Raw genomic sequence first — 57,671 nt, forward strand, 5'->3', positions numbered from 1 at the left:
ACTCTTTCCCCCCTCGTTGATGGCTGCTATGCGGAAGCGGTAGAGCACGTTGGGCTTCAGTTGTACATGACAGGAAGTGCCTCTGAGCAGAGTGCCATTGTCAAAATCGCTGTTGTCCTGGGCAATGTATAATACGTAGCCCGTCGGAGCAGATGAGGGCTCCTGTCCGTCTATGACGCCCTGCCAACTGATAATCGCTTCGCCTGCTTTTTCTGAGAACTCTATGTGGAAACGATTAGGCGCCAAGGGTTGTACCACAGCCTCTTTCTTGTGCTTGCTGGTGATATAGCGCAGGATGGTCTTGTAGACAGAACGTGCCAACGTGAACCGGAAGTTGGGATCCTGACCATAGCGCATATCCCCGAAATTCTGATGCGACAGCGTTTCAAGGATGGAGCTGGGAACGATGGGCAGACGTGTCTCAGAGTAATTGCGGTCTCTTACCTGACGTCTGGTCCAGTCGCCATAACTGTATTTCATGTCGGCGGTCAGGTTGTTGAGCAGGGCCGTGGCCAGTTCTCTTGAGGCCTCACGACTGATGCCTGCCGCCAAACAACTGTCGCCATAATTGGTGGTGCAGATGGAGAGAGAGCCATAGACGCCCTCACCAGTCTCTGTATAGCCTGCATCGCTATGGATGGCCAGCGACAGTTCTATAGGAACGTGACGACCAATGGAATCTGGTGCAAAAACAGAACCGCCACAAAGCAGGTTGGTCATCAGGGAACGCACGTTGAGGTCGTCGCCATAGTCGTTCTCGCCATTCTTGCAACTATATATCTCGTAAGGCATTCCTGCCCATTGTGCATAATATCGTGCGCCTTCCAGACAACGGGGCAGTCCGCTGGTTTCGCCCCCTCGTTCTATGTTACCCATACCACCGCCAAAGCGGACGGCATCAGTCGTGACTACGCCTTTGTGCTTGCTGAGGTTGGATACTACGACCTTGTTTCTTTCGCTGCATCCCTCGTCAAAATCAAATGTACCCAGATAGACCCATGTGAATCCGCCCATCTGCTGGTTGACCTTGAACTCAGTCTTCTGACCTTGGTGATAGACGATGTAGTGGGCGTCGTCAATGCTCTCTTCTACGGTCTGGTAACTGATATAGACTGCATATCGGCCCGTTTCGGGGATGGTGGGCTGATAGGTGACGGTACTCTGTTTGGAACTGTTGTGCGTGGTTTCTGCCATGCGTGCCGTACCGGCCATGAAGGGATTGTCCTTGTCCTGATAAGTTCCTTGGTGAATGGCAAACCCCTGACTGGGAGCTGTTTCCCAAGGATGGCGCAGGTTGCTTTCATGGTAGTTGACAAACGGAGGCATGTTGTCGTTGTCTACGATGATCTCGTTGCGCTGCCAGTCGCGTTCGCGTGGTGTGAAAACATTCGCTCCGGCGTTCTCGAGCATGGGGATGAGGTAGGGGATTACGATGGTCTGGGTGAAGAGATCTTCCGTCGTTCCGAAGAGAGCTGGTCTCTGCCAGCGCCATTTTCCCTCGTTGTTGTCGAAATAGCGCCCGTGACTGGCCCATAGCGAAAGATGCCGCCCGTCGAGTCCGTGCTCAATAGTGTAGGGGCGTGATACGTTCTTGACCCATGGCTCACCCTTATAGTCGATATGTCCCCATGAAGTCTGGGCTGACAGACTTTGAATGCCTGCCAGCAGGAGTGTGATAATAAATAGAGGTGTTTGTCTAGACATTACCAATTGTAAACAGTTCGGGCCGCTTGCCCTTGAAATCCTTGAAGTATAGTTTAATTTCGCGCATGTCGGCCTCCAGGTCACCTGTGGGGATGATGGTCTTCGTGCACTTGATGTGTTTCTTTTCGTAGTCGAGTCCGTAGAGCAGGATGGGTATGCCTGCCTTCAGGGCAATGAAATAGAAGCCCTTCTTCCATTCCTCCACACGTGAGCGTGTGCCCTCCGGGGTGATGCAGAGATGGAATACCGGGGTCTGTTTGGCTGTTTCAGCCATAGAGTCTGTCATGCTGGTATGTTTCTGACGGTATACGGGGATGCCGCCCATCCATTTGAAGATGGGACCCAATGGCCAGAAAAACCACTCCTTTTTCATTAAAAAATTACTGCCTAGACCTTTGGCGCCGTTGTAGAGCTGTCCGATGAGGAAGTCCCAGTTGCTGGTATGGGGAGCCAGGCAGATAATGTATTTTTCAGGATGTTCCTCAGTCACTTCGGTTGTCCATCCCATTTTCTCGAACAATAGCCAGTTACAAAATTTCTGCCACATTTACAGGTTGTTTATTTGATCTACGATTTCGCTGACTTGAGCGGCAAACTTTTCGCGCAAATCCTTGTAGTATGCGCTGGCCTTGATGCCCGGCTCGGGGTGTGATACGCGGCTGATGAAGTTGCGCTGGGTCTTGACGACTGCCACAAGCAATGCCTCTGTGTTTTCCTTGCTGACTTCGTTTCCATACAGCGAAGCAGCCACGCCTTCAGTAAATAGTTCTTCGCAAATCTGGTTTATTGCCTTCTTTAGTGATCTCTTGTTTGCCATAGTCTTTAAAGTTGTTGAATCCTTTGCAAAGATACAAAATGATTTTGAATCCACCAAATACTTCTTTAATTTTTTGTGTTTTTCGTTTTTATTTCGTACCTTTGCAACCTGATTTTGAAATGTTATTTTTAATCAAATAAATTGTTCTAGAACAGTATGGAAAAAAGTGCATTGCAGATTGCAAGAGCAGCCTATCAGCCCAAGCTGCCCCGTGGATTGAAGGGCGCAGTAAAAGCTGTAGAAGGTGCTGCCACTCAGAGTGTTGACAACCAGGAAGAAATCAAGGCTCTCTTCCCCAATACCTACGGAATGCCTCTCGTAGAGTTCGTTCCCGGTGAAGAGAAGAGCTACGAGCCCATGAATGTGGGTATTATCCTTAGTGGTGGTCAGGCTCCTGGCGGTCACAACGTGATTACCGGTCTGTTTGATGCTGTGAAGCGTCTGAATCCCGCCAACCGTCTTTATGGTTTCATCCTGGGTCCTGGTGGTCTGGTAGACCACAACTACATGGAACTGACCAAGGAGATTGTCGACGAGTATCGTAACACTGGTGGTTTTGATATGATCGGTTCTGGTCGTACAAAGCTGGAGAAGGTAGAGCAGTTTGAGAAGGGTCTCGAGATTATCCGTGAGCTCGGCATCAAGGCTATCGTGATTATCGGTGGTGACGACTCTAATACCAACGCTTGTGTGCTGGCTGAGTACTATGCCGCCAAGAACTATGGCGTACAGGTTATCGGTTGTCCTAAGACCATCGACGGTGACTTGAAGAACGATCAGATTGAGACTTCATTCGGTTTCGATACCGCTTGTAAGACTTACTCTGAGCTGATTGGTAACATTGAGCGCGACTGTAACTCAGCCCGTAAGTACTGGCACTTCATCAAGGTGATGGGTCGCTCAGCATCTCACATCGCCCTGGAGTGCGCTTTGCAGACTCAGCCCAATATCTGTCTCGTTTCTGAGGAGATTGAGGAGAAGGCTATGAGCCTCGATGATATCGTAGCATATATTGCTAATGCAGTAGCTGTTCGTGCTGCTGATGGTAACAACTTCGGTACAGTAGTTATCCCCGAGGGTGTTATCGAGTTCATCCCTGCCATCAAGAAGCTGATTGCCCAGTTGAATGACGTGCTGGCTTTGCCCGAGGCTAAGAATATCAGCCGCGACGAGCAGGTAGACTTCGCCAAGAGTCACCTCACAGCCGAGAACCTCGCTGTGTTCAACAGCCTGCCCGAGGGTGTTGCCCGTCAGTTGGCTCTTGACCGTGACCCTCACGGAAACGTACAGGTGTCACTCATTGAGACAGAGAAACTGCTGTCAGAGATGGTTGCTAAGAAGCTCGACGCTATGAAGGCCGAGGGTAAGTTCGTTGGTAAGTTTGCGGCCCAGCACCACTTCTTCGGATACGAGGGACGTTGCGCTGCTCCTTCAAACTTCGATGCTGACTACTGCTATGCCCTGGGTACCAGCGCTGCCCAGCTGATTGCTGCCGGCAAGACTGGCTACATGGCTATCGTGAAGAATACGACTGCTCCTGCCGACGAGTGGAAGGCTGGTGGTGTGCCCATCACGATGATGATGAACATGGAGAAGCGTAATGGTGAGATGAAGCCCGTTATCCGTAAGGCTCTCGTTGAGTTGGACGGCAAACCCTTCAAGACCTTTGCTGCACAGCGTGACCGTTGGGCTCGTGAGACAGCTTACGTTTATCCCGGTCCTATCCAGTACTGGGGTCCCACAGAGGTTTGTGACCAGCCTACGAAGACATTGGCTCTTGAGCAGAGCAAATAATGCCAGGAAGTCATTCCAAATACACTACATCGCGAAGTCAGGCGGGCAGAAAGAAGCCTCGTCTGACTTCGCCTGTTCGTAGAAAGAAGCCAGGCTTTTTTATACGTCTTCTCCGTCATGTGCCCCGTTGGGCGTGGTGGATAGGCGGACTGGCTATCATCTCTGTCTATATTGCTTTCTTCTATTACTTGTTTGTATCGCCTTACGGATTCCGCTGGCGTGCGCTCTATGGTGAGGTCAACTATCCCGAGGGTTTTGACATCCATGGTATTGACGTCAGTCACTATCAGGGTGAGATAGACTGGGAGGTGCTGCGTAATCAGGGCACTATCGATGATTGTCCTATCCGTTTTGTGATGATAAAGGCTACGGAGGGTGCCACCAAGGTTGACGAGAATTTCGAGGATAACTTCTTCCAGGCGCGCGAGTACGGGTTTACACGTGGTGCTTACCATTTTTACAGCACCCGTTCAAGTGCTGCCGACCAGGCCCGCTTCTTTATCCGCAACGTGAAACTGGAGAATGGTGACCTGCCTCCAGTACTTGACGTAGAGCATAAGCCTAAGGGGCAGACAACGGAAGCCTTCAAGCAGAGTGTCCTGGAATGGCTGCAGATTGTTGAGAAACACTATGGTGTAAAGCCCATCCTTTATACCTATTATAAATTTAAGATGGAAAACCTTAACGACTCGGTGTTCGACCAGTATCCTTACTGGATAGCCCATTACTATGTGGACAGTGTGGAGTATCAGGGACAGTGGAAGTTCTGGCAACATACCGATGCAGGTAGTCTGCCGGGCATCAAGGGGCCTGTCGACTTCAATATCTACAACGGGTCGTACTATGATTTGCGTCAGTTGACCATTGGCAGTCAGGAGACCATCGGTGTAGACGCTTATCGTGATAATGATTAATATGATGGATTATAAGATTCTGATCGATAAATACTATCCGGAGGACGACGACTTGAAGGCGCTGCTGATGAAACATTCGCGCCAGGTGGCTGATAAATGTATCCTGGCCTGTGAGCGTCATCCAGAACTGCAACTTGACAGGGCTTTCGTTGAAGAGGCTGCCATGCTCCACGATATCGGTATCCGCTGGTGTCATGCGCCCGGCATCTTCTGTGAGGGCGAAGAACCTTATATCCGTCATGGACTTATTGGTGGGGAGATACTTCGGAAGGAGGGCTTTCCGCAACATGCGCGTGTGTGCGAACGCCATACGGGCACAGGACTGACGCGTGAGCAGATTATACGACAGAACCTGCCTCTTCCCGAAGAGGATTTTACCCCAGAGACACTTGAGGAACAACTGGTATGCTATGCCGACAAATTTTTCTCGAAATCTCATCCTGACAGAGTGCTGTCTGTAGCGGATGCAGCCCGTAGTTTGGAGAAATTCGGTCTCGAGGGCGTGGAAAAGTTCCTTGAATGGGCTAAAAAGTTTGAATAAATGCGAAAATGACAACATAATTCATTTTTTATTTGTACTTTTGCACCCGTGAAACGCAAATCGGTCATATTTTTAATGCTTTCCGCTTTTCTTTGTATGCTGGCGGGAATACCTTCAACACCATATCAGGATAATTCAAGGACACTGGATGGCGATTCGTTGGAGGTGGCCGATTCTATTCTGTTTGACTCTATTCTCGCATCTCTTGATACGGTCCCAGCATCATTTGATTCCCTTTTTTCGGACACGACGATATCGCGTGGCGCCCGTCAGGCTGCAGCAGCCCTGAAGCGTGACACCACGGTGATGGACTCGCTGGAACTGGCTATCTATCTCCATAATAAGGCTGTTGACGACTCGCTGGCACTCGACAGTATCAATCGTCAGAGAAAGCATGGTATTGATTCTCCCGTGGAGTTCTCGGCCAACGACTCTTTGCTCTATGAGGCCGGCCATGGCATGGCCTATCTCTTTGGTAATTCCCATGTGAAATACCAGAACATGGATCTGCAGAGCGAGAATATCTATCTGAGTCTCGACTCTTCACTCGTTCATGCTACCGGCGCACGTGATTCCGTTTCAGGAAAGCTCTTCGGCAATCCTGTGTTCCAGATGGGCAACGATACTTATCAGAGTGATACGATGGCTTTCAACTTCAAGACGAAGAAAGGTTTTATCCAGCAGGTATATACCGAGCAGCAGGAGGGCTACCTCACCAGTCAGCTTTCCAAGCGTGGCGCTAATGGTGAACTCTATCTGCAGCACGGACGCTATACGACATGTGACGAACCCCATCCTGACTTCTACCTGGCGCTCTCACGCGCAAAGGTTCGTCCCGGAAAGGATGTGGTATTCGGTCCTGCCTATCTCGTGGTATGCGATGTGCCCCTGCCATTGGCTATTCCTTATGGCTTCTTCCCCTTTACGAAGAGCTACTCCAGCGGTTTCATCATGCCTACCTATGGTGACGAGACTGAGCGTGGCTTCTATCTGCGTGATGGTGGTTACTATTTCGCCATCAGCGACCAGATGGATCTGAAACTGCTCGGTGAGATCTATACGAAGGGCTCATGGGGTGTCAGCGCAGCATCCAATTACCGCAAGCGTTATCGCTATAGCGGCTCTTTCTATGGCAGTTACCAGAACTCGGTGACGGGTGAGAAGAATCTGCCCGACTATTCCAAGACAACGAGCTTCAAGATCCAGTGGAGCCATCGTCAGGACGCAAAGGCCAATCCTTATTCTACGCTCTCGGCATCGGTGAACTTTGCTACCAGCAGTTATGAGCGCAACAACCTGACTTCTATGTATAACCCTCAGACGATGACGCAGTCTACGCGTACATCATCTGTCAGCTATAGCACTTCATTCTCAAGCATCGGCATGAGTCTGAGTACCACGATGAACCTGAACCAGAACATGCGTGACTCAACCATCGCCATGACGATGCCTGACCTGAATATCTCTATCTCGCGCTTCTACCCGTTCAAGCGAAAGCATATGGTGGGCAAGCAGCGCTGGTACGAGAAGATTGCCATGTCGTATACGGGTCATTTCAGCAACTCTATCTCTACGAAAGAGGATAAGCTGATGCATTCTAACCTGATCAAGGACTGGCGCAATGGTATGCAGCACTCTATTCCTGTGAGTGCCAGCTTCACCGTGCTCAACTATATCAACCTGACGGCATCGTTCAATTTCACGGACCGCACTTATACCAATAAGATTATGCGTTCATGGGATGGTACGACGGAACAGAGGGATACCATCTATGGTCTCTATAACGTCTACAACTGGAACATGTCGCTGGCTGCTTCTACCAAGTTGTATGGCTTCCTGACGCCTCCCCGTGGTTTCCTGGGCGGCAGGATCCAGAAGATCCGTCATGTCTTCACGCCTCAGGTCAGCCTGAACTATGCGCCCGACTTCAGCGCATCCCGCTATGGCTATTACGAGACATACCAGAAGACGGATAGCGAGGGTAATGTGACGATGGTGGAGTATTCTCCTTTCCAAAACTCACTCTACGGCGTACCTGGCAAGGGAAAGACGGGTAGCATCGCCTTTGATATGTCCAACAACCTGGAGATGAAGATGTACGACCGTAATGACTCGTTGAGGAAAATCAGCCTGATTGATGAGTTCGGTGCATCTATGTCGTACAACATGGCGGCGAAGATCCGTCCCTGGAGCGATTTGTCTACCCGTATCCGTCTGAAGCTCACGAAGAACTATACCCTCAACATGAACGCCGTCTTTGCCAGCTATGTCTACGAGGCCGACTCGGTAGGTGCCCGTCCGCGTCTCAGCGAGCATACCACCTATTGGGAGCAAGGTAAGATAGGCCGTTTCCAGGGTATGTCGCAAAACCTGTCGTACACCATCTCCAACGAGAAGATCTCCAAGATCTTCAAGTGGCTCAGGGGTGAGCGTGATAATAAGAAGGATAAGGATGAGAACGAGCCGGCTCTTGACGACATCAATAGTATCGAGTCGAATGTTGACCCCGATATGGAGAAAGCCAAGCATGGCGCCAGGAAGCAGAATGCCGGACTGGCTGAGACCGATGAAGACGGTTACATGCCTTTCTCTATGCCCTGGTCTGTCAGCTTCGGCTATGGTATCACCATGCGTGAGGATACCGACGTGAAGAAGTTCAATTACAACACGATGCGCTATCCTTATAAGTTCACGCAGAACCTGAACATGAGTGGTAATATCCGCCTGAGTGACGGATGGAATATCTCGTTCTCTTCCGGTTACGACTTTGAGAACAAGAAGATTTCCATGACCACGGCATCACTCTCGCGCGACCTGCATTGCTTCAACATGTCGTGCTCTGTAGTGCTGTCGCCCTATACCAGCTATAACTTCTCGTTCCGTTGTAACGCTTCTACGCTTACCGATGCCTTGAAGTACGATAAGCGTAGCGGATATAGCAATTCTGTCCAGTGGTATTAATCCTGTCTTATTCCTAAAACGAATAAGAGGCTTACTGGTGTGCAAGCATCAGGGCATCCAGGGCTTCCTGCTCACCTACAATCCAGAGGATGTCTCCCTCTTCAAAGCGGCGCTTGGGTCCTACGGATGACAGGTTCTCCTTTCCTTCCTCCATGCCTACCACCATGCAACTGTAACGGCTTCTGATGCCACTCTCTTCCAGAGTCTTGCCAATAAACGGACTGTCCTGGGCGATGATAAACTGGCGCAGCTTCATCTCGCGCTTCTCCAGTTCATAGTCTTCGCCCAGCACGTCATTCTCTATGGCATTGCGGAATTTGGTCAACTGGTCATCGCTGCCGATAGCCTGCAGCTTGTCGCCAGGGAAGATGATATAGTCGCCGTCAGGGATGTTCAGTCGGCATCCGCCACGCATGATGCTGCTGATGTGTACGCCATACTTGCGTCCCAGGTTCAACTGCTTCAGCGTCTGTCCCATCCACATCGAGTTGAAAGGCACGTCGAAATCCGCAATATGGATATCTCTGTCCAGCAGCTTTCCCTCATACAGGGGCTTCTTCCTGCCACGCACCTGAGCCTCGATATCGCGTGAGCGCAGGTTGTTGATAAACAGGCGTTCCAACAAGATGCTGCGTCGCTTGATGGACCTCGACATGATGATGAGTATCACAGCCACAAATCCCACCGTAATCAGGATGGCAGACCCGAAATGCGTCAGGTAGCTGATCACGTAGAACACGAAGTTCACGGCTATCATGATGCGGAACAAGATGGTGAATATCAGGGGCAGGCGGTTGCGGTTGCTTTCCTTCCACAGGGCCTTGAACTCCTCACTCCTGTTCTTCTTCATGACCATGGCCCGCAGGAACGGAGCCATCAGGATGATGGTGATGACGCCTGTGATGGCAGGACCGTACCATTCCTCCTGAAACATCTGAATCATGATAGGGTGGAAGAATGTCAGCATCAGCGCAATGACGGCAATGGAGAGAATGCTGTATACGATGGTGTTGATACTCATCTGGATGAGCAGTCGCTTCCATTTGCTCTGTTCGGTGGTGTTCGGCCTGCTCATGGACAGATGGTTCAGCATCTTGATAAGTCTCGTGGGCAGATGTGGCTCCAGCGCATTATAAGCCGGCGTGGCGAGCCGTATCATGTAAGGTGTGAGAAATGTTGTAATGACGGATACGGCCACCACCACCGGATATAGGAAATCGCCGATGACGCCCAATGAGAGTCCCAGCGAAGCAATGATAAACGAGAATTCACCTATCTGAGCCATCGAGAAACCACAGCGCATGGCCGACTTCAGCGACTCGCCGCCCAACATGAACGAGATGGAGCCGAAGATAGCCTGGCCAATGATGATGGTCATCACCAGCACGAAGATGGGCAGGGCATAGTCTATCAGTATCTGCGGGTCAACCAGCATACCTACTGACACAAAGAAGACGGCGCCAAACAGGTTCTTCACCGGTTCCACCAGCTTCTCAATACGTTCTGCCTCTATCGTCTCAGCCAGGATGCTGCCCATGATAAAGGCTCCGAAGGCCGACGAGAAACCTACCTTCGTAGAGAATACGGCCATGGCGCAACAGAGTCCCAGGGATACAATCAGCAATACCTCGTTATTGATCAGCTTACGTACCCTGCGCAGGAAGAGGGGGATGGCAAAGATGCCCACCACCAGCCAGAGTACCAGGAAGAATCCTATCTTCATCACGGAGCCCAGCATCTGTCCGCTGTCGGGATTGTTGCCACTGGCAATGGCGCTCAGCATCACCATCATCACGATAGCCAGGATATCTTCCAGTATCAGCACGCTCATCACCAGACCGGCAAACTGCTGTTGGCGCAGCCCCAGGTCGTCGAATGCCTTGTAGATAATGGTCGTGGAACTCATGGCCAGCATACCGCCTAGGAAGATGCAGTTCATGCGCGACCAGCCAAACGACTGTCCTACGATGACGCCAAGCAGGGACATGGCGAAGATGATGCATATCACCGAGATGACAGGCGATGCTCCCATCTTCAGGATTTTCTTGAAAGAGAAATCCAGTCCCAGGGAGAACAGCAGGAACATCACGCCGATATCCGCCCACAGATGGATGTTGGACATGTCCACCACCGATGCGGTATAGGGCATGTGGGGCGACACTAGGAAACCGGCTACGATATAGCCCAGTACCAGGGGCTGCTTCAATTTCTTGAATACCAGCGTCACGACACCAGCCACCATCAGTATCAGGGCAAGGTCTTCTATCAATGCGGGAAGTTCTGCCATAGACTCTACGTGTTGTTAGATGAGGCGCAATCCTTTCCTGGGATGGCGCTATTTGTTGTATTGTGCGGTGAGTTCACACAGTTTGACGATGACCTGCATGGCTTTCTCCATAGACTGTACAGGCACAAACTCGTACGGACCGTGGAAGTTGATGCCACCGGCAAAGATGTTGGGGCAGGGCAGACCCTTGAACGAGAGTTGGGCACCGTCCGTACCACCGCGTATAGGCTTGATCTTGGGTGCCACGCCAGCTTCCTGCATGGCCTTCAGTACCAGGTCGACGACATGCATCTGCGGGTCAATCTTCTCCTTCATGTTGTAATACTGGTCGCAGACCTCGATGCTGACCGTTCCCTCGCCGTATTTCGCATTCATCTCTTCAGCTACGCGTTTGATGAAACGCTTGCGGTCCTCGAATTTCTCGCGGTCGTGGTCACGGATGATATACGACAGTCTGGCCTGTTCGGTCTGTGTCTGCATGCCCGTGAGGTGATAGAAACCCTGATAGCCTTCCGTCGTCTCAGGCGTCTCGTTGGCAGGCATCATACTGACAAATTCCGCTGCCAGCAGACTGGCGTTCAGCATCTTTCCCTTGGCATATCCCGGGTGAACACTCACGCCCTTGATGGTAATCTTGGCAGACGCGGCGTTAAAGTTCTCATACTCCAGTTCGCCCACGTCGCCACCATCCATCGTGTAGGCCCATTCGCATCCGAATTTCTCTACGTCGAAATGGTGGGCACCCATGCCAATCTCCTCATCGGGATTGAACGCCACACGTATCTTACCGTGCTTGATGTGCTTGTTGGCTTTCAGGAATACCATGGCCTGCACAATCTCGGCAATACCAGCCTTGTCGTCGGCACCCAGCAAGGTGTGTCCGTCCGTCACAATCAGGTCCTCGCCCGTATGCTGCAGCAGTTCTGGGAACTTATCTGGTGAGAGGTAGATACCCTCCGACAGTTCGATATCCCCGCCGCTGTAGTTGTTCACGATGCGCGGCTTGATATCGGCGCCACTGCAGTCGGGACTGGTGTCATAGTGGGAAATGAATCCTATCACGGGCACTTTATCCTTGATATTGGCGGGCAGCGTGGCATAGATGTATCCCTTGTCGTCCAGGGTCACATCCTCCAGTCCCTCATGTTTCAACTCTTCATACAAAAAGCGTGCAAACACCAATTGCTTGCTGGTGCTTGGCACGCTATCGCTCTCCTCATTTGATTGTGTATCAAATTGAGTATACTTCAGAAATCGTTCGATAATATTCATAATGCAAAATTACGAACTTTCTCTTACAACTCCAAATTTTGGAGGAGATATTTGCTGTCTGCCTTTGCAGACGTCATAAATTATTTGGCAGTTATTGAAGCGACACTAGATGTTCCCTGATGTGTGGCCCCCAGATACAGGCCGTGCCAAGCTGTGGTGGCATCGGTAGGTTCCGTGGTACTGTATTTCACGTTGTATGTGGAGCCCTTGACCATTCCCGTAGCCGTGAACAGCGCCAGCTTGCTGCTACAGGACCCATCAAAACTGTAGGTCACGAGGTTGTTGCCCGAGGCATCTGCCAGGGTGTAGTAGCGACCCTTCGTGTAACTGATGGTGCTGGTGACAAAGGCATAGCCTTGTTTGGCGTTCGAGATGGTGTTGCCACTTGAACTGCCGCGACCGCCGCCTCCGCCCTGACTGCCGCCGGCGCTGATGCCGATGCCCGTACCCGTAATTTGGATATACGAGTTGTTGTCACAGTCGAAGCCTTCCTCGGGATCACCCTTGGTGGTGTAGGCAAAGGCCACGCCGTTGCCGATGGTGATGGCCCCCGTGGTGCCTGCGTTGGAGTCTACGGCATCGTTACCGTTGGAGTAGCACACCGTGACGCCGCCGTTGAACATAATCTTTCCTGTAGAGTTGATACAGTCGTCGTAGCACTGGAAATAGTGCTTGCCGCCCTGAATATCGATGCTGGTCTTTGACTCCAGACCTTCACTTCCGTCTGATTTCGTGTAGATATCCGTCTCGCCGCCATAGATGGTCACCGCACAGATAGCCTTGATGCCCTTGGCCGATGAGGAACTGTAGGTAGAACCCGTCTGACGGATGGTCAGCTTCGGACCGGTACCGTCGGGCTTGCCCTGGGTGTAGGAACCCGTGACGTCCGTCCACTTCGTACTTCCGCCCATGCCGCCGGGACCGCCCCATCCCCAGTTGTTGCCACCGCTTGTCGTCTCTGTGCCGTCGCCGCAACGGATAGCCTTCGAGGCGTTACCGCTCATGTTGATGGTGATATCGCCCGCATTCAGGGCCATGCAGAGCGCCTTCATGCCCTTGGCACCCTTCACCTCGCCATTCTCGATGGTGGGTGCCGCACTGTTGTTGATGACCAGCGTGCCACCGTCCACATACAGCGTGCCCGAGTTCTCGTCCTCATGATCCTCTGTCTGGGCTGTCGTCTCATCGTCTTCCTCCAGGTCCACGTTGATGCCGTCGTCGCCCACGCCGCTGATGCTGACGCTGCCACTCTTCATCTGGAAATACTTGTTGCACGAGATACCGTCCTTCACGGCCGAGAGGATATTCAGCGTCAGGTTCTTGATGGTGATATAGTCGCCACTCTTCAGGGCATGCGCCGTCTTGCCGTAGATATTCAGCGTGCCGTTGCCCTGCAGTTGCAGTTGTCCCTTGCTGTATATACATGCTTTCTGGTCGCCGCTGGCCCCGTCGGTGAGCGTATTCTCCGTATCCTTCTTCACGCTGAGCTGGATGCGCTTCTTGTTGTTGATGGTGATGGCAGCCCCGCTGGGGTTGGTCATCGTGATGCCGGCCAACTGTACCGTACATTTATAGGCGCCGTCGAGGGTCAGCGATCCGTTTTCGGTACTGCCTTTGAGGATATACGTTATCTCGTCGCCATCGATGTCGGCCGTGTTGGCCTGACTGATGCTGACGTGCCCGCCATTGACCGATGCGCTGACATAGGCGGCGATATTGCCGGCGATGCTGACGCTTGCCGTCGTGCCGTCGTAGGTAATCCTGACGCTGTTGTCCGTCACTTCCGTGGCATCAATATACATCCTGCTGATATCGCCGACAGCGAACGCCTTGTCCATGATGGTCAGCGTGGTCCCGCTGGCGTAGTTCATCTCGCCGGCTTTCTCCGCGGGAAACTGATACGTGACGCCGCCCGATACCACGTTCAGCGTCTGAGCCTGTACTGCGATAGTGAGTACCAGGGCTGTGATGAGGCTATATATCTTCTTCATTTTACCACTATCTTAAAGGATTTCTGCTTGCTCTTCAGGATATAAAGCCCGGGTTTAAGAGAAATCTTTGCTTCGTTGACATTCAGATACTTACCAAGTTTGACTCCTCCAGTAGTAAAGATCTCCACAACCTCTTCCTCCTGCGTGCCGGCATTACTGATGCCGGTCAGGTCGGCCTGTTGGGTGAAGTACATTTTGCTGAGGTCGGTCAGCGGCAACGACTGTGTGCCGTCGGCATTCGTGGCCACGAGTTGTCCGTTGCTGATTGTGATAGAGAGCTGCTCCACGGCGAGGACCGTCGTCGTGCCCTCCGTATTCTGGAATACCAGATACGGGTAGTCATAGGCCTGCGCCTGGAGTGTGCCCAGTGTTATCAGGGTGGTTAGAACCAGTTTCCTCATTTTTGTGTTCGTTTTGATGTTATCAAAAAAAGACTGTTTGCCTGCAAAGTTAGTCTTTCCCAGTCTAAAGACCAAACTTTTTAAGCAAACAGTCTGATATAATCAGCGAAAAGTAGGCTTCCTTACTTGTAGAGGTAGCGCTTGATACTCTTCTTAGGTGTCTTGGCAAACTCCTCCTCGTGGATTTCAATCTCCGAAATCTTCTCGTAGGCAGGCAGCGCCTCGTTCAGCGTGTTACGGTTCTGCTCCATGATACCAGCGAGGTCGTCCATCGTGAAGCCCATGTTCTTGGCCTCGTCGAGGTCGGGGTGTACCAGTGCCACCAGCTTGGTGTCGCGCTGCACCACGATGCTCTCTACCACCATGGCCATAGAGTTCAGCTTGTCCTCAATCTCCTCAGGATAGATATTCTGTCCGTTGGCACCCAGCAGCATGTTCTTCGAACGTCCGTTGATGAATACGTTGCCGTTGACATCCATCGTACCCAGGTCGCCCGTGTGATACCAGCCGTCCTTGTCGATGGTCTCTGCCGTAGCCTCCTCGTTCTTGTAGTAGCCCAGCATCACGTTCAGGCCGCGGGCCAGGATTTCGCCAGGAATCGTAGCAGGATCGGGAGAGTCGATCTTCACCTCCATGTGGATTACCGAACGTCCGCAAGAGCCGGGCACGAACGAGTGCCAGTCGCTGTAGCAGATAATCGGGGCACACTCCGTGGCACCATAGCCCACCGTGTAGGGGAAGTTGATGCGGTGCATGAACTGCTCCACCTCCTGGTTGAAGGCAGCACCACCGATAATCACCTCGTATACATTGTCGCCAAAGGCCTTGAGCACCTCCTTGCAGATCATCTCGCGAACCTTCATAGAGATGATAGGCATCTGCAGGAGCAGGCGCATGCGGTTGTTCTGAATCTTGGGGAACACCTTCTTGCGGATAATCTTCTCGATAACCAGGGGCACGGCGATGATAATCTTCGGCTTCACCTCGGCAAAGGCCTGCGCGATGATGGCAGGCGACGGGGTGCGGTTCAGGTAGAACACGTGGCAGCCATGCAGGAATTCGAACAGGAATTCGAAGGCCATGCCATACATATGCGCCATGGGCAGAATCGAGATGATGTTATCACCCTTCTTGATCGTAGAGCCCAGCACGTTGCATGCAAAGTCGTAGTTCGACCACAGCGCACGGTAGGGAATCATCACACCCTTTGAGAAGCCTGTGGTACCGCTGGTATAGTTGATCAGGGCCAGCTCGTCAGGACTCTGCTCGATGTAATAGTTGATATGCTCCTGACGGAAGTATTTAGGATACTTCTGTCCATAGAGGGCGTTCAGGTTCTCGCGGGCATAGGTCAGCTTCTCCGAGCGCGACACGATGAGCGAGTAGTCCGTATTGCGGATGATGCCCTCCAGGTGAGGCATCTGCTCAGGGTCGATGATGCCAGCCACATAGTCGCCGGCAAAGAGCAGCTTCGCATCAGAGTGGTTCACGATATTATGAATCTGCTCGGGCATGAATTCGTGCAGGATGGGCACGGCAACGGCACCGTAGGTCAGCGTGGCGATGAAAGCCACAGCCCACTGGCTGCTGTTTCGTCCGCAGAGTGCAATCTTGTCACCTTTCTGTACGCCTGAGTTCTCGAAAAGGATGTGCACCTTCTCTATCTTTCTGGCTACGTCGTGGAACTGCAATGTCTGTCCCTTATAGTCGGTCAGCGCATCTGCATCCCAGTTGGCGATGATACTTTCCTGTATGAGTTTATTAAAACTTGGTATTGTTTCCATATCTTAGATTTGTTTATGCATGATAAAGATAACGCTTGATGCTCTTCTTAGGTGTCTTCTGGAACTCCTCGTCGCGCAGCACGATGCGGCTGATGCGACTGTAGGCAGGCAACTGGGCGTTCAGGTTCTCGCGGTTCTGGTCCATCACGGCCTCCAGTTCCTCCTGTGAGAAGTTCACCACCTCGTCCTGATCGGGATAGATCATTGCCACCAGCTTGTCGCCGTCCTGCACCACCAGACTCTCTGCAATCATCGGCATGGAGTTCAGCTTATCCTCAATCTCCTCAGGATAGATATTCTGTCCGCTGGCACCCAGCAGCATGTTCTTGATACGTCCGCGGATAAAGATGTTCTGCTTCTCATCCATCGTACCCAGGTCGCCCGTGTGATACCAGCCGTCCTTGTCGATGACCTGCTGCGTGGCTTCCTCGTTCTTGTAGTAGCCCAGCATCACGTGCTTGCCGCGTGTGATAATCTCGCCGGGGATGTTCTGCGGGTCGTCGCTCAGGATGCGCACCTCCATGTCGTCCACCGGACAGCCGCATGAGCTGGCGGCAAACTCCTTATGGTCGCGATAGCTGATCAGCGGGGCACACTCCGTGGCTCCATAGCCCACGGTGATGGGGAATCCGATGCTCATCAGGAACTGCTCCACCTCTTTCGACAGGGGCGCACCACCCACGATGACCTCGTAGGCGCGGCCGCCGAAGGCCTCGTACACCTGCTGACAGATGCGGTTCTTCACCTTCGTGGATACGATAGGCATGGCCATCAGCAGTTTCATCTTGTTGGTCTGTATGATGGGGAACACCTTCTTGCGGATAATCTTCTCGATAATCAGGGGTACCGATACCACCAGGGTAGGGCGTACCTCCGTGAAGGCCTGGGCAATCAGCGTGGGCGATGGCAGGCGGTTGAGGAAGAACAGGTGACAACCGTTGCAGAAACCGAACACAAACTCGATGGCCAGACCATACATGTGGGCCATGGGCAGGATGTCGAGCATGGGGTCGCCGGCCTTCACTACCGCACCCAGATGGCGCAGACAGAAGGTCAGGTTGCCCATGATGGCGCGATAGGGAATCATCACGCCCTTCGAGAATCCCGTGGTACCGCTGGTATAGTTGATCAGCGCCAGTTCCTCGGGCGAATCCTCGTGATAGCGTACGTGCTCTTTCCTGAAAGCCTTGGGATACTTCTCGCCAAACATCATGTTCAGATGCTCGCGGGCATACGTCAGTTTCTCAGAACGTGATACCATCAATGAGAAATCGGGCAGGAACACGATACCTTCAAGTGCGGGCATCTGCTCAGGGTCAATCTCCTTGGCCACGAAGTCGCCCACGAAGAGGGCCTTGGCGCCAGAGTGGTTCACGATGTTATGGATCTGCTCGGCATTGAATTCATGGAGGATGGGTACTACCACGGCTCCGTAGGTCAGGGTTGCCAGGAAGGTCACGGCCCAGTGGGCAGAGTTACGTCCGCAGATGGCAATCTTGTCTCCTTTCTCAATGCCACAGTTCTCAAAGACGATGTGAAGTTTTTCTATTTTACGGGCTACGTCGTGAAACTGCAACGTCTGTCCCTGAAAATCAGTCAAGGCATCAGCGTCCCAGTTGTTGATGATGGCGTCGTAAATATACTTGTTGAAGCTAATATTTGAGCTCATTGCACAATTTTCAAAATTTTGTGCAAAGGTACGATATTTTTTGCACATTTCAAAAAAAATCGTGCAATTTTTTAGACGTTTTTGTTAATTAAGGAAAAATAGACTAATATGCGCAACTTTTCGAATTATTCGTAGTGCATCGAGCGTGCCGGATGGATGAAAAGTATCAGAATACAGGGCAGCAGAAGTACCACGGCGCACGACATGATTGTCTGCAGATTGATGAGTAGAATCAGCAGCGGATTCAGTTCCATGGGTGCCTCACTCACATAGTATGTCTGGGCGTCGAGCGTGATGATGCCCGTGTATTGCTGTAGCAGTACCAGTCCTATGCCCAGCACGTTGCCCCACAGCATGCCGCGCCCGGTAATCATGATGCCATAGTACATGAAAGTACTGATGATGCTGCCGTTGCCTGCGCCCAGTGCCTTCAGGATGCCAATCATCTGCGTGCGTTCCAATATAATAATAAGGAGGCCGCTGATCATGGTGAATCCAGCCAGCGAGACCATGAGTCCCAGGATAATCCACACGTTGACATCCAGCAGTTCCAGCCAGGAGAACACCTGCGGATACACCTCCGTGATGCTGTAGCTCACGCTGGTGTTGCCGTCGCGGTCGGTTTGTCCCTTCAGCGCGCGCAGCACGTTCATGTTCGTAGGCTTCAGCTGTTCAAAGTCGTTGACCAGCAACTCGGCACCCGAGCATTGCAGACTGTCCCATCCGTTGAGCCGCTGCGTCACGTACAGGTCCGTCAGGCATATCTGGTCGTCAAAGCGCTTCATGTTGGTCTGGTAGATGCCGCAGATGGTGAACCGGCGTGCGCGCACGTCGTCCTGGCCTATGAAGTAGGCAAACAGCTTGTCGCCCGTCTTCACGCGGAGTTTCTTGGCGATGCTCTTCGAGATGACCAGCGGATATTTGGTCTTTTTGTCCGAGAACTGCGGCAGCGTTCCCTCTACCAGGTTCTCGCTGATAAAGGTCGTGTCGTATTCCTGTCCGATACCTTTCAGCATCACGCCCAGGAAGTCCTCGTCGGTCTTCAGGATGCCCTGCGTCATGGCGAAGCGCTCCGCATGGCGCACGCCCTCTACCGCCTCGTAGGCCGCCAGCGTACTGTCATTGATGCAGATGGGGTAGCCCGTAGCCTGCACGTTGTACACCTGTATATGACTGCCGAAGCCTGCCACCTTTTCGCGGATGGCATGTTTGAAGCCCAGCACCACGCTCACCGTGATAATCATCACAGCCAGTCCTATGGCCACGCCGATGGTAGCTATACGAATAGCCGGGCGGCTCACCTTGCGGCGGTCGCCCTTGTCGCTATAAATTCTCTTGGCTATGAATAATGGGAAGTTCACTCTACAGCGGTAGCCGATTTTTCACTTTTCACTCTTCACTTTTACTTTTCCATGACCCTCCCCGGATAAGCCTCCAGAGCCTTCTGCAGCACCACGAGTGCCTTCATCAGGTCCTCCTTCTTCAGCACGTAGGCTATACGCACCTGGTTGATGCCTGCGCCTGGCGTGGTGTAGAAACCGGCTGCGGGAGCCATCATCACCGTCTGTCCTTCGTACTCAAATTCCGACAGGCACCAGCGGCAGAACTTCTCCGCATCGTCAACAGGCAGTTTGGCCACGGTATAGAAAGCGCCCATGGGGATAGGCGAATAGACGCCGGGAATACGGTTCAGTCCGTCAATCAGGCACTTACGGCGCTCCACGTACTCATCATACACGTCGCGATAGTAGTCCTCGGGTGCATCCAGCGATGCCTCGGCCACAATCTGTCCGATGAGTGGGGGAGAGAGGCGGGCCTGACAGAATTTCATCACGGCTGCGCGTACCTCTTTATTCTTAGTGATCAGCGCACCGATACGGATACCGCACTCAGAGTAGCGCTTCGACACGGAGTCAATCAGGATCACGTTCTGCTCGATGCCCTCCAGGTGACAGGCCGAGATATAGGGCGAACCGGTGTAGATATACTCGCGATACACCTCGTCAGAGAAGAGATACAGGTCGTATTTCTTCACCAGGTCGCGTATCTGGTTCATCTCGCGGCGGGTGTACAGGTAGCCCGTGGGGTTGTTGGGGTTGCAGATCATGATGGCACGTGTGCGCTCGTTGATCAGCTCCTCAAACTTCTCCACCTTGGGCAGCGAGAAGCCTTCCTCAATCGTCGTGGCGATGGTGCGTATCTTGGCACCGGCCGAGATGGCGAAGGCCATATAGTTGGCATAGGCAGGCTCTGGCACGATAATCTCGTCGCCAGGATTCAGGCACGACAGGAACGCGAAGAGCACCGCCTCACTACCGCCGCTGGTAATGATGATATCATCGGCCGTGACGTTGATGTTGTATTTCGCGTAGTAGCCCACCAGTTTCTCGCGGTAGCTCTGATAGCCCTGCGATGGTGAGTACTCCAAGATAGAACGGTCTATCTGCTTCAACGCATCCAGTCCCACCTGCGGTGTGGGCAGGTCGGGCTGACCAATGTTCAGGTGATACACCTTCGTTCCGCGTTTCTTTGCGGCAACAGCCAGCGGAGCCAATTTTCTGATTGGCGACTCTGGCATCTCCAGTCCTCGTACTGATATTTCTGGCATCTTGTTTATGTGCTATTTTTATAATTGCGTGCAAAGATACGATTTTCTTCCGACATAACAACAAATAAATCTGAAAAAAACGGCTTTTGCTTGCTCATTTCGGATTTTATGCGTATTTTTGCACGTCAAAATAAAGCGCACATCATATGAATTTCGAGGAAATGCTGAATGTTCAGGAAGGACAGAAACCCCACCGTGAGTCAACCCCGCTGGGCAGTTACTATCGCCGTCAGGTGGATGGTAAATACCGCTATGTCATTGAGTTAAGACCGGAGCTGACCGACAGTATCGTGTTCTGCGAAGCCCTGAAGCAGGAACAGCAGTGGTCTGTGCGCCAGCGTGGCAAGCAGCAGCTCCACTACGAGGTGCATCAGGACAGCAATGACCAGCTCTATGAACTCGAACTGGAGCAGGGACAGTTCCTGACGCTGGCATCTCTCCTCGACCAGAATCCCGCTGCCCTGGCCGGCAAGGGGTTTGTGGACAGCATCGTGAAACCGCTGATTGAGTTTGGTGCCAAGCTCAATGAGGAGGGCGTGTTCCAGCTCTGCTATGCGCCCAACAATATCTTTGTGCGCAAGAGCGACAATCATCCCTTCCTGCTCTCCCATGGCTCGTTCTATAAGGCCATGACCGACCAGAAGGCACTCTTTGCCGGGGCCGAGGACTATGTGGCTCCCGAGGTGCTTGCCGGTGAGGAGGCTACCGGGCGCAGCGATGTCTATTCCCTGGGTAAGCTCATCGCTTTCCTCTACGAGCAGGGCTCCATGCCTTTCGAGTATAAGCAGGTGGTGAAGAAGGCCACGGCCGAGGAGCCCAGGAAGCGCTATAAGTCGCTCGACGAGATGCACAAGGCTATCAGTCAGAAGCGCAGTATGCGACGCTCTGCCGTGCTGATGGCTGCCAGCGTGCTCGTCTCTCTGCTGGCCGTCTATATCTATGTAGACACGCTGCCCGAGGTTACTAACAATATAGAGTTCGTAGAACCGGCTAAACAGCAGACTAATGACCTCTTTAGTAGTGACGAACTGGAGGAGGATACGGCATTTCTGGCTGATACAATAGATCTCTCTGATGAAGCGCTGATGCAAAAGGCTGAGATGATTTACCGTAAGCGTTACCAGAAAGCTGCCGATGAGATTCTTTCGAAGGTTTATAACAGCAAACACATGGGGTCGTCTGAGAAGACCTTCATGGCCAATTCTCAGTCTATGGCCGAGGAACTGCTCAAGGTGCAAAAAGAACTGGCTGGCGAGGCTGGCTTGCCCGACGGTCTGGCTGGCCGCATCGGTCACGAGATCGTGGAGCAGCTCACCCAGCAGAAGCAAAAGGGGCTCAGCCGTCATGGCTATATCAAGGCAAAGGAAAATGATAATAAATAGATAAAAGAAAATGATGAGAAGTAGAACAGCAACATGGTTTGAATGCAAGATTCGTTATGAGAAGACAATGGAAGATGGTATGCAGAAGAAGGTCACCGAGGCTTATGTGGTGGATGCCCTGAGCTTCAGCGAGGCCGAGGAGCGTATCATCGAGGAGATGTCTTCATATATCAGTGGTGAGTTCAATGTCACCGACATCAAGAAGGCGCCTTATGGCGAGATCTTCTTCAGCGACCAGGAGATGGCCGACCGCTGGTACAAGGCAAAACTGCAGTTTATCACGCTCGACGAGAAGACTGAGAAGGAGAAGCGCTCTAACGTGAACTACCTGGTTCAGGCCGGTTCGTTCAATGGTGCCGTGAAAAACCTGGAAGAGGTGATGGGTGGCACCATGATCGACTATTCTATCGTCAGCGTCAACGAGACCACGCTCATGGATGTTTTCGAGCACCTGGCAAAGGCCAGTAAGCAGGACGATAAACCCGAATACGAAGGGTAAAGGGAATAGTGAAAAGTGAAAAGTGAAAAGTGAAAAGTGAAAAGTGAAAAATTTGCTACCGCTTTATGTATCCTGTTAAAGAGAAATTAAACGAAGTGCGTCAGTCGCTCCCTCAGGGGGTGCAGCTCGTGGCTATCAGTAAGTTCCACCCCGAGGAGTATATTACTGCGGCCTACGAGGAGGGCCAGCGCGTCTTTGGCGAGAGCCACGAGCAGGAACTGTCCCGCAAGGTGCAGTCGTTGCCCAGCGATATCGAGTGGCATTTCATCGGTCATCTGCAGACCAACAAGGTGAAGTATATCGCCCCTTATATCTCGATGATCGAGGCGGTGGACTCGCTGAAGCTGTTGCGCGAAATCGAGAAACAGGCTGCCAAGGCCGGTAGGGTGGTGCGCGTGCTGCTGGAACTGCATATCGCTGAGGAGGCTACGAAATACGGACTCACCCTCGATGCCTGCCGCCAGCTGCTGGCCGATGGCGAGTGGCGACAGATGGAGCACGTCCAGATCTGCGGACTGATGATGATGGCTTCGAATGTGGACGACGAGGCGCAGATAGCGCAGGAGTTCCAGACGGCTGCCCGTTTCTTCGACGAGGTGAAACAGCAGTATTTCGCTACCGACGATGCCTTCTGTGAGCGCTCCTGGGGCATGAGCCACGACTACCACATCGCTGTGCAAAGCGGTTCCACCATGGTGCGTATCGGTACCACCATCTTCGGACCCCGCGTATATTAAATTAGTAATGGAAGATAGCATACTGAATAAATACCTCGACGAGATTGGTCGCGAGCAACTGCTCTCCGAAGAGCAGGAGGCCCGCCTCTCGGCTCGTATCCTTCAGGGCGACGAGCGGGCGCTGAACCGCCTGATCGAGGCTAACCTGCGTTTCGTCGTTGTCATTGCCCGCCAGTATCAGGGACAGGGCCTGTCTATGGAAGACCTCGTCAGCGAGGGCAACCTGGGTCTGATGAAGGCTGCACGTAAGTTTGACGCCACGCGCGGACTGCGATTCGTCAACTATGCCGTGGTCTTTATCCGTCAGCAGATAGAGAAGGCGGTGCGCAAGGAGAGCGACGAGCAGCGTGTGGAGAGCACCCGCGACGGACAGACGCGTTCGGTGGATGCCCCACTGGGTTCCAAGGCCAATGTTAGTCTGCTGTCCGTACTGGTCAATGCCGACTCCCCACAGGCCGACCAGCGTGTCTATAATGCCAGTCTGGAGGATGCCATCGAGCGTTCGCTGCAGACGCTCAACGAGCGCGAGACCGTCGTCGTCAATGCCTACTTCGGTATTGGTGAGGAGCGTCAGACTATGGCCGAGATAGCCGAGCGCATGTCGTTGAAGCGTGAGCGTGTACGCCAGATACGCGACCGCGCCGTGCGGCGCCTGAAGAAAAACATGAAGTTATTCCGAAAGTAAACATAGAAAGGCTCCCAGAAACGGGAGCCTTCTTTGCACTCCAATCAAATTAATCAACTCATGGCGGAGCAAGATAAATGGAAATGGCAAGAGCCCGGCACAGCCTGGCGTGGCATCTGTACCTATCATATCACGCTGACGATACCGTCGCGCGAACCCTTGTTAGGGACGTTGGTGATACCCGACGGCGACCCTGCCCAGGCGCGTGTGGAGCGCACGGCATTGGGTAATGCTGTTGTTGATGAGCTATACGTGATGTGCCGCCACTATCCTGCCATCCGCATCCTCCAGTTTTGCCTGATGCCCGACCATCTGCATGCCATCATTAGGGTGACCCAGGTCATGGATACAAGCATACGCAGCGTGATTCGCGGATACTGGCAAGGCGTTAAAAAACTGGGTAGGGCATACACCTTGTCCGTCTCTCCCGCGTCTGGCTCTTCGTCCGTTTCTCCTGTTTCCCGTCCTTTGGCAGTTCCTCCCGCGTCTGGCCCTTCGTCCGTTTCTCCTGTTTCCCGTCCTTTGGCAGTTCCTCCCGAATTCAATTCGGGGTCAACGCCCCAAGCCCCCACCTGGCCCTTTCCTATCTTCACCGAGAGGCCCTTTATCCGCCCTTTGTCGCGCCGCGGTCAGCTTCATACTATGATGCGCTATGTACAGATGAACCCTCAGCGCCTGGCCACCAAGCGCCTGAAGCCCGGCTTCTTTCATGTGCAGAGGGATATCATCATCCATGGCCGCAGCTATGATGGCGTAGGAAATACCATGCTGCTGATGGCCCAGATCTTTGCTCCCGTCCACGTGCGTAGTGCGATGGTGGCGGCAGCTGAGCATGGCGAGACAGAGTCCCTGCGCAACTACATGAATTCTTGCGTGTTGAAGGCCCGCCAAGGCGTCGTGATGGTATCGCCTTTTATCTCTACCCAAGAGAAGATGGTGATGCAAGTGCTGCTGCGCGAACAACGCCCTTTTATCATACTTCTCGATAATGGCTTCCGGGATTTCTTTAAGCCCTCCGACGCCCTTTTCGATGCCTGTGCCTCAGGTCGCGTCCTCCTGTTAAGCCCCTGGCCCTATGATGCCACCAAGCGCCACATCAGTCGCGCCGATTGCGTAGCCCTGAACCAAATGGCGGAAGAGATATGCAGCATGTAAATAAAAATCTTTCATCATGTTAGCCTGTATTACAGGAAGCAATACGTCGTCTCTCTGTCTGAAAAACGACGTGTTGCTCATCGAGAAACGACGTTTCTCCTTATCCCCCCCAAAAAAAATATCAAGTCGTAATTTAATGTTTCATATTTAATGTTTAATGTATTCATAATACCCCCAAAATCTTCACTCGAGTGAATTCATCGAATTAGCTCAAGTCATGAAATCACTCGGGTCATTTCATGATTTCAGCTATATAGATATTCCGCTACATTTTCTGTCCTCTTTTTCTTTAATTCTCCTTCTTTTTCCTCACCAACCCTTTTTTTTTCTTCGAAAGGGTAATAATATCTTGAAATATCCAATTGAAATTACAACAATCTCATAAAGTTTTTGTAACTTTGCGGTGCAAAGCCAATGGAAATTATATGGCGATTGAAAACACCAATGCCAGCATTAATGTTGAATATAGCAAAACATAGGTCAGTAGGATAATGAAACACATAGAAGTTGTAGCAGCAATTATGCATGATGACGAGGGTCGCATCTTTGCCACTCAGCGAGGATATGGCGACTATAAAGACGGTTGGGAATTCCCGGGCGGAAAGATGGAAGCTGGGGAAACACCTGAGGAGGCGCTGAAGCGTGAGATATGGGAAGAGCTGGAAACGAGAATCGTGGTGGAACGGTTGATGCAGACCGTGGAATATGATTACCCGCAGTTCCATCTCACCATGCATTGTTTTTGGTGTCACGTGGAGAGTGGCTCACTAACATTAAAGGAGCATGAGGCCGCCCGCTGGCTCACGAAGGATCAGCTGGACACCGTCGACTGGCTTCCAGCGGATGTGAAGGTGGTGGAAATGCTTAAGATGTAAGATGTCTGATGGCTGAGGGCTGAAGATGTAAGAGGGAAGATGCAAGATAAAAAAAGCGCATCCGGGAGGGGTGCGCTTTTTGTTGTTATAGAGGGGGAATTTTATTTGTACTGACGGAGGGCACCTATTAGCTCGCTGTTCTCGTTGCGGGTGCCGATGGTGATGCGCAGGCAGTTGTTGCAGAGCTGCACGCGGGTGCGGTTGCGCACGATGATGCCCTGGCTGACCAGGTAGTCGTAGATGCGCTGGGCATCCGTGACCTTTGTCAGGAAGAAATTGGCATTGGTGGGATATACCTTCTCGCAGATAGACAGTTGGCTGAAGGCCTGCATCATACGGGTGCGCTCCTGCATGATGAGCTGTACCCAGCGGTCTACCTCGTCGGGGTCGCTCAGCACCTTGATGGCCTGCTGCTGTGAGAGGAGGTTGACATTATAGGGATACTTCACCTTGTTGAGGATGTCGATGATGGCGGGTGAGGCGAAAGCCATGCCCAGGCGGATAGCGGCAGAGGCCCATGCCTTGCTCAGGGTGTTGAGCACCACGAGGTTGGGGTAGCGGGGCAGTTCGAAGCGCAGGGGGCGCTGGGCAGAGAAGTCGCTATAGGCTTCGTCGACCACGACAATGCCTTCGAAACCGTTGAGCACCTTCACAATCTCGTCGCGGTTGATATCATTACCGGTGGGGTTGTTGGGGCTGCAGATCCAGATAACCTTGGTGTGGGCGTCGCAGGCTGCGAGGAGCTTGTCGGCTGTAATCTGGTAGTTCTCGTCGAGCAATACGGGACGATACTCCACATCATTGATATCGGCACATACCTTGTACATGCCGTAGGTGGGCTCGATAGCCACCACATTATCTTCCTTGGGTTCGCAGAAGCAACGGTACATCAGGTCGATGGCCTCATCGCTGCCATTGCCCAGGAAGGTGTATGCTGTAGGAATGCCCTTGACCTTCTCGATGAGCTTCTTTACTTCCAGCTGCAGGGGGTCAGGATAGCGGTTCAGGTTGTCTATGCCGTAGGGGTTCTCGTTGGCATCCAGGAACACGGTGGCCGTGGTGCCAGAGAACTCGTTGCGCGCACAGCTATAGGGCGCAAGATTCCAAATATTCTTTCGAGTCAGTTTTTCAAGACTAAACATAATTCTCAATAATTAGTTGTAGCGGTAGCCAATTTTTCACTTTTCACTTCTCGATTGCGTTCAATCGAACGCTCATCGCATTCTTGTGGGCATCCAGCTGTTCGGCACCTGCCATCAGTTCTACGGCATGACCTATCTGGCGTACGCCCTCTTCGCTGAGGTGCTGGAAGGTGATCTTGCGGCAGTAGCTGTCGAGATTGACGCCGCTATAGGCCGTGGCATAGCCGTGGGTAGGCAGCGTGTGGTTGGTGCCGCTGGCATAGTCGCCGGCACTCTCGCAGGCATACTGTCCCAGGAAGACGCTACCGGCATTGATGACCTGAGCAGCCATCTCGTCGTAGTTCTTGGTCTGAATAATGAGATGTTCGGGCGCGTAGGCGTTAGAGAGCGCCATCATCTCGTCGGCAGAGGCAACAAGTACCATGCGACTGTTCTCGAGTGCCTTCTGGGCTATCTCCTTACGGGGCAGGAGGTTGAGCTGGCGTTCCACCTCGGCCTGAACCTGCTGCATCATGTCCTCGGAGGTGCTGATGAGCAGTACCTGGGAGTCGATGCCGTGCTCAGCCTGTGAGAGGAGGTCGGCAGCCACGAAGGCAGGATTGGCGGTCTCGTCGGCCAGGACGCATACCTCACTGGGACCAGCTGGCATGTCGATAGCCACCTCGCCCAGCGATACCTGTTGCTTGGCAGCCATCACATACTGGTTGCCAGGACCGAATATCTTGAAGACCTTGGGCACAGACTGTGTGCCGTAGGCCATGGCGCCGATAGCCTGAACGCCACCAGCCTTGAAAATCTTGCTGACGCCAGCCACACGGGCTGCTACGAGGATGGCGGGATTCACCTTGCCCTCGCGGTTGGGAGGCGTGCAGAGTACTATCTCACGGCATCCGGCAATCTTGGCAGGCGTGGCCAGCATGAGGACGGTAGAGAAGAGTGGGGCGGTGCCTCCGGGGATATACAGTCCTACTTTCTCGATAGCGACACTCTTCTGCCAGCAGGTCACACCCTCACGCGTCTGAATCTTATGGCCTTCGAACTTCTGGGCAGCATGGAACTGATGGATGTTTTCATGGGCCAGTACGATGGCGGCTTTCAGTTCCTCACTAACCAGGCGCTCGGCCTCGTCGATTTCAGCCTCTGTGACAGCCAGGGATGTGAGCACGGCATGGTCGAAGCGCTCTTCATATTCCTTCACGGCTTCGTCACCCCTTGTGCGCACATCGCTGAGCACGGTATTGACCGTGGCCTGCAGCTGTGTGATGTCCAGATGTGGACGCTGGCAGATTTCTGCCCATTCTTCCTGTTTGGGATATTTGATAATGTTCATCTCTGCGGTAGCAAATTCTTCACTTTAAAAGCGGTAGCCAATTTTTCACTTTTCCTAATCTGCGGTAGCCGCTCGAGCTCTGCTCGCTTTTACAAAGCTTCGCGACTAAAAGAAATTTTTCACTTTTCACTTTCCCCTATACCCTTCTAGAGGATCATCTTCTCGATTGGTGTCACCAGAATGCCCTGAGCACCCAGTTCCTTCAGCTGGCCGATGATCTCCCAGAAACGCTTCTGGTCGAGCACGGTGTGTACTGAGCACCACTCCTCGTCGGCCAGAGGAATGATGGTGGGACTCTTCAGACCAGGCAGCACGCTGATGATCTCCTGCAGACGGGCCTTGGGAGCATTCATCCGTACGTATTTCTTGTCCTCAGCCTCACGAACGGCCTCGAAACGGAACAGCATCTGGTTGAGCAGGTCTTTCTTCTCCTGACTCATGCCGGGGTGGCCAATGAGCAGGGCCTCGCTCTTCATCACTACCTCTACCTCGCGCAGGTTGTTGCTGACCAGGGTAGAACCGCTGCTCACGATATCGAAGATAGCGTCGGCCAGTCCGATACCCGGGCTGATCTCCACGCTACCGGTAATCACGTGAATCTCGGCATTGATATGATTGTCGGTCAGGAATTTCTTCAGGATAACGGGATATGACGTAGCGATGGTCTTGCCGTTGAACCACTCAAGACCTTTGTAGTCGATATCCTTGGGGATAGCCAGCGACAAACGGCACTTGCTGAAACCCAGACGAGAGATGATGTCGGCCTCGGCACCCTTCTCTACAAATTCGTTTTCACCTACTACGCCGATATCAGCCACGCCAGAGGCAACGCTCTGGGGAATATCATCATCGCGCAGATAGAGTACTTCCAGGGGGAAGTTGGTTGCCTCGACCAGAAGCGTACGCTTGCTGGCACTTACTTTGATGTCGGCCTCACTAAGCAACTGCATCGTGTCCTCGAAGAGGCGACCTTTTGATTGTACTGCAATTCTAAGCATATTTCAATTTTTTACCTTTTTACCCTTTTACCTTTTTACTTTTATAATTATCGGTTGCAAAATTACTGTTTTTTTCTTTAATTTGCAATAAATTGATTACTTTTGCACCAAAATAACAACTTTTTTGGAACTTGTGAGTATATTTATACTCTTTAATGGATAATTGTATGAACAATCACTCTGTATTGATAGCTGATAGCGGAAGCACGAAAACAGACTGGGCTTTTATGGGCAGGCGCGTGCAGACGCAGGGCATCAATCCCTTTCATCAGGACGAAGACACAATACGCGGAATCTTGAAAGATGAACTGTTGCCACAGCTGACGTCAGACATCAGACATCTTACATCAATCCTCTTCTACGGCAGTGGGGTGCGCCCTGAACTGGAAGAGAAGATGCAGCGGTTGTTGCAGGAGGCTTTCCCGCAGGCAGGGCATGTGGAGGCTCACGGCGACCTGCTGGGTGCGGCACGTGCACTTTGTGGTCATCAGGAGGGCATCGCCTGCATACTGGGAACGGGGGCAAACTCATGTCTGTATGACGGCGAGCGGATTGTGGAGAACACGCCACCAATGGGCTATATACTGGGTGACGAAGGTAGTGGAGCAGTACTTGGAGTAAGGTTTCTTAATGCGCTGTATAAGAATAGGTTATCAAACGTCGTAAAAGTGGCTTTTGAGGCTTATATGGAGATGTCGATGGCACAGGTTATTGACCGTGTGTATCGTCAGCCGATGGCTAACAGGTGGTTGGCTTCGCTCTCTACTTTTATTCATCAGCAGATAGGAAATCCGCAGATAGAGCAGTTGGTGATTGATAACTTCCGCGACTTTATCCAACGAAATATAACGCCTTATCAACGAAAGGATCTGCCCATTAATGCTGTGGGCAGTATCGCGTTCTATTATAAGGAACAATTAGAAAAGGCCGTCAAAGCAGAAGGCTACACACTGGGAAAAATAGTGCGTAGCCCTCTGGATGCGTTAGTCGAGATGGAATAACTCGGGTAGGGGAATGGTGACTGGCGAATTGTCGGGGTTCACCTCCATGATGTCGGCCATCATGTCCCACCAGCGCTGGGTGATAGGGTCCACGTTCTCCGTATCCTGCGAATTACCCTCTTTGGTACACTCCTGATAGGCAAAGAGAATATTGGTGTCTTTGTCCCAGTAGATACTGTAGTTTTGTACTCCTTGTTCTTTAATCATCTGTTTGAGTTCTGGCCAGATGGCGGCGTGACGTTTCTCGTACTCTTCCTCGAAGCCTGGCTTCAGGAACATCTTGAATGCGAATCTTTTGATCATAAATTTGTTTTAGTTACTGATTATTGGATATGTACCTTACGTGAGGTACCGTCGTAATATCTGAATATATAGGTTTTACCTGTCAAAGGGGTGCTGATCTTGATGCCAGCAAGCGTATAGATGCCCTCAAGACGCTTGTCCTTTGGGGATTCTGCTATGATAATATCTTCAATGGCATCGGGCGTATAGGCAAAGTAGGCATCAAGGAACTCGATACGGCCCTTCACCCAATTATGGATACGTTCTTCGCTGTCTTTGTTGGCATTGGTGATGAATGGTTTTACGCCTGTGATTGTAGTGGTGGCCCGCCATAGTCTGCCCTCAAGCCAGCATACGTCACCAGCATGATATTCTTTTGTGGCTTTATAGGAACCTTGTTCTGAGAGGTAGTACTCTGGGTCGTCCAGCGGCACAGTCTCCCATCCACTATTGCAGACGGCATCACTATAGCAAGGACTCAGAGGCCAGCGTTCCTCTTCCGCAGCATAGAACGCTTCGCCTATGCGTGCTCGCCAATCGTCGATGATAGCCACCACGTTGTCATAGTCAAACACACCATTCTCTCGCAGGGTGATATAACGGTCTGCGATATCGTCGGCATAGTATTTGTTAATCCAGTAGAAAGGGCCCGATGTCAGTTTCTCTACAGGACGGTAGGGCGGTTCTATGTTGCCATAGAGTCCTACACCGAAGGTCTGGTCAAGATCATAGGGAGTCACCATCCATCGATGTCCGTCGTAGGTAAACCATTGCCAGTTTTTCTGGGAACCGTCGCCATTGCGGGTGAAATAGTAATGTACGGCATAGTCGATAAGTGCGTCTGTGTCAAAACGTTGCTCTATCTCCTGTCGCATCTGTTCGATGCTGGCTTCCTGGGCCTCGATGTCTGTCAGGACTGACCAGTATTGGCTTAGCTCCTGAATATGTTGCTTCACCTCGGCAGACAATTCCTTGGCCTTGCGGATACTGTCTGGCTCGTCATCTACGATGTAGAGCGGACTGTTCTCGTCGATGAGTTCCTTCGGACTATTACCGTCGTAGACATTTCCCTGAACGGTATAGAGCGTTTTAGGCGTGCGCACCTCGAAACGGTTCCAACTGATTGTTCCTTTGAAGAGGTATTGGTCGTTCAGATTACCGTCCAGATGGATATGGGTAGCGCGGGCTTTCTTCTGGTTCATGTTCTTGCGGTGCTTCTTTAGCTGCCAGGCATAGATGCCGTAGAAATTGCCTTTGACATAAACGATACAGGGAAATCCGTCAGGGAAACAACGGGCTTTGCTGCTCTCGTAATAGCCCCCGCGTTCCCAATAAGGTGGTCGGTCGGCTATCATCTGACTGAATAGTTTGTAGGCTGCCTCTCCGAGTCCACGGATGTAGTCGGTATAGAAAGCCTTGAGATGAAAACCGTCTTGTTTCACCCAGTCGCCAAACTTCAGGTCAGGAGCCCCGTCTTCGTTCCAAGTGGCATCGGTGAAATGGCATGAGAAGTTTTTCTTGGGGTAGCGCATGGTATAGTCGCCTTGGCCGTTCAGGGTTACGGGTTTTCGGAAATAGTGTCCGTTGCCGTCGTACATCTCCAGATAGCCCTTTTGTATGTCAGTCTTTTTTGTAGGCAGTTGGGAAAAGCCGGTCAGGTTGACGAATGCCAGTGTAGGTTCGTCAATCTTAATGGTCATAGAATCGCTCAGGTCTTGGACATTCTCGTTGTAGCCTCGTTCCGTGATGGCCGTTATAAAGGGTGTCTGTGCTGCAATAGGGGTAGATAAGATAAATATAAGCAGGAGTTTCGCCAGCGATAGGAAATAGCCTAGCTTGTATAGTTTGAAAAGCCTGAGCGAGGGCTTCTGGCTACAGAGGTTACGGCGTTCCCATTTGCCAAAGAGGCGGTGCCATAGGCGGATAACACTCTTTACGGCTCCGATATGGATGCCATCTACGAAGGTGATCATCTGGGAGTAGCCGCGCAGGTCATTATGAAAATTATGGAGCGTGCGCAAACCTTCCTCTGTCTTACTGACGAAATGGGCGTTGTCCTCGTAGTCGAAGAATCCTGCGGGATTGTCGGGATGGACAATCCGGATGCCTGCCTGTCTGAGACGCTTGCCGAAGAGAACGTCTTCATAGCCGTAATGATGGAAGCGCTCGTCAAAGGGATATTGCTGCATCAGGGGCTTGGAAATCAGGAAGTTGCACGTATGGAAATGCATGAAGGGACGCTTCCTGCGCTCCTCGGCAGTATGCATCGCCTCGCATTGTCTTTCGTACAGATAGCGCAGGTTGGTCTCCTCGCCACGACCAATGATATAGCCGCCATAGCCCACCTGCTCCACGTCGGCATCGAGCCAGCGACGTACGAAATCGTCGGAGGGAATGGTCATGTCGCCATCCATGAACAGCAGCCAGGCATACTGCGCCTCGTTGCAAAGGAAATTGCGGATGGCTGCACGGCCCACATTCTGCTCACGGCGAATGAAACGCACATGGGGGAAAGCGGACAATTGTCCATCATCCATCATCCATCTTCCATCATCCATCCTGTCCGACCCGTCGTCGGCTACGATAATCTCGTACTTGAGACCCTCGATAGCTTCCGCCTGCCGGCTTAATGCTGCCACCTGACTGGTGCAGTCACTATTATATATAGGTATTAATATTGATAGCTCTTGCTTCATTTCGAGCCCAAAATTACACAAAAAAATCTAAAAATACCGTTGTGGGAGCAAATTTTTCACTTTTCACTTTCCACTTTTACTTTTTTTTCGTAATTTTGCAGCCGCTTTCACGAGATGGGAGCATGAAATTCAAACTTTTAACAACAAAAACAACATTTAAAACATGGCAACAAAAATCAGATTGCAGCGCGGTGGCCGTAAGAGCTATGCTTTCTACAGCATCGTAATCGCCGACGCTCGTGCACCACGTGATGGTCGTTTCACTGAGAAGATTGGTTCTTACAATCCTAACACCAATCCCGCCACGGTAGACTTGAATTTCGACCGTGCATTGTACTGGGTAGAGAATGGCGCACAGCCTACTGATACCGTACGCAACATCCTCAGCGGTGAGGGCGTTTACCTGATGAAGCACCTTAAGGGTGGCGTGAAGAAGGGCGCTTTCGACGAGGCTACTGCACAGAAGAAGTTCGATGCATGGAAGGCTGACAAGCAGAAGGGTCTTGACAAGGTAGCAGCCGAGGTAGCTAAGGCTAAGAAGGATGCTGAGGCAAAGGCTCTCGCTGAAGAGAAGAAGGTTAACGAGGCAATTGCTAAGAAGGTAGCTGACAAGAAGGCAGCTGCTGCTGCAGCAGAGGCTGAGGTAGAGGCTCCCGCAGAGGCTGAGGCAGCTGCAGAAGAGGCTCCCGCAGAGGCTTAATCTGCTTCTTCTTTATTCAAGTAGAAATCAAACTGGAACTCTCGAAGTTTTTCTTCGAGGGTTCTTTTTTTTGTGCGTACTTGTATTTGGTAAGATTGATGGTAGAATAAAAAAGAGCATCCGGCAAATGCGGATGCTCCTTTTTTATAGAGATGGGTCAGCGGGCGAACCGCTGACCACACGGATTCAGAGAATTAATCCTCCCAGTTCTCCTGAGACTTGCGGATGTAAGTCTTGTAGCGGAGCTGAGCCATCTTCTGTGCCTCAGCGAACAGCTCCTCGGCCTCGTTAGGATAAGCCTTCTTAACAGAGAGGTAACGAACCTCACCGAGCAGGAAGTCGTGGAAGTTCTCCCAGTTGGGCTCCTTAGAGTCGAGAGAGAATGGGTTCTTGCCTTCATCAGCCAGAGCGGGGTTGTAGCGCCACAGGTGCCAGTAACCGCACTCAACTGCCTTCTTCTCCTCGGCCTGGCTCTTACCCATACCGCCCTTGGCCTTCAGACCGTGGTTGATACATGGAGCGTAAGCGATGATGATTGAAGGTCCGTGCCATGCCTCAGCCTCGCGGATAGCCTTGAGGGTCTGTGCGTGGTCTGCGCCCATAGCAATCTGAGCTACATATACATAACCGTAAGTGGTAGCGATCATACCCAGATCCTTCTTGCGGATGCGCTTACCCTGAGCAGCGAACTGAGCGATAGCACCAAGAGGAGTAGCCTTAGAAGCCTGACCACCGGTGTTAGAGTAAACCTCAGTATCGAGCACGAGGATGTTCACGTCCTCACCAGAAGCAATCACGTGGTCGAGACCACCGTAACCGATATCGTAAGAAGCACCGTCACCACCGATGATCCACTGTGAACGCTTCACGAGGTAGTGATCCAGAGTCTGGAGCTCCTTGCAGGTAGGACAACCCTTGGCAGCGCTCTCAGCGATGAGCTCGCGCAGACGTGGAGCAATCTCCTTGGTCTTCTCGGCATCCTCCTTATTCTCAATCCACTCCTTGGCAAGTGCCTTGTACTCGTCGCTGGCGTTGCCGTCGATCATCTCCTGCAACAGCTTAGCTACACGCTCCTTCATCTTCTTGTTACCCAGAGCCATACCCAGACCGAATTCGCAGAAGTCCTCGAACAGAGAGTTGTTGAATACAGGACCCTGACCCTTCTCGTTCTTAGTATAAGGTGTAGAAGGAATAGAAGCAGAGTAGATAGAAGAACATCCGGTAGCGTTGGCGATCATCTGACGGTCACCGAAGAGCTGAGAGATGAGCTTCACGTAAGGAGTCTCACCGCAACCAGAGCAAGCGCCAGAGAACTCGAACAGAGGCTGAGCGAACTGTGAGTTCTTCACGTTGCTCTTGATGTCGACGAGGTTCTGCTTTGACTTAACATTCTTAACCAGGTACTCCCAGTTCTTAGCCTCCTGAACCATGTCGGCTGCATCAGGATTGAATGGAGCCATGGTGAGAGCCTTGCCAGTCTTAGGATTGCCTGGGCAGATGTCGGCACAGTTACCGCAACCCAGACAGTCGAGTACTGAAGTCTCGATGCGGAAGTGCATGCCCTTCATAGCGGCAGGAGCCTTCATCTCGAGGGTGTCGGCAGCAGCTGCGAAGCCCTTGATCTCGTTCTCGTCGAGTACGAATGGACGGATGGCAGCGTGAGGACAGATGTAAGCACACTGGTTACACTGGATACAGTTGTCCTTGTTCCATACAGGAACGAAGGCCTCTACACCACGCTTCTCGTAAGCGGCTGTACCAACCTGCCAAGAACCGTCAACAGTGTTGTGCTTAACAAAGTCAGAAACCTTCAGCAGGTCACCAGCCTGAGCGTTGATAGGACGAACCAGTTCCTTAACGAATGCGGGAGCATCGTCCTGCTTCTCAGCATCGTCTGGCAGGTTTGCCCACTCGGGCTTAACGGTGAACTGTACATACTCACCACCACGGTCGATAGCTGCGTAGTTTTTATCAACTACATCCTGACCCTTAGCCCCGTAAGACTTCAGGGCAGCAGCCTTCATCTTCTCAACAGCGAGCTCCACGGGGATGACGCCGGTGATACGGAAGAATGCACTCTGCAGGATAGTGTTAGTACGGTTACCCAGACCAATCTCCTGTGCAATCTTAGTAGCGTTGATGGTATATACAGTAATGTTGTTTTGTGCGAAGTAGCGCTTTACCTTGTTAGGCATGAACTTCTCGAGCTCGTCGGCGTCGAAGATCGTGTTGAGCAGGAACTGACCGTTCTTCTGCAGACCACGTGTAACGTCGTACATGTGGAGGTAAGCCTGAACGTGGCAAGCCACGAAGTTAGGTGTGGTTACCAGGTAGGTAGAGCGGATAGGTGTGTCACCGAAACGCAGGTGAGAGCAGGTGAAACCTCCTGACTTCTTAGAGTCGTAAGAGAAGTAAGCCTGGCAGTACTTGTCGGTGTTGTCACCGATAATCTTAACTGAGTTCTTGTTAGCACCTACGGTACCATCGGCACCCAGACCGTAGAACTTAGCCTGGAACATGCCCTTGCCGCCGAGAGCAATCTCCTCAACCTCAGGCAGAGAGGTGAAGGTAACATCGTCTACGATACCAACTGTGAAATGGTTCTTTGGCTCGGGCATAGCGAGGTTGTTGAACACGCTGATGATCTGAGCAGGTGTAGTGTCGCGGCTACCAAGACCGTAGCGGCCACCCACGATGAGAGGCTTGTTCTCTACGTCGTAGAAAGCATCCTTCACGTCGAGGTACAGAGGCTCACCGTTAGCACCGGGCTCCTTGGTACGGTCGAGCACAGCAATACGCTTAACAGTCTTAGGAACTGAAGCGAGCAGGTGCTTAACTGAGAATGGACGATAGAGGTGAACAGAAATCATACCAACCTTCTGGCCATTAGCGTTCAGGTAGTCGATGGCCTCGCGAGCAGCATCGGTAGCAGAACCCATGAGGATAATCATGCGATCAGCATCCTCAGCTCCGTAGTATGAGAATAGGTGGTACTCACGGCCAGTAATCTTAGAGATCTCGCCGAGGTATTTCTCAACAACCTCGGGTACAGCATCGTAGTACTGGTTGCTAGCCTCACGGTGTGTGAAGAATGTCTCGGGGTTCTCAGCAGTACCACGTGTGATAGGACGCTCAGGGCTCATAGCACGATCGCGGAAACGCTTAACAAACTCCTCCTTAACCAAAGGACGGATATCTTCCTGATCCATCATCTCAATCTTGTGGTACTCGTGAGAGGTGCGGAAACCATCGAAAAAGTTAACGAAAGGAACGCAGGTCTCGAGAGTAGCCAGATGAGGAACGGCTGTCAGGTCCATCACCTCCTGAACTGAACCTGAGCAGAACATGGCGAAACCGGTCTGACGGCAAGCCATAACGTCCTGGTGGTCACCGAAGATACACAGAGAGTGTGAAGCCAGCGTACGGGCAGAAACGTCGAATACGCAAGGAATCAACTCACCAGCAATCTTGTACATGTTTGGAATCATCAGGAGCAGACCCTGAGAAGCGGTGAATGTAGTGGTGAGGGCACCAGCCTGCAAAGAACCATGAACGGCACCGGCAGCACCAGCCTCTGACTGCATTTCCTGAACTGAGACGTTCTGACCCCAGAGGTTCTTGCGACCACGGGCAGCCCACTCGTCAACATGCTCCGCCATTGGCGAAGACGGGGTGATGGGGTAGATAGCAGCTACCTCCGAGAACATATAGCTCACGTGAGCCGCAGCCTCGTTACCATCACAGGTGATAAATTTCTTTTCTTTAGCCATTTTTTTGTAATGATTAAAAATGAATGTATTTGTTTGCTTTTAGTTTTATGTCCTTTTTTTACCCTTTTACTGTTCTACCTTTTAATAAAGGAATCCCAGCAGCCAGAGGGGTATCTGATTGTCCTTGCCGATTTCCGTGTTGTAGCGGGCGTAAATCGTATCGGACGCGTACTTTATTTTATTATGTACGTCGGCATCACAGATGCGGAACTTCAGTTTTCCGTCTACCAGGAAGTAGGGCTCGCGTCCACTCTGGTTCACCTTGTGGTCCTTCCAAAGAGAGTTTACGAAGAAGGTCTCCATAGCTGTCTGCTTCTCTACGTGAATGGGGTAGATGGCATACAGGAGGTTGGAGTTGTGGAGCATCACCTTTGAAGGCTTCTTGGGGAAGTCCTCGCCCTCTGGGTAAATCATATTGAGCAGACGGGCATCGGTGAGGTACTTGATATAGTTCATCACCGTGGCACGACTGGTCTCTATATCGGCAGCCAGCTTTGACACGTTGGGAGCCTTCGGACCTTCCTCGGCCAGCTCGTAGAAGAGCTTCTTGATCTTAGGCAGATACTTCAGTTCAATCTGCTTGATAATCAGGATGTCAACCTCGGTCATCATGTTCATGGTCTTCAGCAGGTTCTCGCTATAGTTGCGATGCTCCTGGAAGAAGGGGTAGAAGCCATGATGGATGTAGTCCTGGAAATAGCGGCGTGGTGATACCTTGGGCAGAATCTGCTTGACAATATGCTCGTGGTCGCTCAGGATCTCGTCCAGGGTGTAAGCGCGGAAACTATTGCCTGTCATTAAGTTCAGGAACTCACGGAAAGAGAAACCGCGCAGGTTGTAGGACTTCACGATACCATTGAGCTCCGGATTCTCGTCCTTCAGGCGCATCACGCTGGAACCGGTAAACACAATCTTCAGACCTGGATAGAGGTCGTAGCATTTACGCAACTCCTGGGACCAGTTGTCTTGCTTGAAGACCTGGTCTATCAACAGCACACGGCCACCGCGATGATAGAACTCGCCAGCAAAATCAGCAATGCCGCGTCCCTGAAAGTAGAAGTTGTTCATGTTGATATAAAGACATTGCTTGTCGTTTATATCAAACTTTTCCTTGGCATACTGTAAAAGGAATGTCGTTTTTCCAACGCCTCTCGTACCCTTAATACCAATCATGCGGTCAGACCAGTCGATCTCGTCCATGAGACTGCGACGGACTGGTGCATTCACATGCTCTACCAAGTAACGATGTGTTCTGAAAAAAGCTTCCATCTACAGATTTGTTTTAAAACAGCTGCAAAGGTACGACTTTTTTGCGAAATTGCAAAGTGGAAATGGCAAAATATTACAAAAATCGTATTTATTTTAATATAATTGATATAATGTTTAAAATAGATTTAATAAATATGCAATCATACATTTACGATGGCTGGGTATTAAAGCTTAAATGCCACCGTTCCCATCAGGGTGCGACCCGGATAGCGATAGGGGATATATGACGTTCCACCAATCTCGTAGCAGGTGTTAAACACATTGTCGCAATCGAGTGAGAGCTGCATGGTCTTGTTGTAATCGTACTTCAGACGCAGGTCAACCAGGGCACGTTCGTTGAGATAGAAATCTTCGCTACCTGTGACACGTGAATTGGCCTTGTTGAGCGTACGTGAGGTATAGCGCAGATTGCCCGATAGCCACAAAGAGTGGTTCTTCTTGTCAAACAGGCGCTGCTCGCAAGCCAAGTTGGCCGTTACCGACGGTATGCTATAGATGTGATGATCGTAGTAATAATACTGTTCAGCACTCATGGCCCGTTGGAAAGTGGTGTTGAGTCGTGAACGGAACGCCGTCGTTTTGTAACTCAGTTCTGTTTCGATACCTGCCACCTTAAGACTACCCGAGTTTACATATTTCGGCGCATTCAGGTCGGTGCTCTGGTTATTACAGATGAGGTCTGTCAAGTGGTTGTAGAACAAGTTGACATCATAATCAAAATGCCCACCTATAGACCCCAGAAAGTCCAGCTGTATAGCATTCATATATTCCGGCATCAGGTCCTCACTACCTTTGTACGTGTTCTGCGTGTTCTGACGATAAAAATAGGGAGCATCTACAAACGAGCGTGAGTACGACGCCTTGACGCTGAACGTCTTAGAGGGAACATAGACCAAGGCGACACGGGGCGAGAATGCCTCGACGCTCATATCGTTTCGACGATACTTCTTGTCGTAGCGCAGACCAGCATTGAGGATCAGCTGGTCGGTGAAATAGTGCTTATTCTGAATGAAACCCGAGATGCTCTTCTCATGGCCCACATTTAGCTGATTAGGGGATTCTGGTGTGGTTACTATAGTGATGTTACTATACTCCTCTCCGAGGAAGAACTCGTTGACAGGGATTCTGTAGAATTCAAACTGTGCACCAGCCAGCAGGTTACCATGCTGATTACCTATCTTATAGTTGGAGGAGTACTTAGCCGTTGCACCAATAGTATATTCTTCCCAGTTGTCATCCTGATACACACCATGATAAAGACGCATAACCGGTTTTCCGTCTGGACCTATCTTTGGGGTACCACTGCCATCAGGATTGAACTCTACGTTATACATAGAATCAGAAACAACCTGATAGTCTTGAAACTGATACCAGTCACCATAGAGCGCTATATTCAAGTTGGAACTGCCAAAACTCTTGTCGTATTCGAGATTGAGATGGTTCTCATTGACAGAATAGCCAGGGGTGACCCCAAAGAACTGACGATAACGGTCGTAGTCATATGTTTGAGCATACCATGAATACTGAGGAACCAGTTTTCCGTATTTGCGACTCACCATCAGGTTGAAATCATTGAGTTTTATGGTGACTCCTATGTCGTAAGACGGTTTGCCCTCGTAACGGCCCACATAGGCATAGCCATCGTGTGGGGTTTGTGAATAGCCAGAACCAGCAGGAATCGTGATACGTTCTCCTTTTGAGGTGTAGAGAGAAGCCCATGCCATCACGTCGGCTCCTAGGAACGTTGTTCCAGCTGTGAGGTCGGCACGATGAGTACCAAAAGAGCCATAGCTGTATTTGCCCTTGATGCCATTGATCTCATTACCACTTTTTGTGATAATATTGACCACAGCCGTCAGAGCCACGTTACCATAAAGTGATGAAGCAGGACCTCGCAGCACCTCTATATGGTCAATCTTCTCCGTGCTGATGGCATAGTCGAGCTTACCGTTGTTGGTAGAACGGGCATTCAGTCGGTGACCATTCTCCATCACAAGAATCTTCTCCTGACCATTCGTATATACACCATGCATGGCCACATTAGCGAAAGCATACGTACAAATCTCACTCATGCCAGGCACATAGGCAGCCAGTATCTGTCCGATGTTCCTGTTGTTGCTCAGCATATCAATCATCTCGCGAGTGATGATGGTTACAGGTACAGGCGCCTCCTCGATATTCTCTTCCTGACCAGATGCCGTCTTAATGGTAGTACCCCGACCTTCGCGCAGTCGGTTTATCATATCGACAAAACGCACAGGATCTTCCAGTGAACCGAAGAAATACTTGTTTTCGTTCAGCAGCAGTCCTGCGTAATACTCCGATTGTTCTGGCTGGTCGAGCGCCAGACAGCAGAGCGACATCAAACGATATGCTTTCTGCCTGTCGGTACCAAGAAAAGCTTTCTCATTGCGTTTCAGCAAAACGAGCGCAGAGTCAATACGACCTATCTTATAGGCATTTTCCGCCTGAACATAGACATCCTGAGCTGATGCAGGCATTGCCAGAAGCGTGAGGGCGACGACTGTGAGGTATATTCTTAGATGATTAATCATTTCATAAAAACAATTATACGTTACACATTATATTTGCGACAGACAGAAGCTGACGTTATTTGTATCCAACAGACGGAAGTGGCTGGTTGACACAGAATGGACGCAGAGGTGAGGCAACAAGCGGCGCCAGGAGGCATCGCTATCAGACTTCAGTTCCTTGTCTGCCATCTGTGTGGCTTCGAAATAATCCACACTACCACTATAGAACGGCATGGGCGAATGATCCTCTATGGGATTGATATACTCCTCCATTTGATGGAGCCTGCCAACAACCTTAGAGATATCGAAATAGGTGTCGAACAGCAACACACGTGGAGTCTGATTTGTTTCCTCGTGCCACTTGACTGCACAACGATAGCTGAACTCGCCACCAAAGCTATGGCCCACGAAGACGCTGACCTTGGCATCAGCAGGGAGACTATGGCGAATCAGTTCAATATAGCCATCCACTATTTCTGACTTGTTCTTGCCAGCAAACAATGTACGGATATGCTCCTGAAGGGGTTCGATGACAAAGACGGAATAGCGCTGACATAAACGGGTGATCAGCGGCTGCAACAAATGGTAGGAAGTGAGTCCTTGAACGACCACGGCAACAGGTTTCGAGGCATCGTAGCCCTGAGCCCAGTCGCCAACAGTGGTTTTGTGGGCTGCTATCTTCTTAATAGTCTTTAACCGGAGTATGTCATTGACTTTCAGATTGAAGTCGGCTTCCTTAGCCAATACTGCCAGTTTAATGGCATTGAGTGATGACAACCCCAGCAGAGTCAGGTCATCAGTAATACCCACCTGTTCGATACCCAATATCGTCTTAACGATGTCGAGCAAGACCTTCTCCCGTTGATTTGAAGGTGGTTCTGTAGTACCATGACTCAATGTCATACTCGTTGCCAGTTCTGTGAGCTGCCGATGATCAATTTTTCCATTGGGAGTCATCGGCATTCTTTCCAGTTGTACAAGCTTCGAGGGCACCATATAAGAAGGCAGTGAGTCTGTCAGACTCTTGCGTAATACCTTTGGACTCATCTCACTGCTGTCGGAAACATAAAAGCCCATCAGGTACTGAAGGTTGTTATGTTTGTTCACAATTACTGCCGACGTCTGAATACCAGGCAAACTATTAATGCAGCTCTCTATTTCGCCCAGCTCTATTCTGTAGCCATTAATCTTCACCTGATTGTCTATGCGTCCGTGGAATATCAGTTCGCCGTCCTGGCTCCACTTCACCAGATCGCCTGTGCGATACATCTTCTCGCCTGGCAGGAAGGGACAGTCGACGAAACGCTCACGAGTTTGTTGCTCTCGTTGCCAATAGCCACGAGCCAACTGCGGTCCCACCAGACATAACTCACCCATAGCGCCCCAGGGGACAAGACGCCCTTCTGGACCGACAATCAGCGACTTGCTGCCAGGAACGGGATGCCCAATGGGAATATTCTCGTATGTACAATCAGGATCAACGACGTGATAAGAAGAACAGACCGTAAATTCTGTAGGTCCGTAACCATTGATAACCTTGACACCCGTATTTCGGTTGACATGCAGATTCTCGCCTCCAAGGAACAGATAGCGTAGCGACAGGTCCTGACTCTCAAGCAGTTCCATTCCTATCTGCGTACTCATTGTCAGACCCGTAATTTGGTTGTCGGTAAGATAGCGGCTGAAAGCCACTATGTCATAACGCATGGCCGATGATATGATATGAATCTGTGCACCACATGTAAGTGGACCAAACAAGTCAGGTATTGAGGCGTCAAAGCTGAAGCTGGGGTGAAGTGCACACTTGTCTCCAGCCTTTAATTCTTCCATAGGAATCAGCCAATTCAGCATGGCACAGAGCGAATGATGTTCTATCATAACACCCTTAGGTTTGCCTGTAGTGCCCGATGTGTAGATGATATAAGCCAGCGATTGCGCTCTACTATAGTCTAATGGCGAAACAGTAGAAGAAAAATCGAAATGATCTAATAAGATAATATGTCGCTGACTATCATTCGACCTTAAATCATGTTTCTCTGCCAGTTTACTGGTGGTTATCAGGAATCGGGCATTCAGGTCGTTCAACATGAAGTCAATACGAGCCTGTGGATAGTCAGAGTCCATCGACAGATATGCGCCTCCAGCCTTGAATACTGCGAGGACAGCAATCACAAACTCTTTACGGCGTGGAAGCATCAGTGCCACAAAAGCGTCGTTAGCAACTCCAGCCTTGACAAGTGATGCAGCCAGACAGTCAGACTGTCTGTCCAGTTCTGCGTAAGTGATAGAAGATAGCTTATCGACAACAGCTATCGCATCGGGAGTGTGTGAAACCTGGCGCTTGAACAGCTGGATAAATGTCTCTGACGCATCTCTTTTGACTTCCTTCCCGCAGCCCATGGTTAGCAGATTCTCCATATCTTCATGCGACAGAAGAGGAAGCGACATCAAAGTCACCTCATCATTGTCAACAGCCGCAAAGGTCTTAATCAGGTGAATGTAGCTTTGCAAAATCCTCTTCACAAAAGCATCTGAATAGATGTTGCTGTGGTATTCCGCATGAAGCGTGAGTTGGTTGCCATTTCTGGAAATCTCGAATGCCAGTTGCTCGCCGGTGGCATTATCCATCAGAGGTATCTGACAGTATGGCGCTCCGCCAATACGGTTTGGAAATTCGATGTCGCCCTGATAGGCAAAGAGAATCTGACTGCCAATATAGTGATTCATGGCTCTGAGCTCGGCAAACGAATAAATATCGTTTGCCATGCTGCCCATCAGTTGCTCTTTGATAGTCTGTAGCAATGTTCTCAGCGTTGTCTGCTTGTCCCATTTCTCATAGACGGGCAACGTCTTTACCAACATCGAAACAGTACGGTCCAATCTTAATTCATGACGACCGTGATAGATGGTAGCGAACAGAGACTCTTGAGAATAGGTATAGTGTCCCAACAGATAACCAAAGACTGCAATCGTAAATACATTAGGAGTCACACCAAAACGTTGGCACGCCTCGTTCAGTTCTTGTACACTCAAACCCAGGTCAGCCTCCTGTTTTCCAAATGTGGTAGCAAGTCCGTTGCTGTCGGCAACGGGCAGGGATGTGATTTCCAGACTTCCAAACACATTTGTGTTCCACTCTTTGGCATCACTGTAAGTTTTTGTTTGTCGTAGGGCCTCTTCCTCCTGCGCTACCTCAAAGCCACTGAAAGACTCACCTTCCAGATGCTCACCATCATAAGCTTTCTCTAAGTCGGATAGTACAACGCCCATAGACATTCCATCGAAGATAACATGATGGAAGTCCATGAAAAGATAGGCATTCTTCGGCGTAGCAATGATACGGATACGGAACAGTTGGTCATGAAGCAAGTCAAAGGGTTGCATCAGTTGAGGCTTTAGATAGTCAAATTCCTCTTCCGAAACATATTCTATCTCCTGCCTATAACTCTCGTCATCATTCCTGTGCTGACGGGGATTGCCGTTGCTGTTGATAAACAGGCGAGTCTTCACAAAGGGATGGGCCTCTACTACGGCCTCAAGGGCTTTTGCCAGACGAGGTAGATCCAGCCCGGGGGCCAGTTTGAAAAGCGTGCTGTTGTTATAGACCACCTCGCCCTGTCGAGCCATGCATGCAGCAAAGATTCCCAACTGCGTCTGACTCAGTGGGTAGTCCGCCAGGCGTTCAAAACTGAACTCGCCCTTCTTGCTGATGGCTTCGGCTATCCTGCGTGGCGTGCGATGCGTATAAATCATTCGGGCGTCGATAGACAGGTCGGCACACAGCGTCTGCAACTTCATCACACGGATGCTGTCGCCACCCATCAGGAAGAAGTCCTCATTGACACCTACCTGCGTATGGCCCAGTGTACGTTCGAAGGCAGCACACAACTTCGCCTCTGTATCGTTCTGAGGAGCCTCGTAGGGCGCACGCTCTATGACGTCGTCCTCCACAGCAGGCGACTGCAGACTCTTGCGGTCGGTCTTGCCGTTCATGTTGAGCGGAAAACTCTCCATCTTCACGAAATAGACCGGTACCATGTAGGCAGGCAACTTCGACGTGAGGTAGTCGATGATTTCCTGCTCCGTGACGCCCGTCTTCGAGATATAATAGCCGCAGAGATACTGACGCTTATTACCAGAAGTAAAACCCTTGACGATGGCGTTGTCGATGCCAGGAATCTTCTTGAACACCGTCTCCACCTCACTCGGTTCTACGCGCTGCCCGTTGATTTTCACCATCCAGTCCTTTCGGTTCACGTATATCAGGTTGCCGTCTGGCCGAGCCCTGACAATATCGCCTGTATGAAGCCATCCGCCCCGATACAGTTGTGCCGTACGCTCCGGGTCCTTATAGTAGCCAGGCGTCAAGTCGCCCCGATAACACAGTTCTCCCTCCTCGCCGAAAGGCACCTCGTTGCCGTCCTCATCCTGTACACTATATATATAAGGTTCTACAGGGATACCGATAGGCGTATTGTCGTAGGGTTTGTCAATCATAAACGTGCAGCCGATGCCAGCCGTCTCCGTCTGACCACAGTAGTTGACGAGCTTATACCCCTTAGGGCCTACACCCGACACACGCTCAGAAGCAGTAAACACCACCTTTAATGCCTGTGATTTATTCTGGAAATAGGGTAGTACCGAAGGAGGAATAAATACAAACTCGATACGCTGCTCGGCCAGGAAATCCTCCAGTTTACGAATATCCATCCTGATATTCTGAGGCACCACGTTGACGGTCTTGCCCCTGGTGATGAAATCATAAATCAGTTTGCAGGCCACAAAAAACATTGGCGCCGTGACAGCCATCACCGACACATCCAAATCCTGGAACATCTTGTCAGGGAATAGCGGAATGCCAAACGAGCGAAACGAGTGGAGCACACCCTTTGGCTGCCCCGTACTGCCTGACGTATAGAAGAGGGCGTTGATGTCGTCCTCACCAGGCAGTGCCGACGGTTCTTTTGGTTCTGTGGATGCCATCTCGCTCATCACCTTCTCATCAATCAACAGGGGCGATTCGCTATGCTCCATAATCTGCTGAATACGAGACTCCGGAAACTGGTCGCCCATGGGAATGATAGCATGACCTGCCAGCCAGATGCCAATCTCAGCAGCTATATACTCCATACTCGTGGGCAGACAGATGCCGATGAAAGAGTGGGCGGGCAACCGACGCTTGTCGATATAGCCCACAACCCTGCAAGCCATGATATACAGCTCTTCGTAGGTTGTTTCCCGTTCGCCAGCATGGTCAATGATAGCCGTCTTCTGAGAACAATTCTCAAAAGCATCCACTATCCATTTTATAAATAATGCGGTAGTAGAGTCTGTTTTAACCATTCGTATGGATTTTTCTCCTGTGAAAGAAGGAATCAATTTTTAATTGGAATTATAAAAGTGAAACTCGTGCCCTGTCCCAGCGTTGACTCGAACGACAGTTTGCCTCCGTGTTTGTTTTCTACGATATCGCGTGTGATGCCCATGCCAAGACCAGTGCCTTGTCCTACGGGTTTGGTGGTAAAGAAATTCTCATAGAGATGCTGCTTCACCTCGTCGCTCATACCCTCACCATTGTCGGCCAGCGAGATGGTGAGTTGCTTGCCGTCCGACTTCACGCATACCGTTACCTCCGGCTGATAGTCAGCACCCGTTGCCTCGGCCTTCTTCTTTACAGCATAGCAGGCATTGTTCATCACGTTGAGTACGGCACGACTCAGATCCTGTGGGATGACCATAATCGGAGGCAGACCCTCCTGATAGTTCTCACGGATAGCTATGTTAAAACTCTTATCGTTGGCACGCATGGCGTGATACGACAGCCACACATACTCCTTGACCAGGTGACAGATGTCCGTCGGGATAAACTCGTTTTCCTTGCCACGAGAAATGAGCAGTATGCCCTGAATGATGCTGATGGCCCGTTCGCCATGCTCCACAATCTTAGACATATTCTCTTTCAGGTCGGCCACGATATCCTCCACCTCCTCACGGTCGTCCTCACTCAGTTTATCTTCGTTGTCCTCTACAATCTCAGTCAGATCACTCAGCAACTTGTTCGACATCTTACTGAAATTAATGACGAAATTCAAGGGGTTCTGAATCTCGTGGGCAATGCCGGCGCTGAGCAGTCCTAGTGATGCCAGCTTCTCCTGTTGCTTCAGTTGTTGCCTGAGGTTTTCCATTTGCTTCTCCATAATATGTATCAGTTTTGAAGAATTGGTAACGTAATGGTTATTATTGTATAATTATCTTTCTCGGACGCTATCTGGATGTCGCCACCGTGATCCTGTATCACTTCATGACTCAGATAGAGACCGATACCTGCTGCCTCACCCGTTGGCTTCGTGGTGAAGAAGGGGTCGCAGACCTTGTCAATGATGCTTTCCTCTATGCCGATACCGTTGTCGCGAACGGTGATGGTAGCAAACGCGTCGTCCTGAGTCAGCGTGACAGCCACCTCCGGCGTATATTGCGTGCGTGCTGCTTTCTTCTCCAGCGCATACATCGCATTGCCTAGAATACTCATGATGGTCATACTGATCAGCTCTGGATTACCATTGATATTGACACTTGTCTCAGGTATAGAGAAAGGTGCCTGGATGTTGAACGCAGCAATCTTCTCCTTGAAATAGTTGTGTAGCATCTCTTCGTCCTGTCTCAGAATACTACAGAGGTCTATTGCCATCTTGCCACCCGTGCGGTCTTTCAGGATTTCCTCCATCGCCTTCAGCGTGCGTGTGGTGTTCAGTCCGTGCTGTTCCACCTTCTCCAGGTTCTGACTCAACATCTCCAGCACATCCAGCGTGTCCTCGAAGTTCTCCTTGTCCATGTGCTCCTCCTCGTCCTCGATATTCGCCTTGAGGTCTTTCAGCAGTCCGCACGACAGTTTCGAGAAATTATTGATATAGTTCATCGGGTTGAGAATGCGGTCAATCAAGCCCTGCGTCAGTTTACCGGCCGTAGCCATCTTCTCCTGACGAATCAGTTCGTGCTGCGCCTCGCCCAGGTCTTTGAGGGCCTGCTCCAGACTCTTTGACTTCTCTTCAATCTCGTCCTTCTGTTTGACCACCTCGGCCGTGCGCTCCTGCACAATACTCTCCAGACGCATCTTTTCCTTCTCCAACCGGTGCAGACGGAAACGTACGAGGAGGTAGATCAGGATACCAACCACAACCAGGTAGAGAATCATCATGTACCATCGCTGGTAGAACGGCCGCTGAATCTCAAATTTCAGGGCTTCTGCCTGCGTCACCTGTCCGTAGGCATCCATCGCCTGCACCTCGAAGGTGTATCTTCCTGGTTCCAGACTTGGGAACTTAGCCTCCTGCTCGTTGTCCCATGCCGACCACGACTGATTGTTCAACCTGTAGCGATAGCGTGTCTCCTTGATCAGGATGGTGTTGTCCAGTGCGAAGGTAAACTCCAGGTTGCGCTCATCGCTGCTGAGTCTCTGCAACTTGCTTGGCATCTTACCGTAGCCACCCCACAAGATGCTGTCGCCATTCAGCTTGACGCTGCGGATAAACAGTTTTGGACTGCTATCCAGTATGGGGTCAGAGAATTTCACCTTATAGGTAATCAGACCAAAGTCGCCACCCAAGATGAGCCTGTCCCTGTCGTAGAACAACATATCGCGTACATTATATTCGCTGATAGCGTTCAACTGCTGCGTGAATCGCTTGTCCTTGATGCCATCCTTGATGCAGTAAAGCCCTCGTCCGTCGCTATTTGTGAGCCATGTGGCCCCGTCCTTGTCCAGATAAGCCATCTGAGGGTAGGGGATGGGGGCTGTCTGGTTGGCACTGATGGTGAGCAGTTCCTTGTTCGTTGGCACAATCATGCCCGGCACGGTCTTGTCGCCCTCCAGCACCACCTGATGGAACGCCTTCTCTGCCTGCTTCTTGCACCAGATGATGCCATACAGATTCTGCAGCCAGATGGTCTCCTTCTTATCTATATAAATATGTGTCACGCGCTCCAGGTCGGCTATCTTCTCCCTGCGACCGTTGTCGCCGTTCATGAACACACCCTCCGACTCACCAGTATAGAATCCGCCCTGCGCCTCCTTCACCGACATGGTGTTGTGGTCGTTCAGTCGCTCGGCCACCGTCTTCTCCTTCATCAGGTACAGACCGTTGCTCGTAGCCACCAGCAATCCCTTGGGTGTGGTAATCATTTGCCAGCAAGGGTGGGTCATATCGGCCACCTGACGGAAGAATTTTCCATCCATGAAAAACAGTCCGTTGGCAGTGCCCACGTAGAGCGTTCCCTCATGAAAGATGATAGACAGTACCTCGCCACGGAGCCCCTCTTGCGCTGTGGCATGCGTGTAGGTAGTAGGTACGGCGATGCAGAACAGGCCGTTGTTCGTGGCGCCCCAAAGGATGCCTTTGCCGTTGTAGGCCAACTTATTGATAGCGTTCGAGCACAGACCGTTGTCCTCCGTAATCAGATAGGCCGTCTGCCCGTTGCTCAGAATATTCACGCCGTTGGCCCCCGTTGTCTGCGCCTTCAGTCCGAATCCTATGTCAATAAACTCGTTGTCGGGCGCCGTCTCCAGCAGGCGCTGCGAGGCCTCCTTCACCTCGCCCTTACTGAGCGTGTAGCCGTAGCCGTCCTCCAGTTGGAAGACCATCTGGTTGCCGTTCTCCCAAATCCTGGTGACCACACCCTGAAAATTACCTTTCTTCACGGCATTATGCAGCATCAGCTCACCCTTGTCGTTGCTCTCTATGAAGCCCAGGTAGTTGTAGCCGCCAGCCCAGATCGTACCCTTCCGGTCGCGATAGAGGGTCGTCACACGGGTGATGTTGGGCGTATGGATGATGCGCCATTCTGCCTGGTCGTAATACAGCAGACCTTCAAAGTTGGCCACATACACAAACCCCTTGTCGTCTGTGGTGATGTCGAAGTTGCGGTTGTGCGCCTGATACTCCTCAGCGCTAAAGTTGCGCAGGAATGGAATTCCCTGTGTGAAAGAATAGGTTGAGGCTGTCAGAAGGGCGAAGAGTATAAAGAGCCGTTTATTCATTTCTCACCTCCTTTCACACTATTGATAAACATCTTGTAAGAGGCACTCTTACCTATATAGTTATCCCATTGCTCCTCCGTGAGCAGATGCGCCTTCAGTCGGTTTACCATCACATCGACCGATACCAACGTCTCCGTCAGGTTGCCGTTGTTATCGCCCGACCACAGGTGCGTCTTCTTGTTATTGATGTTGAAGTAGCGAATCCATCCGTCCGACTGGTCCGACTGGAACAGTTGGATAGGTTCCACCTTCTCGTTTTCGTAGAGCCACAGGTTCATCTTGCCGTCGTAGCTGGAAGAGTAGAGTTGGTTGCCGTTCACCTTCAGTCGGGTGATGCGCGAACGATGGCCCACCAGTTCCTTTATTCTCCCGTTCTTTTCCTCCACATATATCTTGCCGTCGCTGGTGCCGTAGGTGTTGATACCCTTGTTGTCAGAGCGTGCAAAAGCCGTGACGATGCCCTTTACGGCAGTGGGCTTGCGCTTACTATCCAACTTGTCTGTGCTCACCATCTCGTGCATATATCCCTGTTCGTCGAAGAGATACGGATGCTTGTTGATGCGCCCCAGGGCCGTGATCTTGGCGTTCACACGTAGGGTGCCCTGCTGCTGGTGAGTCTTCGTATTAAAGAGTGCCACACTGTGTTCACCCACCACCACCAGCATGTCGTCGTTATACATATCCAGCGCCATGGGGTGACTGATGTCTGAGAGTACCACCTGCTGCGCCTTGCCGTTGGCCGGGATGACGACCAGATGGCCCGTGTGACTGGCGGCATAGATGGTGCCAGCCTTATCCACATACACGCTACGGAAGTCCAGTGCGCTGTTAGAGAACAGGTTGTGCGTCTTTAGTTTATCATCCTGATTCACATGACGGTATATCTCGCCATAGCTACTCACCGTTACCAGCTCTTTCTCTTTGTTGGGAACGAAGAATATGCCCGTGATGCCACCCTTGTGCAGGTTGTTCCAGGTCGTCTTACTGTCGCTCACCTCCATCAGGGCCTGAATCACGGAGACGTGATACAGGTCGTTCCTGCTGCCGTAGGTCTTCGTCAGCCAATACGACGCAAAGACCAACCGCTTAGCCAGTTCCTTATTGCCGCCCGACTGATACTGATTAGAACCCATGGAGGCCAGCGAGCGTCCCAGCGCTATGTAGCTCAGGGTATCAGCCACGCGCTTGTTGAGCTCTGCCGTCTTCCTCTGGTCGTTGGCTATCTCGGCCTGCCGTTTAGCCTCCTTACTCTGAGCCTCGGCATTGTCGCGCTCCTTTCGGGCTATTTCTTCCGATGCCCTCGCCTGGTTTTGGGCGATGATAGCGCTCTGCTTCTCCTCCTCAGCAATCTCGGCCTGCTTCTTTGCCTCGACGGTACGCTCATCGCTGATGCGTTTCTGTTCGTAGGCAATCTCCTCCATCTGCTTGTTGATGCTTTGGTCTATCACGGCCCGGTGCTCTTTCTGACTCATCACGGCCAACTGCTGTTCCAGTTCGGCCGTCTTCTCCTTCTCGAAGTAGTAGCAGCTAAAGCCCACGGCGCATCCTGTGCCCAAAGCGGCACAGGCAATGCCCCAAAGCATATTATTTCTAATCAGCTCTTTCAATGCTTTTTACTTTCGTTTAAATGATAATAAGGTGATGTCGTCACTCTGAGGTGCGCCGTCGGTAAAGGCCTTCACACTAGCCAGGATATTGCTAATGGTCTCCTGACAGTTCAGTCCCTTCAGCGCCTCCAGCGTCTGTTTCAGTCGGGGCTCACTATACTCCTCCAGGGCATTGTTCACGGCCTCGTTCACACCGTCGGTATACATCACCAGCATGTCGCCCTGCTGCAGTTGCAGCGTGTTGGCGCTGAAGTCCAGTCCCTCTATAGCACCAATCATGCAGTTATTGCTCATAGGCAGCGCCTCCACCTGTCCGCTGGCATGGAGCAGGTAGGGCGAGTTGTGCCCGGCGTTACAGTAGTTCACCTCGCCCGTCTTCGTGTTGTAGATAGCGTAGAACACGGTGACAAACATGCAGTTCACCGACTCCTTGCAGAGCAGTTCGTTGGCCCGTGTCATCACCTCGTTGGGTGCTATGCCCTGCATGCCGATAGCACGTATCAGCGTACGACTCACAGCCATGAAGATGGCTGCCGGCACACCCTTACCACTCACGTCGGCCATCACGAATCCAATCCTGTCTTCATCAATGCGGAAGAAGTCGTAGAAGTCGCCACCCACGTCCTTCGCAGGTGTCATCGAGGCAGCCACGTCGAGGATAGCCTCAAACTCAGGGAACGGAGGGAACACCCTGGGCAGTATGGCCTGCTGTATCTCGCCAGCCACAGCCAGGTCGGTCTTCAGCGACTCCAGTTGCGAGTGCTCCTTTTGTGACTCTTTGATATAATTAATCTGCTCGATAGCCTTCTCAATGGTGACACTCAGGTCGTCCAGGTCTATAGGCTTTGTGGCAAAGTCGAACGCACCGTTGTTCATGGCCTGACGGATATTCCCCATGTCGCCATAGGCACTCACCATGATACACTTCATGGCAGGGTTCTGCATCTCATTGATTTTCGTTAGCAGCGTCAGTCCGTCCATCTCCGGCATGTTGATATCGCTCAGTATGATATCAAAATCTTTGTGCTGAAGCATCATGGTCAGTGCTTCCACACCATTGTGAGCAAAGTGGAACTCGTACTCTCCTTTACGGATCTTTCTTCTGAAATATTGTGTCAAGAGCAACTCGAGGTCCATCTCGTCATCGACACTAAGAATTTTTGTTGGCATAATGTTTATCTAATTTTTACTTTATATTTCGTTTATTTTCGATAACGGATTTAACGGATTTAACGGATTTAACGGATTTAACGGATTATTTTTTTTCTACGAGAATATCACCGTTAGTCCGGCCATCACGATGCTTACCATCGACATCAGTTTGATGAGGATATTCAGCGATGGGCCCGACGTGTCCTTGAAGGGGTCGCCTACGGTATCGCCAACGATGGTGGCCTTATGGGCAAACGAACCCTTGCCGCCGAAGTTGCCTTCCTCTACCATCTTCTTGGCATTATCCCATGCGCCGCCGGCATTGGCCATGAACACGGCGAGGGTGAACCCGCTCGACAGTCCGCCAACGAGCAGTCCCAGCACACCGGCAATACCCAGCACACAGCCAACGACGATAGGAATGGCGATAGCCAGGAGCGACGGTACAATCATTTCGTGCTGGGCGGCACGTGTGGATATCTCTACGCAAGAACCATAGTCGGGCGTGCCTGTACCTTCAAGTATGCCCTTGATCTCACGGAACTGTCTGCGCACCTCTTCCACCATCTTCTGGGCGGCACGTCCCACAGCCTCCATCGTGAGTCCACAGAACAGGAAGGCGGCCATGGCGCCGATGAAGGCACCTACCAGCACGCGAGGGTTCATCAGGTTCACCTGGAAGTAGTTCATGAAGTCGGGTATGGTAGCGTTGATAGCGTCAATCTCCTCACCGGCCAGGTTCACGATGATATCGCCAGAGCGGTGCATCGCAATCTTCACCTCCTCGATATAGGAAGCCAGCAGGGCCAGGGCCGTGAGGGCGGCAGAACCAATGGCGAACCCCTTACCGGTTGCGGCGGTGGTGTTACCAAGAGCATCGAGTGCATCCGTACGGTGGCGCACCTCTTCACCCAGCTCACTCATCTCAGCGTTACCGCCTGCATTGTCGGCAATAGGACCGTAGGCATCCGTAGCCAGGGTGATACCCAGCGTAGAGAGCATACCCACGGCAGCAATACCGATACCATAAAGACCTTGCGACAGGGCGCTGGCATTCATGTCCATCACAAAACCATTGGCGCAGAGATAACTCAGCATGATGGCCACACCGATGGTGACCACGGGGATGCAGGTTGACATCATTCCCGTGCCGATACCCTTGATGATGACCGTGGCAGAACCCGTAAGACCAGCCTCCGAGATTTTCTGCGTGGGTTTATAGGAATGTGAGGTATAGTATTCCGTAGCTTGTCCGATGATGACACCTGCGGCCAGTCCTGTAATCACGGAGAACGAGAGCCCCAGCCAGTTGTCTATCTGGAGCAGATAGAGAATTCCGAAGGTAGCCGCGGCAATCAAGACGGCCGACACATTCGTGCCCAGCGACAACGAGTGTAGCAGGTCGCGCATCGTGGCACCTTCCTTGGTGCGGACAAGGTAAATGCCGAAGATACTCAGGAAAACGCCTACGGCAGCTATCAGCATGGGGGCGATGACAGCTTTCAACTGCATCTCGCCGGAAGCGGCAAAGGCTACGGCACCCAGGGCTGCTGTAGAGAGGATACTGCCACAGTAGCTCTCATACAGGTCGGCACCCATGCCGGCCACGTCGCCCACGTTGTCACCTACGTTGTCTGCGATGGTGGCGGGGTTGCGTGGATCGTCCTCGGGGATGTCGGCTTCCACCTTTCCCACGATATCAGCGCCTACGTCGGCAGCTTTCGTATAGATGCCGCCGCCCACACGGGCAAACAGCGCCTGTGTTGAGGCACCCATGCCAAAGGTCAGCATCGTGGTGGTGATGGAGATGAGTCCGTCGGGATCAAAATAATTCAGGATGATAAACCATACTGCGATATCAAGCAGTCCCAAGCCCACTACGGTGAGTCCCATAACGGCACCGCTGCGGAAGGCTATCTTCAGTCCGCCATCCAGACTCTTACGGGCTGCGTTAGCCGTACGGGCTGAGGCGTAGGTAGCCGTCTTCATGCCAAAGAAACCTGCCAGTCCACTGAAGAAACCGCCCGTCAGGAAAGCAAACGGTACCCATGGGTTCTGTACACCAAAGCCATAGGCCATCACAGAGAAGATGATGGCAAGGATGATGAAAACAATCAACACCACTTTGTACTGCTGTTTCAGATAGGCCATTGCGCCACGTCTTACGTGACCGGCAATCTCTATCATACGGGGCGTGCCTTCTTCCGCCTTCATCATGCTGCGGAAGAAACTGTAGGCCATGCCAAGGGCCACTACTGAGGCAATTGGAACGAGCCAAAAAGCAATAGGTATATTCATCATTGGTTATTGTTTTTAGTCTATTTGTATAATATTATGTATTACATTCTGCAAAAGTATCACTTTTTTTTTATAAATACAAATAAGTTTGCGATTTTTTGAGTAATTTTGCCGAAAAATTGAGAATATGACTTTACATATATTTAATCCTGAACACGATATCGCCCTTGCAGCCAATCTCGCCAACTTCACCGCGCCTCATGCCGGTCGGCAGTTGCGCCATGACCTGGGCTTTATTCCGGCCTTGTGGGCTGAAGAGGGAGACAGCGTTCTTGTTGATAATCCTGAACGTGCCGCCTACGACTATGACCGTTTTCTTCATGCCGTCAACAGGCAACTGAAGGATTACGCGCCGGTCAGAAAAAATTTCCTCCCTCGTTGGGAAAATAAAAATCCCTCGTCGGACATCACGAAAATCCAGCCCTGGGGATGGGATGTGGCCCTGAAGGCCCGTCTGAAGCGGAGTGGGGCAGACGAGCGCTTGTTGCCCACGGATGTTCAGTTGGACGTTATCCGTCAGTTGTCGCATCGCCGCACCTCAGCCCAACTCCTTCCGCTGCTGCAATGTGAAGGTACGGTAGGCGAGTCGTTCGAGTGTCATACGGAAGAAGAAATTCGCCTGCTTCTGGAGCGTTACGGCCGACTGGTTCTCAAGGCTCCCTGGTCGTCGAGTGGCAGGGGATTGCGCTTTGTGAACAGTACCAATTTTACCACGCATCAGGCCGGATGGCTGCGCAATCTGTTTGCGACGCAGGGCTCTGTGATGGCTGAACCATTTTTTGACAAAGAGAAGGATTTTGGCATGGAGTTCTATGCCGGTGAAGATGGCAGTATCCGTTACTTGGGACTCTCGCTTTTCCATACGGCAAACGGTGCCTATACGGGAAATATCCTGGCTACAGAAAATAAAAAGCGTGAAATGATAAGCCGTTATATATCAATTGAATTGCTTGATAGTATTAAGGAAAATATTTGCAGTAGTCTGCCGGCCATCCTCAAGGGTGGCTATGCCGGACCTTTCGGGGTTGATATGATGGTGGTCAAGGGTGAGCGTTTCCTGCTGCATCCTTGTGTGGAAATTAATTTACGCCGTACCATGGGACATGTGGCCCTGGCCTTGACGCCAACCGATGACGAGATGGTGCGTGTGATGAGAATAGAATTTGCGGATGGCCGCTACAAAATGAAGGTAGAAAGAGTATAGGTCTCATGATGAATCTATTTGATATATGGATGCTCTCCGTGGCGTTGGCCATGGATTGTTTTACGGTGTCGATAGCCAGTGGTGTGATTCAGGGCCGGCGGGAATGGCCTGTGATTCTCCGTATTGCCTTCCTCTTCGGACTTTTCCAGGCGATGATGCCTTTTTTCGGATGGCTCGCCACGAATTATTTTGCCCATTATATTGAAGCCTACGACCATTGGGTGGCTTTCGGTCTGCTGGCTTTTCTGGGCGGCAAGATGATTTATGAGTCGTTCCAGCCTGAGGAACAGCATTTCTTTAATCCACGAAAACTCCGCACCCAACTCCTCCTGGCTGTGGCCACGAGTATAGATGCGCTGGCCGTGGGCATCTCCTTTGCCGTTACTGGCTATTCCTCCATGTCGCTCCTCCTGGAACCACTTGTCTGGATTGGTCTGGCTTCCTTCTTTTTCAGTGTGTTTGGCCACCTGTTGGGACTTCGTTTTGGCGAGACCGTGAGAAGGCGCATCCGCCCTGAATTATTGGGCGGTATCATCCTGATATTGATTGGCGTTAAGATTTTACTGACTCACATTTCA

39 protein-coding genes (2 of these 39 cut by a window edge) are annotated in these 57,671 nt (G+C 51.4%); 14 read left to right on the forward strand and 25 right to left on the reverse strand.

Annotated elements, in window-relative coordinates:
* The 3 genes in view from L6468_RS06210 to L6468_RS06220 are tightly spaced (each overlapping or abutting the next) and all read right to left on the reverse strand, a layout consistent with a single transcriptional unit that may run on beyond the window.
* Nucleotides 1-1,704, reverse strand: the 5' portion of a protein-coding gene (locus L6468_RS06210; RefSeq protein ID WP_237796529.1) for a golvesin C-terminal-like domain-containing protein. It extends 885 nt beyond the left edge of the window; only the first 1,704 of its 2,589 coding nucleotides appear in the window; the start codon lies at nucleotides 1,702-1,704; the stop codon falls past the left edge of the window.
* Nucleotides 1,697-2,251, reverse strand: a complete 555-nt coding sequence (locus tag L6468_RS06215) for a 1-acyl-sn-glycerol-3-phosphate acyltransferase (RefSeq protein ID WP_091818756.1) — start codon at nucleotides 2,249-2,251, stop codon at nucleotides 1,697-1,699. Before L6468_RS06215 ends, L6468_RS06210 begins: the two co-directional genes overlap by 8 nt.
* Nucleotides 2,252-2,521, reverse strand: coding sequence for a hypothetical protein (locus L6468_RS06220; RefSeq protein WP_091818755.1), 270 nt, complete (start codon nucleotides 2,519-2,521; stop codon nucleotides 2,252-2,254).
* Between the two features lie 156 nt (nucleotides 2,522-2,677).
* On the opposite strand from L6468_RS06220, the gene L6468_RS06225 reads away from it, so the two are divergent.
* The 4 genes from L6468_RS06225 to L6468_RS06240 all read left to right on the forward strand — a co-directional run bounded on the left by L6468_RS06225 (nucleotide 2,678) and on the right by L6468_RS06240 (nucleotide 8,731).
* Nucleotides 2,678-4,315, forward strand: coding sequence for a diphosphate--fructose-6-phosphate 1-phosphotransferase (locus L6468_RS06225; protein WP_091818754.1), 1,638 nt, complete (start codon nucleotides 2,678-2,680; stop codon nucleotides 4,313-4,315).
* Nucleotides 4,315-5,229, forward strand: a complete 915-nt coding sequence (locus tag L6468_RS06230) for a glycoside hydrolase family 25 protein (protein WP_091818753.1) — start codon at nucleotides 4,315-4,317, stop codon at nucleotides 5,227-5,229. Before L6468_RS06225 ends, L6468_RS06230 begins: the two co-directional genes overlap by 1 nt.
* Nucleotides 5,230-5,233: 4 nt before the next feature.
* Nucleotides 5,234-5,770, forward strand: coding sequence for an HDIG domain-containing metalloprotein (locus tag L6468_RS06235; protein WP_091818775.1), 537 nt, complete (start codon nucleotides 5,234-5,236; stop codon nucleotides 5,768-5,770).
* A gap of 96 nt (nucleotides 5,771-5,866) precedes the next feature.
* Nucleotides 5,867-8,731, forward strand: a complete 2,865-nt coding sequence (locus tag L6468_RS06240) for a putative LPS assembly protein LptD (RefSeq protein WP_091818752.1) — start codon at nucleotides 5,867-5,869, stop codon at nucleotides 8,729-8,731.
* A gap of 31 nt (nucleotides 8,732-8,762) precedes the next feature.
* On the opposite strand, the gene L6468_RS06245 is transcribed toward L6468_RS06240, so the two are convergent.
* From L6468_RS06245 to L6468_RS06280, 8 genes are all read right to left on the reverse strand, one after another.
* Nucleotides 8,763-11,018 carry a cation:proton antiporter gene (locus L6468_RS06245; RefSeq protein ID WP_237796531.1) on the reverse strand — a complete coding sequence of 752 codons (2,256 nt, stop codon included), beginning with the start codon at nucleotides 11,016-11,018 and terminating at the stop codon, nucleotides 8,763-8,765.
* Between the two features lie 48 nt (nucleotides 11,019-11,066).
* Nucleotides 11,067-12,290: a peptidase T gene (gene pepT, locus L6468_RS06250; protein ID WP_237796532.1), complete on the reverse strand. Its 1,224-nt coding sequence runs from the start codon at nucleotides 12,288-12,290 to the stop codon at nucleotides 11,067-11,069.
* 80 nt (nucleotides 12,291-12,370) lie between these two features.
* Nucleotides 12,371-14,281 (reverse strand): carbohydrate-binding domain-containing protein, encoded by a 1,911-nt coding sequence (locus L6468_RS06255; protein ID WP_237796533.1) that lies wholly within the window; start codon nucleotides 14,279-14,281, stop codon nucleotides 12,371-12,373.
* Nucleotides 14,278-14,682: a hypothetical protein gene (locus L6468_RS06260; RefSeq protein WP_237796534.1), complete on the reverse strand. Its 405-nt coding sequence runs from the start codon at nucleotides 14,680-14,682 to the stop codon at nucleotides 14,278-14,280. The genes L6468_RS06255 and L6468_RS06260 overlap by 4 nt, the downstream gene beginning before the upstream one ends.
* Before the next feature lie 122 nt (nucleotides 14,683-14,804).
* Nucleotides 14,805-16,466: an AMP-binding protein gene (locus L6468_RS06265; RefSeq protein WP_091818747.1), complete on the reverse strand. Its 1,662-nt coding sequence runs from the start codon at nucleotides 16,464-16,466 to the stop codon at nucleotides 14,805-14,807.
* A 13-nt stretch (nucleotides 16,467-16,479) separates the two neighbouring features.
* Nucleotides 16,480-18,135, reverse strand: coding sequence for an AMP-binding protein (locus L6468_RS06270; protein ID WP_237796535.1), 1,656 nt, complete (start codon nucleotides 18,133-18,135; stop codon nucleotides 16,480-16,482).
* A gap of 125 nt (nucleotides 18,136-18,260) precedes the next feature.
* Nucleotides 18,261-19,496 (reverse strand): ABC transporter permease, encoded by a 1,236-nt coding sequence (locus L6468_RS06275; RefSeq protein ID WP_237796536.1) that lies wholly within the window; start codon nucleotides 19,494-19,496, stop codon nucleotides 18,261-18,263.
* Between the two features lie 41 nt (nucleotides 19,497-19,537).
* Nucleotides 19,538-20,743 (reverse strand): pyridoxal phosphate-dependent aminotransferase, encoded by a 1,206-nt coding sequence (locus L6468_RS06280; RefSeq protein ID WP_091818744.1) that lies wholly within the window; start codon nucleotides 20,741-20,743, stop codon nucleotides 19,538-19,540.
* Between the two features lie 146 nt (nucleotides 20,744-20,889).
* Here L6468_RS06280 and L6468_RS06285 point away from each other — a divergent pair, with 146 nt between their 5' ends.
* The 6 genes from L6468_RS06285 to mutT all read left to right on the forward strand — a co-directional run bounded on the left by L6468_RS06285 (nucleotide 20,890) and on the right by mutT (nucleotide 26,076).
* Nucleotides 20,890-22,125, forward strand: a complete 1,236-nt coding sequence (locus L6468_RS06285) for a protein kinase family protein (protein ID WP_237796537.1) — start codon at nucleotides 20,890-20,892, stop codon at nucleotides 22,123-22,125.
* A 13-nt stretch (nucleotides 22,126-22,138) separates the two neighbouring features.
* Nucleotides 22,139-22,624, forward strand: coding sequence for a DUF4494 domain-containing protein (locus L6468_RS06290; RefSeq protein ID WP_237796651.1), 486 nt, complete (start codon nucleotides 22,139-22,141; stop codon nucleotides 22,622-22,624).
* A gap of 65 nt (nucleotides 22,625-22,689) precedes the next feature.
* Entirely contained in the window at nucleotides 22,690-23,361 is a 672-nt protein-coding gene (locus L6468_RS06295; protein WP_237796538.1) for a YggS family pyridoxal phosphate-dependent enzyme, read from the forward strand.
* A 7-nt stretch (nucleotides 23,362-23,368) separates the two neighbouring features.
* On the forward strand, nucleotides 23,369-24,046 hold the full coding sequence (locus tag L6468_RS06300; RefSeq protein ID WP_091851915.1) for a sigma-70 family RNA polymerase sigma factor: 678 nt from the start codon (nucleotides 23,369-23,371) through the stop codon (nucleotides 24,044-24,046).
* A 642-nt stretch (nucleotides 24,047-24,688) separates the two neighbouring features.
* Entirely contained in the window at nucleotides 24,689-25,201 is a 513-nt protein-coding gene (locus L6468_RS06305; protein ID WP_143005672.1) for a hypothetical protein, read from the forward strand.
* Nucleotides 25,202-25,692: 491 nt separating this feature from the next.
* Nucleotides 25,693-26,076: an 8-oxo-dGTP diphosphatase MutT gene (gene mutT, locus L6468_RS06310; protein WP_255779436.1), complete on the forward strand. Its 384-nt coding sequence runs from the start codon at nucleotides 25,693-25,695 to the stop codon at nucleotides 26,074-26,076.
* 101 nt (nucleotides 26,077-26,177) lie between these two features.
* Here the strand turns inward: mutT and hisC are convergent, their stop codons facing one another.
* The 3 genes from hisC to hisG all read right to left on the reverse strand — a co-directional run bounded on the left by hisC (nucleotide 26,178) and on the right by hisG (nucleotide 29,546).
* Entirely contained in the window at nucleotides 26,178-27,218 is a 1,041-nt protein-coding gene (hisC, locus tag L6468_RS06315) for a histidinol-phosphate transaminase (protein ID WP_237796539.1), read from the reverse strand.
* A gap of 43 nt (nucleotides 27,219-27,261) precedes the next feature.
* Entirely contained in the window at nucleotides 27,262-28,548 is a 1,287-nt protein-coding gene (gene hisD / locus L6468_RS06320; RefSeq protein ID WP_091851904.1) for a histidinol dehydrogenase, read from the reverse strand.
* A 146-nt stretch (nucleotides 28,549-28,694) separates the two neighbouring features.
* Nucleotides 28,695-29,546 carry an ATP phosphoribosyltransferase gene (hisG, locus tag L6468_RS06325; RefSeq protein ID WP_091851901.1) on the reverse strand — a complete coding sequence of 284 codons (852 nt, stop codon included), beginning with the start codon at nucleotides 29,544-29,546 and terminating at the stop codon, nucleotides 28,695-28,697.
* 167 nt (nucleotides 29,547-29,713) lie between these two features.
* On the opposite strand from hisG, the gene L6468_RS06330 reads away from it, so the two are divergent.
* A complete protein-coding gene (locus tag L6468_RS06330) occupies nucleotides 29,714-30,547 on the forward strand; it encodes an ATPase (RefSeq protein ID WP_237796540.1) in 834 nt (277 codons plus the stop codon).
* Here the strand turns inward: L6468_RS06330 and rhaM are convergent.
* Complete coding sequence (gene rhaM, locus L6468_RS06335) at nucleotides 30,530-30,847, reverse strand: L-rhamnose mutarotase (protein ID WP_091818772.1); 318 nt, start codon at nucleotides 30,845-30,847, stop codon at nucleotides 30,530-30,532. The genes L6468_RS06330 and rhaM overlap by 18 nt on opposite strands.
* Before the next feature lie 23 nt (nucleotides 30,848-30,870).
* Nucleotides 30,871-33,525: a CotH kinase family protein gene (locus L6468_RS06340; protein ID WP_237796541.1), complete on the reverse strand. Its 2,655-nt coding sequence runs from the start codon at nucleotides 33,523-33,525 to the stop codon at nucleotides 30,871-30,873.
* A gap of 163 nt (nucleotides 33,526-33,688) precedes the next feature.
* Here L6468_RS06340 and L6468_RS06345 point away from each other — a divergent pair, with 163 nt between their 5' ends.
* The gene (locus L6468_RS06345) at nucleotides 33,689-34,225 is read left to right on the forward strand and encodes a 30S ribosomal protein S16 (protein WP_091818734.1); all 537 of its coding nucleotides are present in this window, start codon (nucleotides 33,689-33,691) and stop codon (nucleotides 34,223-34,225) included.
* A gap of 194 nt (nucleotides 34,226-34,419) precedes the next feature.
* Here the strand turns inward: L6468_RS06345 and nifJ are convergent, their stop codons facing one another.
* The 9 genes from nifJ to L6468_RS06395 all read right to left on the reverse strand — a co-directional run bounded on the left by nifJ (nucleotide 34,420) and on the right by L6468_RS06395 (nucleotide 55,892).
* Nucleotides 34,420-37,995, reverse strand: a complete 3,576-nt coding sequence (gene nifJ, locus L6468_RS06350) for a pyruvate:ferredoxin (flavodoxin) oxidoreductase (RefSeq protein ID WP_237796542.1) — start codon at nucleotides 37,993-37,995, stop codon at nucleotides 34,420-34,422.
* A gap of 81 nt (nucleotides 37,996-38,076) precedes the next feature.
* Entirely contained in the window at nucleotides 38,077-39,264 is a 1,188-nt protein-coding gene (locus tag L6468_RS06355) for an ATP-binding protein (protein ID WP_091818732.1), read from the reverse strand.
* 164 nt (nucleotides 39,265-39,428) lie between these two features.
* The gene (locus L6468_RS06360) at nucleotides 39,429-41,819 is read right to left on the reverse strand and encodes a TonB-dependent receptor plug domain-containing protein (RefSeq protein WP_091818731.1); all 2,391 of its coding nucleotides are present in this window, start codon (nucleotides 41,817-41,819) and stop codon (nucleotides 39,429-39,431) included.
* A 27-nt stretch (nucleotides 41,820-41,846) separates the two neighbouring features.
* A complete protein-coding gene (locus L6468_RS06370; RefSeq protein WP_237796543.1) occupies nucleotides 41,847-47,141 on the reverse strand; it encodes a non-ribosomal peptide synthetase in 5,295 nt (1,764 codons plus the stop codon).
* 32 nt (nucleotides 47,142-47,173) lie between these two features.
* Nucleotides 47,174-47,995 (reverse strand): sensor histidine kinase, encoded by an 822-nt coding sequence (locus L6468_RS06375; RefSeq protein ID WP_237796544.1) that lies wholly within the window; start codon nucleotides 47,993-47,995, stop codon nucleotides 47,174-47,176.
* 8 nt (nucleotides 47,996-48,003) lie between these two features.
* Nucleotides 48,004-50,832 carry a sensor histidine kinase gene (locus L6468_RS06380; RefSeq protein WP_237796545.1) on the reverse strand — a complete coding sequence of 943 codons (2,829 nt, stop codon included), beginning with the start codon at nucleotides 50,830-50,832 and terminating at the stop codon, nucleotides 48,004-48,006.
* Nucleotides 50,829-52,439 (reverse strand): WD40 repeat domain-containing protein, encoded by a 1,611-nt coding sequence (locus tag L6468_RS06385; RefSeq protein ID WP_143005671.1) that lies wholly within the window; start codon nucleotides 52,437-52,439, stop codon nucleotides 50,829-50,831. The genes L6468_RS06380 and L6468_RS06385 overlap by 4 nt, the downstream gene beginning before the upstream one ends.
* 6 nt (nucleotides 52,440-52,445) lie before the next feature.
* Nucleotides 52,446-53,609 carry a PP2C family protein-serine/threonine phosphatase gene (locus tag L6468_RS06390; protein WP_091818726.1) on the reverse strand — a complete coding sequence of 388 codons (1,164 nt, stop codon included), beginning with the start codon at nucleotides 53,607-53,609 and terminating at the stop codon, nucleotides 52,446-52,448.
* A 96-nt stretch (nucleotides 53,610-53,705) separates the two neighbouring features.
* Nucleotides 53,706-55,892 (reverse strand): sodium-translocating pyrophosphatase, encoded by a 2,187-nt coding sequence (locus tag L6468_RS06395; protein ID WP_237796546.1) that lies wholly within the window; start codon nucleotides 55,890-55,892, stop codon nucleotides 53,706-53,708.
* A 124-nt stretch (nucleotides 55,893-56,016) separates the two neighbouring features.
* Between L6468_RS06395 and L6468_RS06400 the strand changes: the two genes are divergently transcribed.
* Both L6468_RS06400 and L6468_RS06405 read left to right on the forward strand, forming a co-directional pair.
* On the forward strand, nucleotides 56,017-57,093 hold the full coding sequence (locus L6468_RS06400; RefSeq protein ID WP_237796547.1) for a hypothetical protein: 1,077 nt from the start codon (nucleotides 56,017-56,019) through the stop codon (nucleotides 57,091-57,093).
* An 8-nt stretch (nucleotides 57,094-57,101) separates the two neighbouring features.
* Nucleotides 57,102-57,671, forward strand: partial view of a manganese efflux pump MntP gene (locus tag L6468_RS06405; protein WP_237796654.1) — the 5' portion only. Its footprint extends 30 nt past the window's final position; only the first 570 of its 600 coding nucleotides appear in the window; it begins with the start codon at nucleotides 57,102-57,104; its stop codon lies beyond the right edge, outside the window.

This window comes from Prevotella communis, from assembly GCF_022024115.1.
Classification (GTDB): domain Bacteria; phylum Bacteroidota; class Bacteroidia; order Bacteroidales; family Bacteroidaceae; genus Prevotella; species Prevotella communis.

What these genes read in the sequence shown, in the direction of transcription:
- L6468_RS06290 (WP_237796651.1), top strand. Translation starts at nt 22,139, where the DNA reads ATGAGAAGTAGAACAGCAACATGGTTTGAATGCAAGATTCGTTATGAG.
- nifJ (WP_237796542.1), bottom strand. Translation starts at nt 37,995, where the DNA reads ATGGCTAAAGAAAAGAAATTTATCACCTGTGATGGTAACGAGGCTGCG.
- L6468_RS06270 (WP_237796535.1), bottom strand. Translation starts at nt 18,135, where the DNA reads ATGAGCTCAAATATTAGCTTCAACAAGTATATTTACGACGCCATCATC.
- L6468_RS06360 (WP_091818731.1), bottom strand. Translation starts at nt 41,819, where the DNA reads ATGATTAATCATCTAAGAATATACCTCACAGTCGTCGCCCTCACGCTT.
- L6468_RS06305 (WP_143005672.1), top strand. Translation starts at nt 24,689, where the DNA reads ATGATGCGCTATGTACAGATGAACCCTCAGCGCCTGGCCACCAAGCGC.
- hisC (WP_237796539.1), bottom strand. Translation starts at nt 27,218, where the DNA reads ATGTTTAGTCTTGAAAAACTGACTCGAAAGAATATTTGGAATCTTGCG.
- L6468_RS06370 (WP_237796543.1), bottom strand. Translation starts at nt 47,141, where the DNA reads ATGGTTAAAACAGACTCTACTACCGCATTATTTATAAAATGGATAGTG.
- L6468_RS06300 (WP_091851915.1), top strand. Translation starts at nt 23,369, where the DNA reads ATGGAAGATAGCATACTGAATAAATACCTCGACGAGATTGGTCGCGAG.
- L6468_RS06400 (WP_237796547.1), top strand. Translation starts at nt 56,017, where the DNA reads ATGACTTTACATATATTTAATCCTGAACACGATATCGCCCTTGCAGCC.
- L6468_RS06230 (WP_091818753.1), top strand. Translation starts at nt 4,315, where the DNA reads ATGCCAGGAAGTCATTCCAAATACACTACATCGCGAAGTCAGGCGGGC.
- L6468_RS06285 (WP_237796537.1), top strand. Translation starts at nt 20,890, where the DNA reads ATGAATTTCGAGGAAATGCTGAATGTTCAGGAAGGACAGAAACCCCAC.
- L6468_RS06245 (WP_237796531.1), bottom strand. Translation starts at nt 11,018, where the DNA reads ATGGCAGAACTTCCCGCATTGATAGAAGACCTTGCCCTGATACTGATG.
- L6468_RS06330 (WP_237796540.1), top strand. Translation starts at nt 29,714, where the DNA reads ATGAACAATCACTCTGTATTGATAGCTGATAGCGGAAGCACGAAAACA.
- L6468_RS06220 (WP_091818755.1), bottom strand. Translation starts at nt 2,521, where the DNA reads ATGGCAAACAAGAGATCACTAAAGAAGGCAATAAACCAGATTTGCGAA.
- L6468_RS06225 (WP_091818754.1), top strand. Translation starts at nt 2,678, where the DNA reads ATGGAAAAAAGTGCATTGCAGATTGCAAGAGCAGCCTATCAGCCCAAG.
- pepT (WP_237796532.1), bottom strand. Translation starts at nt 12,290, where the DNA reads ATGAATATTATCGAACGATTTCTGAAGTATACTCAATTTGATACACAA.
- L6468_RS06395 (WP_237796546.1), bottom strand. Translation starts at nt 55,892, where the DNA reads ATGATGAATATACCTATTGCTTTTTGGCTCGTTCCAATTGCCTCAGTA.
- L6468_RS06265 (WP_091818747.1), bottom strand. Translation starts at nt 16,466, where the DNA reads ATGGAAACAATACCAAGTTTTAATAAACTCATACAGGAAAGTATCATC.
- L6468_RS06255 (WP_237796533.1), bottom strand. Translation starts at nt 14,281, where the DNA reads ATGAAGAAGATATATAGCCTCATCACAGCCCTGGTACTCACTATCGCA.
- L6468_RS06295 (WP_237796538.1), top strand. Translation starts at nt 22,690, where the DNA reads ATGTATCCTGTTAAAGAGAAATTAAACGAAGTGCGTCAGTCGCTCCCT.
- L6468_RS06345 (WP_091818734.1), top strand. Translation starts at nt 33,689, where the DNA reads ATGGCAACAAAAATCAGATTGCAGCGCGGTGGCCGTAAGAGCTATGCT.
- L6468_RS06340 (WP_237796541.1), bottom strand. Translation starts at nt 33,525, where the DNA reads ATGAAGCAAGAGCTATCAATATTAATACCTATATATAATAGTGACTGC.
- L6468_RS06215 (WP_091818756.1), bottom strand. Translation starts at nt 2,251, where the DNA reads ATGTGGCAGAAATTTTGTAACTGGCTATTGTTCGAGAAAATGGGATGG.
- L6468_RS06390 (WP_091818726.1), bottom strand. Translation starts at nt 53,609, where the DNA reads ATGCCAACAAAAATTCTTAGTGTCGATGACGAGATGGACCTCGAGTTG.
- L6468_RS06260 (WP_237796534.1), bottom strand. Translation starts at nt 14,682, where the DNA reads ATGAGGAAACTGGTTCTAACCACCCTGATAACACTGGGCACACTCCAG.
- L6468_RS06380 (WP_237796545.1), bottom strand. Translation starts at nt 50,832, where the DNA reads ATGAATAAACGGCTCTTTATACTCTTCGCCCTTCTGACAGCCTCAACC.
- L6468_RS06355 (WP_091818732.1), bottom strand. Translation starts at nt 39,264, where the DNA reads ATGGAAGCTTTTTTCAGAACACATCGTTACTTGGTAGAGCATGTGAAT.
- L6468_RS06375 (WP_237796544.1), bottom strand. Translation starts at nt 47,995, where the DNA reads ATGGAGAAGCAAATGGAAAACCTCAGGCAACAACTGAAGCAACAGGAG.
- L6468_RS06280 (WP_091818744.1), bottom strand. Translation starts at nt 20,743, where the DNA reads ATGCCAGAAATATCAGTACGAGGACTGGAGATGCCAGAGTCGCCAATC.
- L6468_RS06240 (WP_091818752.1), top strand. Translation starts at nt 5,867, where the DNA reads ATGCTGGCGGGAATACCTTCAACACCATATCAGGATAATTCAAGGACA.
- mutT (WP_255779436.1), top strand. Translation starts at nt 25,693, where the DNA reads ATGAAACACATAGAAGTTGTAGCAGCAATTATGCATGATGACGAGGGT.
- hisG (WP_091851901.1), bottom strand. Translation starts at nt 29,546, where the DNA reads ATGCTTAGAATTGCAGTACAATCAAAAGGTCGCCTCTTCGAGGACACG.
- L6468_RS06235 (WP_091818775.1), top strand. Translation starts at nt 5,234, where the DNA reads ATGGATTATAAGATTCTGATCGATAAATACTATCCGGAGGACGACGAC.
- hisD (WP_091851904.1), bottom strand. Translation starts at nt 28,548, where the DNA reads ATGAACATTATCAAATATCCCAAACAGGAAGAATGGGCAGAAATCTGC.